At 51.7% G+C, this 57,270-nt stretch carries 55 protein-coding genes, 1 tRNA gene and 1 other RNA gene (1 of these 57 only partly in view); 21 read left to right on the top strand and 36 right to left on the bottom strand.

Translation table 11 applies throughout. From position 1 onward, the window contains the following. The 9 genes from VB712_RS08705 to VB712_RS08665 all read right to left on the bottom strand — a co-directional run. Positions 1–1,402, bottom strand: the 5' portion of a protein-coding gene (locus VB712_RS08705; protein WP_323254168.1) for a TIGR00300 family protein. It extends 710 nt beyond the left edge of the window; the window shows 1,402 of its 2,112 coding nt (coding positions 1–1,402); the start codon lies at positions 1,400–1,402; its stop codon lies beyond the left edge, outside the window. 372 nt (positions 1,403–1,774) lie between these two features. Continuing rightward, entirely contained in the window at positions 1,775–2,086 is a 312-nt protein-coding gene (locus VB712_RS08700; protein ID WP_323254167.1) for a DUF433 domain-containing protein, read from the bottom strand. A gap of 99 nt (positions 2,087–2,185) precedes the next feature. Next, complete coding sequence (rpe, locus tag VB712_RS08695) at positions 2,186–2,887, bottom strand: ribulose-phosphate 3-epimerase (protein WP_323254166.1); 702 nt, start codon at positions 2,885–2,887, stop codon at positions 2,186–2,188. 293 nt (positions 2,888–3,180) lie between these two features. After that, a complete protein-coding gene (gene coaBC / locus VB712_RS08690; RefSeq protein ID WP_323254165.1) occupies positions 3,181–4,416 on the bottom strand; it encodes a bifunctional phosphopantothenoylcysteine decarboxylase/phosphopantothenate--cysteine ligase CoaBC in 1,236 nt (411 codons plus the stop codon). Positions 4,417–4,422: 6 nt separating this feature from the next. Further along, positions 4,423–4,638 carry a DUF2555 domain-containing protein gene (locus VB712_RS08685; RefSeq protein WP_323254164.1) on the bottom strand — a complete coding sequence of 72 codons (216 nt, stop codon included), beginning with the start codon at positions 4,636–4,638 and terminating at the stop codon, positions 4,423–4,425. Between the two features lie 92 nt (positions 4,639–4,730). Beyond that, on the bottom strand, positions 4,731–5,030 hold the full coding sequence (gene gatC, locus VB712_RS08680) for an Asp-tRNA(Asn)/Glu-tRNA(Gln) amidotransferase subunit GatC (RefSeq protein WP_323254163.1): 300 nt from the start codon (positions 5,028–5,030) through the stop codon (positions 4,731–4,733). Between the two features lie 165 nt (positions 5,031–5,195). Next, the gene (locus tag VB712_RS08675; protein WP_323254162.1) at positions 5,196–5,717 is read right to left on the bottom strand and encodes a photosystem I assembly protein Ycf3; all 522 of its coding nucleotides are present in this window, start codon (positions 5,715–5,717) and stop codon (positions 5,196–5,198) included. Between the two features lie 216 nt (positions 5,718–5,933). After that, complete coding sequence (locus VB712_RS08670; protein ID WP_323254161.1) at positions 5,934–7,463, bottom strand: YifB family Mg chelatase-like AAA ATPase; 1,530 nt, start codon at positions 7,461–7,463, stop codon at positions 5,934–5,936. Between the two features lie 142 nt (positions 7,464–7,605). Then, positions 7,606–7,690, bottom strand: a tRNA-Leu gene (locus VB712_RS08665). A gap of 121 nt (positions 7,691–7,811) precedes the next feature. Here VB712_RS08665 and ssrS point away from each other — a divergent pair. Both ssrS and VB712_RS08655 read left to right on the top strand, forming a co-directional pair. Then, positions 7,812–7,998, top strand: a non-coding RNA gene (gene ssrS, locus VB712_RS08660) — 6S RNA. Between the two features lie 123 nt (positions 7,999–8,121). Next, positions 8,122–8,367, top strand: a complete 246-nt coding sequence (locus tag VB712_RS08655) for a hypothetical protein (protein ID WP_323254160.1) — start codon at positions 8,122–8,124, stop codon at positions 8,365–8,367. A 12-nt stretch (positions 8,368–8,379) separates the two neighbouring features. Here the strand turns inward: VB712_RS08655 and VB712_RS08650 are convergent, their stop codons facing one another. Then, positions 8,380–10,758: an iron uptake porin gene (locus VB712_RS08650; RefSeq protein WP_323254158.1), complete on the bottom strand. Its 2,379-nt coding sequence runs from the start codon at positions 10,756–10,758 to the stop codon at positions 8,380–8,382. A 162-nt stretch (positions 10,759–10,920) separates the two neighbouring features. Here VB712_RS08650 and VB712_RS08645 point away from each other — a divergent pair, with 162 nt between their 5' ends. Continuing rightward, the gene (locus tag VB712_RS08645) at positions 10,921–11,085 is read left to right on the top strand and encodes a hypothetical protein (protein ID WP_323254156.1); all 165 of its coding nucleotides are present in this window, start codon (positions 10,921–10,923) and stop codon (positions 11,083–11,085) included. Here the strand turns inward: VB712_RS08645 and psb35 are convergent. From psb35 to VB712_RS08595, 10 genes are all read right to left on the bottom strand, one after another. Then, positions 11,082–11,282 (bottom strand): photosystem II assembly protein Psb35, encoded by a 201-nt coding sequence (gene psb35 / locus VB712_RS08640; RefSeq protein WP_323254154.1) that lies wholly within the window; start codon positions 11,280–11,282, stop codon positions 11,082–11,084. The genes VB712_RS08645 and psb35 overlap by 4 nt on opposite strands. 54 nt (positions 11,283–11,336) lie before the next feature. Continuing rightward, the gene (locus tag VB712_RS08635; protein ID WP_323254152.1) at positions 11,337–11,783 is read right to left on the bottom strand and encodes a DUF4079 domain-containing protein; all 447 of its coding nucleotides are present in this window, start codon (positions 11,781–11,783) and stop codon (positions 11,337–11,339) included. Between the two features lie 121 nt (positions 11,784–11,904). Continuing rightward, the gene (locus VB712_RS08630; RefSeq protein WP_323254150.1) at positions 11,905–12,261 is read right to left on the bottom strand and encodes a DUF1830 domain-containing protein; all 357 of its coding nucleotides are present in this window, start codon (positions 12,259–12,261) and stop codon (positions 11,905–11,907) included. 182 nt (positions 12,262–12,443) lie between these two features. Then, positions 12,444–12,866 (bottom strand): EVE domain-containing protein, encoded by a 423-nt coding sequence (locus tag VB712_RS08625; protein WP_323254182.1) that lies wholly within the window; start codon positions 12,864–12,866, stop codon positions 12,444–12,446. Between the two features lie 88 nt (positions 12,867–12,954). Next, a complete protein-coding gene (locus tag VB712_RS08620; protein ID WP_323254148.1) occupies positions 12,955–13,083 on the bottom strand; it encodes a hypothetical protein in 129 nt (42 codons plus the stop codon). Beyond that, positions 13,080–16,304: a DEAD/DEAH box helicase family protein gene (locus VB712_RS08615; protein WP_323254146.1), complete on the bottom strand. Its 3,225-nt coding sequence runs from the start codon at positions 16,302–16,304 to the stop codon at positions 13,080–13,082. Before VB712_RS08615 ends, VB712_RS08620 begins: the two co-directional genes overlap by 4 nt. 3 nt (positions 16,305–16,307) lie before the next feature. After that, positions 16,308–17,588, bottom strand: coding sequence for a restriction endonuclease subunit S (locus VB712_RS08610; RefSeq protein WP_323254144.1), 1,281 nt, complete (start codon positions 17,586–17,588; stop codon positions 16,308–16,310). Further along, complete coding sequence (locus VB712_RS08605) at positions 17,585–19,669, bottom strand: HsdM family class I SAM-dependent methyltransferase (RefSeq protein WP_323254142.1); 2,085 nt, start codon at positions 19,667–19,669, stop codon at positions 17,585–17,587. Before VB712_RS08605 ends, VB712_RS08610 begins: the two co-directional genes overlap by 4 nt. A 180-nt stretch (positions 19,670–19,849) precedes the next feature. Continuing rightward, on the bottom strand, positions 19,850–20,455 hold the full coding sequence (locus VB712_RS08600; protein WP_323254140.1) for a Uma2 family endonuclease: 606 nt from the start codon (positions 20,453–20,455) through the stop codon (positions 19,850–19,852). A gap of 77 nt (positions 20,456–20,532) precedes the next feature. After that, positions 20,533–20,772 (bottom strand): type II toxin-antitoxin system MqsA family antitoxin, encoded by a 240-nt coding sequence (locus VB712_RS08595; protein ID WP_323254138.1) that lies wholly within the window; start codon positions 20,770–20,772, stop codon positions 20,533–20,535. A gap of 285 nt (positions 20,773–21,057) precedes the next feature. Here VB712_RS08595 and VB712_RS08590 point away from each other — a divergent pair, with 285 nt between their 5' ends. After that, positions 21,058–22,650, top strand: a complete 1,593-nt coding sequence (locus VB712_RS08590; RefSeq protein WP_323254136.1) for a photosystem II high light acclimation radical SAM protein — start codon at positions 21,058–21,060, stop codon at positions 22,648–22,650. A 43-nt stretch (positions 22,651–22,693) separates the two neighbouring features. Here the strand turns inward: VB712_RS08590 and VB712_RS08585 are convergent, their stop codons facing one another. The 4 genes from VB712_RS08585 to VB712_RS08570 all read right to left on the bottom strand — a co-directional run bounded on the left by VB712_RS08585 (position 22,694) and on the right by VB712_RS08570 (position 27,596). Next, the gene (locus tag VB712_RS08585) at positions 22,694–24,700 is read right to left on the bottom strand and encodes an adenylate/guanylate cyclase domain-containing protein (RefSeq protein WP_323254134.1); all 2,007 of its coding nucleotides are present in this window, start codon (positions 24,698–24,700) and stop codon (positions 22,694–22,696) included. A gap of 144 nt (positions 24,701–24,844) precedes the next feature. After that, positions 24,845–26,218 carry a DUF2330 domain-containing protein gene (locus VB712_RS08580; protein ID WP_323254132.1) on the bottom strand — a complete coding sequence of 458 codons (1,374 nt, stop codon included), beginning with the start codon at positions 26,216–26,218 and terminating at the stop codon, positions 24,845–24,847. 28 nt (positions 26,219–26,246) lie between these two features. After that, positions 26,247–27,113 carry an RnfABCDGE type electron transport complex subunit D gene (locus VB712_RS08575; protein WP_323254130.1) on the bottom strand — a complete coding sequence of 289 codons (867 nt, stop codon included), beginning with the start codon at positions 27,111–27,113 and terminating at the stop codon, positions 26,247–26,249. A 111-nt stretch (positions 27,114–27,224) separates the two neighbouring features. Next, entirely contained in the window at positions 27,225–27,596 is a 372-nt protein-coding gene (locus VB712_RS08570; protein WP_323254128.1) for a DUF2237 domain-containing protein, read from the bottom strand. 193 nt (positions 27,597–27,789) lie between these two features. On the opposite strand from VB712_RS08570, the gene VB712_RS08565 reads away from it, so the two are divergent. Continuing rightward, positions 27,790–29,541 carry a SulP family inorganic anion transporter gene (locus VB712_RS08565; RefSeq protein WP_323254126.1) on the top strand — a complete coding sequence of 584 codons (1,752 nt, stop codon included), beginning with the start codon at positions 27,790–27,792 and terminating at the stop codon, positions 29,539–29,541. A 24-nt stretch (positions 29,542–29,565) separates the two neighbouring features. Here the strand turns inward: VB712_RS08565 and VB712_RS08560 are convergent, their stop codons facing one another. Genes VB712_RS08560 through VB712_RS08550 form a run of 3 tightly spaced genes read right to left on the bottom strand, consistent with a single transcriptional unit; the run spans position 29,566 to position 34,183 of the window. Beyond that, on the bottom strand, positions 29,566–30,693 hold the full coding sequence (locus tag VB712_RS08560) for a CO2 hydration protein (protein WP_323254124.1): 1,128 nt from the start codon (positions 30,691–30,693) through the stop codon (positions 29,566–29,568). A 2-nt stretch (positions 30,694–30,695) separates the two neighbouring features. Beyond that, the gene (locus VB712_RS08555) at positions 30,696–32,228 is read right to left on the bottom strand and encodes an NADH-quinone oxidoreductase subunit M (RefSeq protein ID WP_323254122.1); all 1,533 of its coding nucleotides are present in this window, start codon (positions 32,226–32,228) and stop codon (positions 30,696–30,698) included. Between the two features lie 35 nt (positions 32,229–32,263). Continuing rightward, the gene (locus tag VB712_RS08550) at positions 32,264–34,183 is read right to left on the bottom strand and encodes an NAD(P)H-quinone oxidoreductase subunit F (RefSeq protein ID WP_323254121.1); all 1,920 of its coding nucleotides are present in this window, start codon (positions 34,181–34,183) and stop codon (positions 32,264–32,266) included. 847 nt (positions 34,184–35,030) lie between these two features. Here VB712_RS08550 and VB712_RS08545 point away from each other — a divergent pair. From VB712_RS08545 to VB712_RS08510, 8 genes are all read left to right on the top strand, one after another. Next, positions 35,031–35,342, top strand: a complete 312-nt coding sequence (locus VB712_RS08545) for a BMC domain-containing protein (protein ID WP_323254119.1) — start codon at positions 35,031–35,033, stop codon at positions 35,340–35,342. A 60-nt stretch (positions 35,343–35,402) separates the two neighbouring features. After that, positions 35,403–35,735 (top strand): carbon dioxide-concentrating mechanism protein CcmK, encoded by a 333-nt coding sequence (locus VB712_RS08540; protein ID WP_323254117.1) that lies wholly within the window; start codon positions 35,403–35,405, stop codon positions 35,733–35,735. A gap of 4 nt (positions 35,736–35,739) precedes the next feature. After that, positions 35,740–36,030, top strand: a complete 291-nt coding sequence (locus VB712_RS08535) for a EutN/CcmL family microcompartment protein (RefSeq protein WP_323254115.1) — start codon at positions 35,740–35,742, stop codon at positions 36,028–36,030. A gap of 72 nt (positions 36,031–36,102) precedes the next feature. Then, positions 36,103–38,088 (top strand): ribulose bisphosphate carboxylase small subunit, encoded by a 1,986-nt coding sequence (locus VB712_RS08530; protein WP_323254113.1) that lies wholly within the window; start codon positions 36,103–36,105, stop codon positions 38,086–38,088. Positions 38,089–38,241: 153 nt separating this feature from the next. Then, positions 38,242–38,910: a hypothetical protein gene (locus tag VB712_RS08525; protein ID WP_323254111.1), complete on the top strand. Its 669-nt coding sequence runs from the start codon at positions 38,242–38,244 to the stop codon at positions 38,908–38,910. Between the two features lie 565 nt (positions 38,911–39,475). Further along, positions 39,476–40,888 (top strand): form I ribulose bisphosphate carboxylase large subunit, encoded by a 1,413-nt coding sequence (locus VB712_RS08520; protein WP_323254109.1) that lies wholly within the window; start codon positions 39,476–39,478, stop codon positions 40,886–40,888. 90 nt (positions 40,889–40,978) lie between these two features. Continuing rightward, complete coding sequence (locus VB712_RS08515; protein WP_323254107.1) at positions 40,979–41,332, top strand: chaperonin family protein RbcX; 354 nt, start codon at positions 40,979–40,981, stop codon at positions 41,330–41,332. Between the two features lie 64 nt (positions 41,333–41,396). After that, positions 41,397–41,732: a ribulose bisphosphate carboxylase small subunit gene (locus VB712_RS08510; protein WP_416236296.1), complete on the top strand. Its 336-nt coding sequence runs from the start codon at positions 41,397–41,399 to the stop codon at positions 41,730–41,732. A gap of 159 nt (positions 41,733–41,891) precedes the next feature. Here VB712_RS08510 and cysK read toward each other — a convergent pair whose 3' ends face one another. Beyond that, complete coding sequence (gene cysK, locus VB712_RS08505) at positions 41,892–42,854, bottom strand: cysteine synthase A (RefSeq protein WP_323254103.1); 963 nt, start codon at positions 42,852–42,854, stop codon at positions 41,892–41,894. A gap of 32 nt (positions 42,855–42,886) precedes the next feature. Continuing rightward, positions 42,887–45,523, bottom strand: a complete 2,637-nt coding sequence (locus VB712_RS08500) for a cyclic nucleotide-binding domain-containing protein (protein ID WP_323254101.1) — start codon at positions 45,521–45,523, stop codon at positions 42,887–42,889. Positions 45,524–45,909: 386 nt separating this feature from the next. Here VB712_RS08500 and VB712_RS08495 point away from each other — a divergent pair, with 386 nt between their 5' ends. From VB712_RS08495 to VB712_RS08485, 3 genes are all read left to right on the top strand, one after another. Beyond that, positions 45,910–46,455 carry a J domain-containing protein gene (locus VB712_RS08495; protein WP_323254100.1) on the top strand — a complete coding sequence of 182 codons (546 nt, stop codon included), beginning with the start codon at positions 45,910–45,912 and terminating at the stop codon, positions 46,453–46,455. Positions 46,456–46,466: 11 nt separating this feature from the next. Then, positions 46,467–47,117, top strand: coding sequence for a DUF2301 domain-containing membrane protein (locus tag VB712_RS08490; RefSeq protein WP_323254098.1), 651 nt, complete (start codon positions 46,467–46,469; stop codon positions 47,115–47,117). 158 nt (positions 47,118–47,275) lie between these two features. Then, complete coding sequence (locus VB712_RS08485) at positions 47,276–48,334, top strand: diguanylate cyclase domain-containing protein (RefSeq protein ID WP_323254096.1); 1,059 nt, start codon at positions 47,276–47,278, stop codon at positions 48,332–48,334. Here VB712_RS08485 and VB712_RS08480 read toward each other — a convergent pair. The 4 genes from VB712_RS08480 to VB712_RS08465 all read right to left on the bottom strand — a co-directional run bounded on the left by VB712_RS08480 (position 48,331) and on the right by VB712_RS08465 (position 52,165). Continuing rightward, positions 48,331–50,067 (bottom strand): ABC transporter ATP-binding protein, encoded by a 1,737-nt coding sequence (locus VB712_RS08480; protein WP_323254094.1) that lies wholly within the window; start codon positions 50,065–50,067, stop codon positions 48,331–48,333. The genes VB712_RS08485 and VB712_RS08480 overlap by 4 nt on opposite strands. A gap of 9 nt (positions 50,068–50,076) precedes the next feature. Then, entirely contained in the window at positions 50,077–51,018 is a 942-nt protein-coding gene (accD, locus tag VB712_RS08475; protein ID WP_323254092.1) for an acetyl-CoA carboxylase, carboxyltransferase subunit beta, read from the bottom strand. Between the two features lie 65 nt (positions 51,019–51,083). After that, positions 51,084–51,317, bottom strand: coding sequence for a hypothetical protein (locus tag VB712_RS08470; protein ID WP_323254090.1), 234 nt, complete (start codon positions 51,315–51,317; stop codon positions 51,084–51,086). Between the two features lie 26 nt (positions 51,318–51,343). Next, positions 51,344–52,165, bottom strand: a complete 822-nt coding sequence (locus VB712_RS08465) for a prepilin peptidase (protein WP_323254088.1) — start codon at positions 52,163–52,165, stop codon at positions 51,344–51,346. A gap of 129 nt (positions 52,166–52,294) precedes the next feature. Here VB712_RS08465 and VB712_RS08460 point away from each other — a divergent pair, with 129 nt between their 5' ends. Beyond that, positions 52,295–52,534 carry a photosystem II protein, Psb35-related gene (locus VB712_RS08460; protein ID WP_323254086.1) on the top strand — a complete coding sequence of 80 codons (240 nt, stop codon included), beginning with the start codon at positions 52,295–52,297 and terminating at the stop codon, positions 52,532–52,534. Between the two features lie 236 nt (positions 52,535–52,770). On the opposite strand, the gene cobA is transcribed toward VB712_RS08460, so the two are convergent. From cobA to VB712_RS08445, 3 genes are all read right to left on the bottom strand, one after another. Then, positions 52,771–53,544, bottom strand: coding sequence for a uroporphyrinogen-III C-methyltransferase (cobA, locus tag VB712_RS08455; RefSeq protein ID WP_323254084.1), 774 nt, complete (start codon positions 53,542–53,544; stop codon positions 52,771–52,773). 5 nt (positions 53,545–53,549) lie between these two features. After that, complete coding sequence (locus VB712_RS08450; protein WP_323254082.1) at positions 53,550–54,275, bottom strand: sirohydrochlorin chelatase; 726 nt, start codon at positions 54,273–54,275, stop codon at positions 53,550–53,552. A 129-nt stretch (positions 54,276–54,404) separates the two neighbouring features. Then, positions 54,405–54,629: a hypothetical protein gene (locus VB712_RS08445; protein ID WP_323254069.1), complete on the bottom strand. Its 225-nt coding sequence runs from the start codon at positions 54,627–54,629 to the stop codon at positions 54,405–54,407. 180 nt (positions 54,630–54,809) lie between these two features. Here VB712_RS08445 and VB712_RS08440 point away from each other — a divergent pair, with 180 nt between their 5' ends. The 4 genes from VB712_RS08440 to VB712_RS08425 form a co-directional block, all read left to right on the top strand. After that, the gene (locus VB712_RS08440) at positions 54,810–56,069 is read left to right on the top strand and encodes an MFS transporter (RefSeq protein ID WP_323254067.1); all 1,260 of its coding nucleotides are present in this window, start codon (positions 54,810–54,812) and stop codon (positions 56,067–56,069) included. Positions 56,070–56,150: 81 nt separating this feature from the next. Further along, entirely contained in the window at positions 56,151–56,456 is a 306-nt protein-coding gene (locus VB712_RS08435; RefSeq protein ID WP_323254065.1) for a hypothetical protein, read from the top strand. Beyond that, positions 56,456–57,022 carry a phage tail protein gene (locus VB712_RS08430; RefSeq protein WP_323254064.1) on the top strand — a complete coding sequence of 189 codons (567 nt, stop codon included), beginning with the start codon at positions 56,456–56,458 and terminating at the stop codon, positions 57,020–57,022. The genes VB712_RS08435 and VB712_RS08430 overlap by 1 nt, the downstream gene beginning before the upstream one ends. 8 nt (positions 57,023–57,030) lie before the next feature. After that, on the top strand, positions 57,031–57,270 hold a 240-nt coding region (locus VB712_RS08425; RefSeq protein WP_323254061.1), incomplete at its 3' end, for a hypothetical protein.

Here is a 57,270-nt window from a genome sequence, read left to right as displayed (position 1 = left end):
CACTGGAGACCCCAGACCCCATAAAGCTGAACTCTTCGGCCCGGGTTTGTTTCGTCCGTTCATCCACCTTGCGCACCGTGCGCAGCCCTTGGGCCCCAACGACCACCTTTTCCTCGGTGGTTAAATCCCGCAACAATTTGCAGCGAGCCACCGGCCCATCAGGGGTATTGAGGACGGCGATCGCCCCATCCATGCGTTGATCCTGCACCCGCACCCATTGACCCTGAATCCGGACTTCCGTGGGGTAAATCGTCGTGACATAGAAATCATCGGGGCCGACACCAGCTAATAATACCGGCTCTAACACCGCATCTCGCTCTTCCGTCGGGCGATCCACCGCCCCCAGTTCGATCAAGTCGGTCATGATGTCTTCCATGACCTGATGATCGGGAGCGGATACCCGCACATCTGCCATGGAGGTACTTTGCCGCTCTACGCCGAGGTTAAAGTTGAGGACTTTGAAGCTGCCCCCCCGCTCAACAACGAGATCTAAGGCACGGTTCAAAATCCCCGCATCGAGTAAATGCCCCTGCATTTGGATCGTGCGGGTTTGCACCGTGACCCGGGCGTGAACATCCGCTAACACCGGCTCGGTGGTGCGGAGGGTGAGGCATTTAGCCGCCCCCCCCGCTTTGAGGAATTCCGTTAAGGGGGTTTCAATGACGGTAAAGCCCACATCTGCCAAGCGCTGTTTTAGCCCTGCGCTGGCATTATTCATGATCACAATTTCGTTAATGTTGACCGCATTACAGGCGAAATTCACCGCATCGGCTTCGGCGATCGCAATCCGTTTTTCCGCCGGAACCCGCCGCTCAATCAAATGATTGGAATAGGCATCAAAGGCGGGGGGATAGTAGAGAAGATAGCCGCCTTTGAGAGGACAGAAGCAGGTATCGAGGTGATAGAAGCGGTTATCAACTAAGCGCAGGGAGAGCACTTCCGTATCTAACCACTTGGCAATCATCGGGTGGGAATCCAATTCAGTGCGGAACCCATAGCCCGCCCAGAGCCAACGGCCTTCGCGGTCAAAGAGGGCATCCCCGGCCCCCTCAAAGGGCAAATCCGAAGGCAATTCGTAAACCGTATAGCCATTGGCTTCAAACCAGGCTTTGAAATAGGGTTCTTCCCCTTGGCGTTCGGGGTGGAGGAAGCGGCTGAGAACGACATTTTGCCCCAAAACGAGGCCCGCATTGGCGGTAAACACCATATCCGGCCAACCTTTTTCCGGAGCAACGAGATCCACAATGGCATGATCTTTAATCACATGGTGGAGTTTATGCCATTGTTCAGCGGCGCGATCGCGGGAGGATTTATGAATATTCCCCTCCATCCAGGGGTTAATCACATAGTCCACATCGTAGTGGTCAGGGGCGCACATCAAAAAGCGGATTGCATCAGTCATAATAGTTCAGAACAAAGGGGTGGGTACACCCAGCAGTCACGGTAAAAGTTAAAATTTACAGTCCCACGGGCAAGCCTGTTGTAAGTTTCTTTACACAGAAATAACTCCAGCAAACCCAAAACCGGGATGCTGACGTTGAGCCTGCTGTCCAAAGAACAAGATCGTAGCAACAGGGCAACTTTCAATTATAGGTTTTTTTGGCCCTTCGTAGGGGTGCGATCGTTACGCCCCCACATTCCCACAGGAGATAGATAGAGATCAACCCTGTTGTAGAGTGCTGTGAGGTGAAACCGTAACGCCCCGTTCCCTAAACTGATCAGTATCAGTAATGGCTTGAGGAATGTGAACATCCATATACAAAGCGATCGCCACTTACAGCAGCCCTCTCGCTTTCATTCTGGTGTAAAAAGGTGATCTAGTGCCTGGGGTGATGCTAGCTTGCACCTGCTCCCATTCTTGGGTGATTTCCTGATCGATTTCTTCCTGATGATCAAAATAGTAGCCCATTGCTGCATGAGCTTCGGCTGGTTTTAAATAAAGGTGCTGTCGGCATATTTCCTCCACAGACCAACCATAGGCGAGATAATCCATCACAATTTGCGCGACCCGAACACGGGGGAATCGCTGTAATCGTGCCGGTTGATCGTCTTGCTTCTCAATATGTGGGTAACTTAGGGCTAACATATTGCTTCATTGTTATGGGGGAGCGGACTGAAGTCCGCACTACAAACTTATCCTGATGATTCTGCAAGGGGCGGATGCGATCCGCCCCTACATGATCGCTTAAGCCGTCACCAATTCCGGTGCATTGGCGGGACGCTTGCTGTTGCGTACCCCTTCGATGGCCGTGGCATAGTCAGGAGCCTTAAACACCGCAGAACCAGCCACGATCGCATTGGCCCCCGCTTCCAACACCTGCCAAGTATTATTGGGCTTCAAACCGCCATCCACTTCAATCCAAGGATCTAAACCCCGCTCATCACACATTTGGCGCAGTTGGCGAATTTTGGGCAACACGCCGGGGATAAAGCTTTGGCCGCCAAAACCGGGGTTAACACTCATGATCAACACCAAATCACACAACTCTAAAACGTATTCAATCAACGCCAAGGGTGTAGAGGGGTTCAGCACCACGCCGGCCTGTTTGCCCAGTTCGCGGATTTGGCCGAGGGTACGGTGGAGGTGGGGGGAAGCATTGTGTTCGGCATGGACGGAGATAATATCAGCCCCGGCTTTGGCGAAATCGGCCACATATTTTTCCGGTTCGACAATCATCAAATGGACATCTAAGGGTTTTTGAGTGTGGGGGCGCACCGCTTCCACAATCAGGGGGCCAATGGTGATGTTCGGCACAAAGCGGCCATCCATCACATCCACATGAATCCAATCCGCGCCCGCCGCATCAACGGCACGAATTTCTTCCCCCAGCCGGCCAAAGTCCGCAGAAAGGATTGAGGGGGCGACGACGGTGTGCTTTTGGGTCATGGTGTGGCTCTCCGGAAATTATGGAATTCTTTGGTATCTAGATTAACAAAATTTAACGATTTTTCATAATTAATTCTGATTTCGCCCTCACCCTAAATCCCGCTCCCAGGGTGAGTCATTGTGTAAAAATAAGTCCTAAAACCCTTGCCTAGTCTCTATTTCAGCAATTAGCAAAATCATCAATAAATCTAGCTTCTTGAACCCCCCCTTTTTAAGGGGGGGCAGGGGGGGATCACGCTCCGCCGCAGTCTGCATGATCCCCCCGGCTGCGCCGACCCCCTTAATAAGGGGGTTTAAATGCTCACCCCAGCAGCGCACCCATGGCCTAAATCTAAAATGCGATGGGCCATGGCTAATTTACTTCCGGCTGGGAGGGGAATTTGTTGCGTTGCGGTTAACCAGATCCCCCGATTGGTATCACTACCAAATCCCGCACCGGGTTGATCAATGGGATTGGCAACGATCGCCCCCAATCCCTTTCGCTCCAACTTCCCCAAGGCCGGCGGGATAATCTCCCCGGTTTGGGCCGCAAACCCGATCAGTTTTTGGTGGGGTTGTTTCCGTTGGCTAAGGGTGGCGATTAAATCCGGTACTGGCTCCAGGGGGAGAGCTTGGGGCAATTCTGCCTTAGCTAACTTGTGGGGGGCTGTTGTGGTGGGGCGCACATCGGCAACGGCGGCGGCCATGAGCAGCCAATCAGCATCGGGAAAGTGGCGATCGAGTTCTGTTGCTAATTCCCTGGCGGTGGTGATGGGGATCAGGGTTAGTTTTTCGGTTTGGGGGAAAGCAGGGGTAAAACTTAAAGGGCCATGGATCAGCGTCACCGTTGCACCTCTGGCCAAAGCAGCTTGGGCCAAAGCAATACCCATTTTTCCCGTCGAGGGATTGCCAATGAATCGCACCGGATCGAGAAATTCCCGCGTACTCCCGGCGGTAATTAATAAATGTTTCCCCACCAGATCCCGCTTGCCTCCCGTAATGGCGAGGGATTCGATCGCAATTTCTAGGGCCTCCGGTTCCGCCATCCGTCCGGGGCCAAGGCGATCGCAAGCTAACAACCCCACCCCCGTAGCTAACCCGTGGTAACGGGGATCGGCTTGCACCTGTTGCCAATTCCGTTGCACACTCACCTGTTCCCACATCTCCGTATTCATGGCGGGAGCCAGCAGGACGGGGCAACGGGAGGCGAGGATCGTATTCGTGAGTAAATTATCCGCTAATCCATGGGCCAACTTCGCCAACGTATGGGCCGTTAACGGCGCAATCAAAATCAGATCCGCCCATTCCCCCAATTCAATATGCAAGGGCCGTCCCTGATCCCCCTGCCAAAAATCCCCATCGGTATAGGCGCGGTGGCGGCTGAGGGTGGCGACAGTGAGGGGGGTGATGAATGCTTGAGCCGCGTCGGTGAGGAGGACGCGCACGGCAATCCCTGCCTTACCCAAACTGGAAATGAGGCTACAAACTTTATAGGCGGCGATACCGCCGCCTACTGCAATGAGGATGTGGCTATCCGCCAATGCCGTCATGGTTGGTTAACCTTCGTCGAACGCTTCAATATCCAGGAGATAGAGATAGGGTTCCACGAGATCGGCATTGTGGAAGGCGATCGCCCGCAAAAAATGCCAGTCCTTCAAAGCCGCGAAGGGAGTCGGATAATCATCCTGCTCCAAACGCAAGGCCAAGGCGGCCACATCTTCCGCTGTCACTTCGGACAGATCATCGGTCATCGAGACAGTTGCAGTCGTCATAACGAACCTCCCTAGAGGGGACTCCTCTAGCTAACCCCATCCCCATCTTAGGCAGGGTCAATCAGAAAAGTCAAAGCGACTGTTAAGCTGGCTTAATCTTCTCCCCCTAGAATTTGCGGCACTCGGAAGAAATCCCCCTCTGGAGCGGGGGCTTCTTGGAGCATGGCCTCACGATCTACGGTGGGTTGCAATTCATCGGCCCGTAGGACGTTGCTCAGTTCAATGGCGCGGGTGGTGGGGGCTACGCCTTCGGTATCGAGGCCGCTGAGTTGCTCGAAGTAGTCGAGGATGCTGCCCAGTTGGGTGGTGAAGGCAATTTCTTCCTCTGGGGTGAGGTTGAGGCGGGCGAGGTGGGCGACTTTTTGAACTTCGGCGCGATCGAGGTGGGACATAGTTGGGTTAGGAATGGGTGGAATGTTGGGAGGATCCCCCTCAGTCCCCCTTAACAAGGGGGAAGTAGAATGTTGGGAGGATCCCCCTCAGTCCCCCTTAACAAGGGGGAAGTAGATTGTTGGGAGGATCCCCCTCAGTCCCCCTTTAAAAGGGGGAAGTTGAGATTAGAAAAAGACATCCATTTCGGAGCGGCCGGTGGTTTTCAGCCAGTTTTGGGCTTCGATGTAGTTGTTGGGGGCGATGCGGATCGCTTGTTTCCAATATTCAGCGGCGCGATCGTAAAGAGCTTCTGCTTCGTCACCATTGCCCGCTTCCCGGGCCTGCTCCCCTTGGTAGTGGTAGATCACCGCGACGTTATTCAACGCTTGGGGCATTTGGGCGTTAAGGGCGATCGCCTCGTGGTAATACTTTAAAGCCTCTTCGTGTTCGCCGTTACTGGTGTGGATCAGGGCAATGTTGTAGAGGATATAGCTGCGATCGCCCGCTTCATCCTCCAAGCTCAGGGCCTCATGGTAGTTCTCCAGGGCTTCGGCATATTCCCCATCGGCTTGGGCGGACATCCCATCGCGGTAATAGGCAAAGGCTTCTTTGGATTTCTGATTCGTGGGCAGGATCTTGAGGATCAGATCTGCCATGACGGTAAAGCTTTTATCAATAAAATTATCGTTGCGTTGGGTGCGTGGCATAGGATTGGTTTAATTATCAGCGAATGAGAATTTGCTTTTTTCGTCTCCCCATTGTACCGATCCCCCGGTCGCTCTGGCCAAGAGGGGAAATTTTCGATGGGTAGATGGGGAAATTTCTGATGGGTGGTTGGGGAAATTTTCGATGGGTAGATGAGGAAATTTTCGATGGGCGTGGGGCGAAAAATAATGGGTGTGGGGGCGAAAAATTTTTCGCCCCTACTGCATTCGGTCAATGGTTCGATATTGAATCGCCTCTGCTAAATGCTGGCCTTGAATCCGAGCCGCTCCCGCCAGATCAGCGATGGTGCGCGAAACCTTGAGGATGCGATCCATGGCCCGGGCCGATAACCCTAACTTGCGGATCGCCCCTTCTAATAAATTGCGGCTGGCATCATCGAGGGCGCAATGCTCCCGGAGATGGCGGCTTTGCATTTCGGCGTTGCCTTGAATTTGTGGCTCATGACGAAAGCGATCGCCCGCTATTTGTCGCGCCCGAAAGACGCGATCGCGAATGGCCGCCGAAGGCTCCCCTTGGCTTTGGGCGATCATTTCCTCCGGTTTGAGGCGATTCACTGCCACCTGTAGATCAATGCGATCCATTAACGGGCCGGATAATTTCGCCCAATAGCGTTCCCGCTGTACGGGGGAACAGGTACAGGCTTGGAGGCGATCGCCATAATACCCGCAGGGGCAAGGGTTCGTACTGGCAATGAGGGTGAATTGTGCGGGGAATTCCACTGATTGCCGGGTGCGGGAAATTGTCACCTGGCCATCTTCGAGGGGTTGGCGTAAAAATTCTAAAACATTGCGCTTGAACTCGGTTAACTCGTCGAGAAAGAGGATCCCCCGATGGGCGAGGGAAATCTCCCCCGGTCGGGGAATACTGCCGCCCCCCACTAAAGAAGGCCCTGAGGCGGAATGGTGGGGACTGCGAAAGGGGCGATCGCGGATCAGCGTTCCCCTTTCTTTGAGTAATCCCGCCACGGAATGAATCCGAGACACTTCTAGGGCCTCCGGGAAACTCAAGGGGGGCAAAATCCCCGGCAACCGTCGCGCCAGCATCGTTTTGCCACTGCCCGGCGGCCCGACAAAAATCAAGTTATGGCCCCCAGCAGCGGCAATTTCCAAAGCTCGGCGGGCATGGTTTTGGCCCTTCACTTCCTTTAAGTCAGGAACCCCGATCCAGGGTTCCCCTTCGAGAATGTCGCGGTTAAAGGCGATGGGTTGATGGGTTTGGGGGCGATCGAGGAAATCGGCAATTTCTCGCAAATGGGTGAAGCCATAGACCTCAATGCCCTCCACCACCGCAGCCTCCTGGGCATTATCCAGGGGCAACACCAACCCCCGCATTCCCAATTCCTTGGCCGCCGCCGCAATGGGCAACACCCCCGCCACCGGCCGCAGGCTGCCATCCAGGGATAATTCACCAATAAAAATAAAGTCCCCCAAAAGTTGGGGGTTGGCCTGTTCTGAGGCGGCGAGGATGCCAATACTAATGGGCAGATCAAAACTGGGGCCTTCTTTGCGTAGATCCGCCGGAGTGAGGTTGATCAAAATCTTGCGCATCGGGAAGGCAAAGCCGGAGTTTTTCAAGGCGGCATTGACCCGTTCGCGGGATTCCTGCACGGCGGTATCGGGCAACCCCACCAAAACGGTTTTGGGCAGCCCCCCAGAAACATCAACTTCAACCCCCACCTGCACTGCATCAATGCCGACAACGGTTGCGCTCCAAACTCTGGCTAGCATGGTTTTCTTGTGCGCGTCGCTACGAGAGCAATTCTAGTCGATTTGTCCGGGCCGATGGGTGAGGGCAAAAGATTTTTTGCCCCTACGCAAAAATGAGGTGAAAGATTTTTTGCGCCTCGCCTACAAACGGGATGGTTAGGGATGGGGGCGGTGGGACTTGAACCCACACGAGGGATTAATCTCAACGGATTTTAAGTCCGCAGCGTCTACCATTCCGCCACGCCCCCCTGATTCACAGATTTTTAGTGTAGCAGTAAAAGGCAGAGAAGAGATGATTTTGGGGGCCAAGAAAATTTTATCAGCGGTCGTTTGGCCAGAATTGCAGGGGATTGTTTATGATGGGTTTAGAATTCACTGCGGCGTTGGTGACTGCCAATATAGTTTTTTTGATCTATGCTTGAGTTACGTGGGAGTTATAATCGCTGGCGTGGCAGTAGACCGAGCATTGCACTCGGAAACTTAAAACGCGAAGCCCCAATTCCCCCCTGGGTTTCCCAGGTCAAAAGCTGAGGTAAGACGGCGCAGCGGTGAATCTTTGAAAAAGTCCTCCCATGGGGGACTTTTTCCCATGGCATTAAAAGGGCAGAAGGGCGAAAAATTTTTCGCCCCTACTTCCCAGGGCGAAAGATTTTTCGCCCCTACTCCCTACTTCCTACCCATGACTCCCGAAACCCACTTCCTCACTCCTGAAGAATCTGCCCAAGTCGATGCCGCGCTCCTTTCCAGCCCGGAAAAATTTCTCACCCGTTTAACCATTTCCTCCCTACGCCTACTCACAAAAATTGCGGCTGATGAAGGGGTTGCCATTGCTGACCTCACCCCCGAACAGATCATCGCTTGGTTTGAACGGGATAGTAAAAACCGCCGCGAGCAAGGGATTGACGCGGCGGTATTGAAATGGTGATTTTGCCTTGAGTTAGAACCGGAAACGAGTCCGGATCGTTGCGGCAAAAATATCCTTGTTGGTTTTGGTGTGGCCAGGGTCAGGGAGCCAAATCACCCCAGGGGTGATCTCAATGCGATCGCTCACCGCAAAGCGATAGAAGCCCTCAATGTGGTAGCCCACATTGGGATCAACCGTTGCTAGGGGGGAACTGGTGAGGCGGGGCTGTTGCCCCACGACGAACCCTAAGAGGTTTCCTTCCCCGCCGATATCCTCTACTCCTAAAACCAGGGCATAGTTCCAAATATCGGTGCGGCCTAAATTGGCAACCTTGCCATCGGTCAAACCGCCCCAACCCCCGACAAACAGGTTCTCACGGGGGCGGAACAGGACTTCTGCACCGAAGTTATTTGCCGTCACCGAAGCGCCACTGATCATCAGGTTGCTGGCAATGCTGCCGGTGTTGTGGTTTAAGCCACCCCTGGGGTTGTAGCTGTTGATGTATTGGATGGCCACCCCGAGATTATCGGTGGTGTATTTCACCTGACCCCCCAAAGCATAGGAGCCATTGAATAGACCCCCTAGTGAGGGATTTTGACCTTCTCCGGCGGTATAACCCACAGCTAGCTCTAGCTCATCGGTGACTTTGTAGCTTGCGCCAAAACCTTGGCGTTGGCCGCCCACCCGCAGAATCGGGTTGTATTGACCAAACCGGGAGATTGAACCGCCCCCGCTGGAGTTTAAGGGGTTGAGGGGCATTAATAACTCATCCATCCCCGCACCATGGGCGAAGATTTGAGCCATGCCCTTATCCTCGTCTCCAAAGGGAAAGCGATAGGCCAGGTCATCAATTTGAATGTCGTTGTTATTGTCCGTCGCGAAACCGTAGCGGGCTTCATTGGTGATGCTATTAATGCCGGGCCAAGAGGTGACATTGCCCGCTTGGAGACGAGTGCGGAGGCGATCGCGCCCCGTAAACGAAGTATCTAAATTCAACCGCACCCGGTCTTGAAACACCACATCATTTTCAATGGTGGGCGCTCCCGTGGTGCGGGTGTAGGATTGCGGGAGCAGCGCATTAATGGCAAAGATCGCTTCCCCATCCAGTTTGGTGGTGGTGGAAAATTGCTGATCTTCAAGGATCGCAACCCGACCATCCAGGGCATCCACACGGGTGCTGATCGTTGCTAATTCCCCTTCAAATTCTTGAACGAGCCGTTGGAGAATTTCCAAGTCTGCCCGACTGGCGAGGGTAGCGGTGGTTTCAGCAATGATCCGCTCGATCTGTTGGACACAGGCATTTAAGCCAGCGGCAAATTCATAACGGGTCAAATCCCGATTGCCTCGGAATGTGCCGTCGGGATAGCCTCGGATACAGTCATAGCGACGGACTAAATCATCCAGGGCGGTATAGGCCCAATCCGTGGGGATAACATCCCGAAATTGGGAGGCACTGCTCACCCCTTGGCCTAAGTTGGGGTTACTCTCGTTGGTGTATTGGTTAATTTGATCTAAGAGTTCATGAACGTTGGTCTGGGCGATCGCCTCAGACCCCGTTTCTAACTCCTCTAAATCACGGCTGAAGGTTTGAGCCATCGGGATCGCCCCTCTGGGCCCTTCAACTTCAGCGGCAAACTGATCAAGGGCCATGGGGTTAACCATCAATTGCGGCGTTGATGTTGCGGCTACTGGCTCTAGGGGGATGGGCTGCGCTTCCGGTTCTGGGGAAGGGAGGGGATCGCCCGCAATTTCAGGGGTGAGATCGGCGGCGGTGGGCGATCGCCCCTCACTGCTTTCTGCCAAGGGAATCAGCACCGATTCCGTCAAAGAATCGCCATCGATCTCAGCCGGTGCAACCTCTTGAGCCGGTGCGAGGATGGGGCTTGCCCCTGCGGTGGTGGTGGTAATCTCCAAAGGTGCAGCCGCTTCGGGTAAAACGACTGGCTCCGTCACCGTCAAAGGATCACCGGCTACGGTGGGTAGGGCCATCGGCTCCAATGCTGCCGGAGTTGCGGTGATCATCTCCGGTTCTGCCGTGGCGATTTCCTCTAGCTCTGGGAGCGCAGCCGGTTCTGGTGCAACTTCAGGAATAGCAACGGGTTCCGGTGCAGTAACGGGTTCTGCAATGGCCACCGGCTCCGGAATCACCACGGGTTCCGGTGCGAGTACCGGCTCGAAGGCGACGGGTTCCGGGACGGCAACGGGAACCGGCGGCTCCCGCAGATCTAATTCTGGGTTAGGTTCCGGAGGAGCGGGGGCCTGCCAGTTTGTGGTTTCAATCGTTGCGGTCTCGGTGGTTTCCAACGGATCCACCGCAGCAGGCGGGGCAGCCGATGCCCCTTGAGGGGTCATTAATGAGGCCGCTAGCACAAACGGAGCCGTTTGGAGAAGATGACCTGCTAATTTTGACATGTGCTCACACCAATTTGAGGACGGAAGATTTGAAGCAAAATCCCTTGCTCGGTTCACGATCGCGCCGTTTTACCGGAGGCAAGACTGAAGTTAGGTTAACATAACCCTAAAGTTTGATCGCTGAAGATTTTCCAACCGTTCTGTCGCTGCTTGAGGACTACCATGGGACGCAAAGCCAAACGCAAAAAACAACGCCACGAGATCCCTGAGCCTGCCGCTGACAATCCTGCCCAATTTGTGCGGCAATTTGAACATCGGGGCTATCGGTTCGAGGAGATTGAGCGATCGCCCTCTCTCCCCAGCCGAGAACGCCCCCCAGATGTTTAATCTTCTGACTCGCCATCCCCCACCTTGGGGACAATATCGGGCCGCTCCCGCCCTTCCCAACCGGCGGGCCGCTTGGAGTTGTACCAAGCGATCGAACCGATGCTCACAGCGGCGATGAAACCCACCACATAAACGGCGGTGAAGGCCATGGGCAACGCCCCTAACACCGCTGTCATCCCGAAACTAGAGTGAATCATGTGCATTTGCGAAAAAACTTAGAGCCATCTTAACAAAACGTGATGGATTCGGGTTTAAGGGCTGGCCCCCGGTAGATATTTCTGCACCACTGCCCAACCGCTTAGGGAGACGGCGATGAAGCCCACCAGGAGGAGGCTATTGATCGTGATGTGGAGCGATCGCCCCTGGGGTAAGCGATAGAGATTTAACCCCGTTGCCGCCGAAGCCAGCACCAAGAGAACCACGCCAGCGCCGGCCCCCAAATGCCAGGAATGGCCCAATGTGCCGTAATAGCCCAGGGTTCCCACGATCCCCACCGTGAGCAGGAGTAGCACTAAAGCGACCAAGGTAAACCCCAGGGTTAGATGTAGGGGCCGTAACCAGGGGGGGCGCGATCGCCCCTCACCTCGCCCTCGCCACATTCCCCAGCCGGTCAACCCCAAAACCCCGTAGGCCGTTAGCGATAGCCCCATCGACCAAGCCGCAATCCGCCACAACCACAAAAACGAGGGTAGATCCATCTGCTGCTCCGATTGATGCTGTTGTCCTTAAGCTTAAGGGATGGATGCCCCCAAACAGAAGACTGACCCCCATGGGGGATCAGTCCGTAGAAAAAATTGATATTATGGCCATCTTTAAGCACTAAACCGCAATGGGTTCACCGTTATTCTGGCTGATTTTATGAGGAATTGTTGCCGTTGCCTCTACCTTGGGGGATAGGGTTGATTCGGGTTCCGGTTCTTGTTCTTCCACCTGCAATTTCTGGCAAGAAATGGTATCGGAAAGAATTGCACTGGCCATCATTCCGGTATGGATTTCTAGCAAGGCATTGGGAACGGCTTCAAACACAAGCCGCTGGCCGGGAAAGACAACCCGTTCAAAATACCAGTTGGCAATGTTGGTAATGCGAGCGATTTGAATTTGGCTAGTGGCATTGACATAGCAACACAGCATAGGGGTGTCTGCGTTACCGGGAATAGGATCAAACACTTGAGCCATAAGATTAAGGCCCTCTACTATAGAGATTTACTATGGATTACACAACAAACTTAACACTCTCGCGGGTCAAGTTGTTGTAAAGGGGACTACCAATGTTCAAATTGGCAGGGGGCTGGGGATGGGGCGATCGCCTTCTGGGTAGGGGCGGAGTTGGGACATGGGTCTTGGGGATGGTGATCTCGCTAAATCAATGCTTGGACGCGCTGCCACTCATCTGTTGCGACGGGGAAGTTTGTGCCGATGGGGGGTTTGCAGATGATCGAGAGTTTGCGCAGTACGGGGTCATCCTTTAGTTTTGGATAGAGGAGGGGCTGGTCAATGAGTCGATGGGTGAGTTTGACGATGGCCTGAGGTTTAGAACTCATTTGGCTCGGCTCAATAAAATAGTCCAGATCGGGAATGGTTTTGAGAACTTGCGGTGCTTGGCTGATTTCCCCTAGGGCATAGATGCCGCGATCGCGCCCTGCCAGCCAAATCAAAACGCCGTCCCCGACGCTGATCTGTTTGTTGTAGCGGTTGACCCGCCAGGGGATTTCCTCTAGTTCACGAATTGCGTCGATGAGTCGGTAGTATTTGGGGTTGCCTTGGAAGAGCCAGTAAGCAATCGGTTATCTAATCCAACAAAACTTGAGGACTGGGGTTTTGAGCATCCTGCTCTTGAATCCACAATTGTTTAATGAACCCATTATAGGATTAGGGGGCGATCGCTCCTTGATGATCTTGTGGGGCGATCGCGCTAGGGGGGGGAGGGGGGCGATCGCTGTTGTCTGTCCAGTGGATGCCTCCCAATTCCGGCGGCGTTGGGTATTGTGTTTCAATCATTCCCTATTGTGACGAACTGTATGTTCAAAATCATCACAGAGTTTATTCACTAAATCCTCCATTTCTTTGAAAAAATAATCTCCCACTATTTTCCGCTGCATGACCTTATATTTACGGTAGATTTTGCCAAAGTCTTCGTAAATCTCATCTTCGGGTACATCAGAGTTGATTTTGATGATCAAGCGCTTACCTTCATCGGAGTTTCTAATGTACTGGAATAAGTCTTGAATTTTTGCCTCAAATTCTTGAATACGCTCTGCTTTGAGGTCTTCCTGCTCGTTACGGGCATCAATAATTGATAGGATATCAAACTGATGGGCTGTTTCACTGGGTTCTTTCCCTTTGGCAATTTTAGTTTCTTGCCTTTTTTGCTGTTCTGTGGGTTGGATTTCAACTTCAATAATGCCAATTTGGTTATCAAAGTAGACTTCAATGGGGTCTTTCGGATCATGGGTGCGGTGTAACTGATTATAGAGCCGATTAATGAGACGCAGAAAGGCAAGGAAGCTTGTTTCTTTATATTTATCGTCGATGGTAATCACATACTCGATGCGGTTGAGGATGGTGAAATATTGAGCGGCTTTTGCTTTGACATCAGCAGTTTCTTGAGGATAAGCGGCAATATATTCTTCGATGTTACTTTCTAGATCAAGATAAGTTTCTGGATTATCACATTTAGCATTATTCCTGAAGATTTTCAGGAAAGAATCAAAGAATTGCTGATACAGGCCGGACTTTTTTAGGTCTGCAAAAAGGATCTCTAAAATGCGTCGATCACTGAAGGGGTCAAAGTCACTGACCACAACATCGGAGAAATGCTCGAAGGCATCTTTAATATTTTGAACATTGACGTTGTTATAGGAAAAGTCAACAATCTTACAGTCGTTTTTGTGTTTGGTTGTGCGGTTGACCCGTGAAATGGCTTGAATGGCGGCTATCCCTTTGATTTCTTTATCGAGGAAGAGGGTATGGAGCCGTCTTTCGTCAAAGCCGGTTTGTAGTTTGGCAACGACGATAATTAAGCCGTTTTTGCGCAGGGAAAAATTTTCTAAGACTTTTTCTTCGCTGATTCCATCGTTTAAGCCGGTTGCGCTTTGTTGGTCTTGGTTGCTGGAGTAAACGATATAGATGGGAGCGTCAGCATATTTGGTATATTTAGGATGTTGGGTAATTTCCCGAAAGTGGCGTTTAATGGCTTCTGCGTAGGCGATCGCTGCTTTGATGGAGTACACGGCTAGCATGGCTTTGCCTGTGCCTCTGATTTGCCGATAGACATCTTTGACGAGTAAATCAGCAATATATCTGGAGATCGCGTTTATTCGTCCGGCTTCTTCATAGATTTGTTTTTTGTCAATATCTTTGTAGTTGGGTTCCTCGAAGCCTTCTAAGTTATTACTGGGGATATCGAACAGCATTTTTGAGGCAACGGGAACAATATTTTTGAGGGGGTTAAGGATGAAGCCGTCTTTGATGGCTTCGTTCATGGTGTAGGAGTCGAAGGGAACCCACAGTTTTTCGCTTTCGGCATAGCCACTGAATTCACCAAATCGGGCGAGGGTGTTATCATCGGGGGTGGCGGTGAAGCCGATAATGAGATTTTTTTTGGTGCGAATCAGGTTGTATTGGCGGTTTGCGTCGAAGGGGGTTTGTAGTTCGTCAAAGATATTGACCATTTCTTCGTGTTGTTTACCGCTGTTGGAGCGGTGAATTTCGTCAATGAGGAAGACAATACGGAGATCAGCTAACTGTTGCAGGGTATCGGCATCGAGGATTTTGCGCACGTCTTGGAATTTTTGCAGGTTGATAATTACGAGACGTTGATCGGCGGTGAGGGCTTGCTGAAATGTTTTTTTGTCATGGGCTTCGAGAAACATGGAGTTTTCAATGTTCATGTTTCGCATTTTGGCATCAATCTGGCTGCGGAGTTGGAGGCGATCGACGATAATCATGACTTTATCGTAGATGTATTCACCATTGCGGCGGAGGTCTTTGAGTTGGAGGGCTGTCCAGCCGATGATGTTGGATTTACCAAACCCGGCGGCATATTGGAGCAGGAGGGAATAGACGTTTTTGTTGTTGGCGTAGGCTTTGCGCTTTTCGATCAGTTCGTCGCGTTTGGTGGGGGCGACGTGGGCAAGTTGTTGTTCTAGCTGTTTGATGTAGTAGTCGTCTTCGGTTTCGTGTTTTAGGAATTCATCGATTTGGGTCAGGATTTTATCTGTACCAAATTTTTGTTTGGGGCGGGGGCAAATGAGTTGTCCTTTTTCGTCTTTGAGTTCTTTGCGGCCGTTGAGGGTGTAAACTTCTCGTTCGATGAAGTTGTAGTAGAGGATTTCTTTTTCAATGAAGCTTTTGCCGTAATGGAAGGTGAAGAGTTCTTTGAGTTTGTTTTTTTTGTCTGCGTTGGGGTTAAGGAGGGGATAGGGTTTGAAGGCTTGAAAGAGTTTTTTATCATATTCATCGCGGTTGAATTTTCCGGCTCGACAGGTGGTTAAGGCTTCGTCGAAGAATTGATCAATGGTGCGGATAATGTAGGTTTCGGCGATATCGGTGGTGGTGATGTGGATGGCTTTTTCAAAGATTTTGAGGAAATCGCGGCGGTGGCGTTCTTTTTCGGAGTCGCTGAGGTGGTCATTTTGATCAAAGATTTCGTAATATTTGCGAACGGCTTCAAAGTAGTCTTTGGCGACTTTGCCGCGTCCATTTTTTTTGGCGGTTTGGTTGCTGAAGTTGGCTTTGAGTTCGCTGTAGCCGAGATAGAGGCCGTTGACGAAAAAGCAAAGGTCGGGGCGGAAGGAAAAGATTTTTTGGTTTTGATATTTGTATTGGTAGGGGAGTTCTTGGATAACGGAGAAGATATTTTCTTCAAATAGTTTGCTGTTGTGAATTACGCTGTCGTCGGTATAGAAGAGGTGGAGTTTTATGCCTTGGAGGGTGATGGATTTGTTGGCATTGATGAAGAGTGCCATATTGCGACTGCTGGCGATCCGTTCTTGGAGCAGGTCGATGAGGTCGGCTAGTAGGGTTTGAGGGTTGCCGTTATATTTCCTGAGCAGGGTTTCGTAGTTTTTGGCGTTGAGGGTGGTACTAGAGATAAATTCTTGCAGGTCTTCTTCAATGATCAGGGAGTTGGTAACGGTGTTGGGCTTAACTTCTCGATAGTCTAACTCTTTTTTAATAAATGGGACGAGGAATTTATCTTGTAAGTTTAGTTCACTCATGATTTAGGCCACCTTTATTTTTCCAGTTACAATGTCGTTGATCAGGGTTTTGCGGAGTTCTTTGAGTTTTTCGATTTGGGTGTTGATGGTTTGGATAATTTGGTCAATTTGGGCGGTTTTGGTGTCGAGGTAGTGGGCGATCGCTTTTTGTTCAGGGAGTGGAGGGACAAGCATAGGAAGGCACTCAAAATCAATTGTTTTCATTTGAAGAGAATTAGGGCGTATTCCTTGCAAATATTTAGAGTAACCAAAAACATAAAGATCAGATCGCATCAAATAATGAATAAAATTACCATAAGTAGTTTTATTTAAAAAATAGGCTCTGTAAGCTGGACTCACATAGCCCCTAAGTTTAGATACTCCAATACCTCTATAATTTAACCACATAGTATTTACAACTAATTGACCAGGGCGAACAACTCTATAATCTGACAACTCATCATTAGTTCTTTTTTTAAGCTCATCATCATATTTTTTGAATTCGATACCTCGATACCCGGAGACTGAAAGCATTTCACCAATAGGGTTATTTCCATTTTTTTCTTTACTTTGACAAGCTATGTCTTTTAAGCGTTTGACTTCCCAATGTTCAGAAACTTCGCCTATCCAATCGATGCCACTATCTTTCATCGGTACGGATTTATCAAGACCGCGTGTAACGGTTTCGTTGACGATCGCCCTTTTCAATTCCTCATAGCGTTGCGCTTTTTGGGTGAGCAGGTCAATTTTGCGATCAATCTGGGCGGTTTTGGTGTCGAGGTAGTGGGCGATCTCTTTTTGTTCTTCTACAGGGGGGATAGGGACATCCAAAGTCATGAATTTTGTATGTTTGAATCTAGGGGAACGCTCTCTAACACTTTTCCCTAGAGCTAACACAAATCCTGATAATGCCATTTGACGGAAAAGGAGACCATAGAATGGAATATAAATTTTACTTTTATCTATAGGCGTATAAACTAGGTATTCAGGAGTTGCCTTGCCATCAGAGTCAGACACTCCAATAGCTCCGGCGAAAGCATCCATAGCATGAAAAACCAAATCGCCTTTTTTTAAGCCTTGATACCCCATTTCTTCAAATGCGTTTGTAAATCCAGTTTCACGTCGATTTTCTCGTAATGTCACTTCTCCATCTCGAAAAACGGTAATTATCTTGTCCTGATCTGATACAGAGCGAGACATTTTCTTGAAAATCGATTTAGCTCGTTTAACTTGCCAGTGTTCGGGAATTTTATACAGCCACGGAATACCACTTTGTTTATAAGTTTGATACCTGTAAAATTTCATAGTTCAAACTCCTTTTCAAGCCTTTTAAGGTTTTGGTCTAACTCTAAAATTTCGCTATATATTTTTTCCACACTCCGCAACTGTTCCGGCTTATAAAACACCTTATTAAAATTAACCTCTACCCCCACCACATTTTCCAAATACTCAAACGGCTTTGTAATATACTTCGCCATAAACGCCTCAATTGCCGCCCGATTCTCATCCCCATCCCGATGATAAGGAATAATCTCATAATCCTTCTGATAATCCGGCGTTAACTCCACCGTGATCACAATACATTCCGGCTTACTTTTCGTCCCCTTCTTAAACACAGACTTCACCACAATCTTCCCACAGCCCAACGCCTCCCGCTTACCCAACGCCTCCTTAATCAGCGTTTCCTGATCCGCATCAAAGTAATATAAAGCCTTTTCCGTTGTAATGACTAACGGCTGCTCCTTGTAATCCAACGAACTAATAAACGGCTTAATCTCCTCCAAAAAATATTGCTCCAACCCCCTCCAGTTATCCACATCCTCCGCCGTCTTAGGCTCCGGCGGATCAAATATCGTAAACTCCCTTAACACCCGTTCCCCATTCTCCAACTGAATCGGCTTAAGCTTCAGACCCTTTTTGCCATCCTTCAGCCGATCCGCAAACGTTCTACCCTGCTCATCCACATTCGTGAGCATAATCCCCTGCTTATTAAAATAGAAAAACTCCTTATCAAACACCCTGGCATAATCATGATCAGCCCACTGCTCCAACGTCTCCACAATCTCCAACCGGCTCACCTCATCAATTGCCTTTCTCTTCTTGCCTTTATTTTTCTTCAAAGGCTTAAACTTTTCACTCGCATTAATCAACATCACTCGATCCTTCCGCTCATCAGGTTTGCGCTGATTCAACACCCACAAATAAGTATAAATGCCCGTGTTAAAAAACTCATCCGTCGGCAACTGAATTATCGCTTCCACCAAATCCTGATCTAACATCCACTTACGGATATTACTTTCCGCCGATCCCGCATCCCCACTAAACAACGTCGAACCATTGTGAACCACCACCCCCATACCCGTAACACTCATCTTTGAGATCAAGTGTTGCATAAACAACAACTGTCCATCTTCCGTTGAGGGTAAATGGTGAAAACGCTGCGTCTTATCATTGCGGATATCCTTCTGAAAACCCTTCCAGTCCACCCCATAGGGCGGATTTGCAATCACCACATCAAACGCATCATCAAAAAACTTATCATCCGTCAACGTATTGCCATGCTCAATCTTAGAATCCACCCGAAACCGACTTTCAATCTTGGCTAAAGCGTATAACGCATCATTCCAGTCCTGCCCAAACGTCTGAGTTAAGCGACTCACCTTCTCCTTAATGCGATCTTCCACCCCAAACAACAGGTTTCCACCCCCACAGGTACAGTCATAAATCTTCAACAGCCGATCCGAATCCTCAATCTTAGCCGCGATAATCTCCGCAATCAGCGCGATCACATCATCCGGCGTGTACTGTTCCCCCGCCGTTTCCGCCGAAATATCCGCCCAACGGCGTTTGATATGTTCCTCAAGCGTCGTGATGTCAGAGTTATTAAACGGCTTCAGATCAATGCCGCTCCACGCCTTCACATAGCTAAACAGCACCTTCTTCGCCTTCAACTTAGCGATCACCCCTTTAATATCGAGAAACTTCTCCCCCTCAGAGACATCCACCCCCAACAAATCCTTCGTTTCCCCATCAAACCCCTTCAGATAACCATCAAAATCTATATCAAAAGCCTTATCATTCTGGCAAATGTCTTTTAAGGTCTGGTGCTTCTCAAAAATACAAGCGTTGTACCCTTGCCCCCTATCCTGAATCAAACTGATTAGTTCATCTGCATCAATCTCATTGAGCATCACTTGCCCCAATTCCGCCTTAAGCTCATCAAACATCCTCAGCAGACGGCTCTCAATCATCACCAAAGCAAAAAACGGCATCATATAGGACGGCCATTCCGATTCCTTAATGCCACAGCCCCGCAATAGATCAGCCGTTGACCAAATAGTTGATTCGTACTGTAGAATGTTTTGGCCAGTATTAGATACAGTCATCTCAGGAAGGGTACGTTCCATTTCAGGGCATCATCAACTATACCCAGTATGACTGTAGAATGCAAAACTTGTTGAAATACACCGATCAATCTGCCATAAATCGTTAAGATTTGTAAAATATTCTCAGCGATCGCCCCCCTAACCGGCTCCACCTAGAACCCAAGCCCTATGAACAGCACCTCAGCCAAAATCCTCTGTAACTCCGGGGGATATTGGTAGATTGAATAAAACATCATCATAAACCTCTTCAATCCGACAAGAAAAACCAACACTCCTTAGCTCAACCACATCCCCCTCTTGATAATTAATAATCCGCCAATCACCCCCTTCAGTCCTACGGAATAACTCGATCTCCATCACATCCACACTAACCAAAACATACTCTTGCAAACAAGGATTACGGCGATACATTTTGAACTTTTGCCCCCGGTCATAAGCCTCCGTACCAGGCGACAACACCTCAACAACCAAACAAGGATAAGTAATATATTGACTTGTCACCCGATCCCGCTCATCACAAGTCACACTCAGATCCGGATAAACATACTTAGCCGCCTCCACAATAGCCACCCGACAATCAGAATTGAGCGTCCTACAACCACTCCCCCGCAAATGCACCTTCAGCAAAGCCAGAAAATTTCCAGCAATATTCCCATGATCAACCGTGCCGCCACTCATCCCATAAACCTTGCCATCAATATACTCATGACGTTCTAACTGTAATTCCTCCCATGCAAAATACTCTTCAGGCGTGAAATTCGGTAAACATTCCTTAAGAGCAATCATCTCAACCTCCAAATATTCAAAAAAACCTTTTCATAGTAACCTCTGCTCCAACCGCCCCCACCACATTTTCCAAAGACCTAAAGAACATCATCATAGGAAAATACCTCCAAAGGAATAGAACGAACATGCGCAGTTTCTTGATTTAACATCACGCGAACCCGCTCAGTGGTTTCTCGACTGAACACCTCCTCACCACAACGAGAACAAACCATAGCCGGAATATTTTCCACTAAATAAAACTTTCCCTGAATATTAAGAACTTCGCTGATAGACTCTGAATGAGCCTCTTCTGAACCGCAAACGTGGCATTTAAACATTAAATTTTCCCCCTTCGAGCATCGATCCACCCCCACAACATTCTCCAAATACTTAAACGGCTTCGTAATGTACTTCGCAACAGATTATCTGTCGATAAAATAGTTTATTTGTACTGAAAAATGTTTTAGCCAGTACCTAGATACAGTCATCTCAGGAAGGGTACGTTCTATTTTAGGGCATTATTACTATACCCAATATGACCGTAGAAGGCAAAACTCGTTAAGATATGTAAAATATTCTCAGCAAACGTGCCGCTAACCGGCTCCAGCCAGAACCCAAGCCCTATGAACAGCACCTCAGCCAAAATCCTCTACGTCCGCCTCCCCTGTAACCCCATCTTCCCCATTGGCGCAGTGTACCTCGCCGACCATATCCATAAATGCTTCCCCCACATCCAGCAGCGCATCTTTGACCTCGGAACTGTCCCCCCCCTGGAATTCGATCAGGCCCTCGATACCGTCATAGACCAGTTTCAGCCCACCCTCCTCGTCTTTTCCTGGCGGGATATTCAGATCTATGCCCCCGTGGGCGGCCGGGGCGGCAACCCTCTGCAAAACGCCTTTGAGTTTTACTACGCCAAAAATCCCCTCGTCCGCCTCCGGGGTGCATTGGGGGGGCTGAAAGTCACATCCGCCTACTATGGGGAACTGTGGCGCAATCAGCGATTGATCCGCCGAGGATTGGCGCGATCGCAACGCTACAACCCCGAAGCCTACGCCGTCGTCGGGGGCGGCGCGGTGAGTGTGTTCTATGAACAGATGCAACACCGCTTCCCCAAAGGCACAATTATTTCCGTGGGCGAAGGAGAAACCCTCCTCGAAAAACTGATCCGGGGGCAATCCATTGCCGACGAACGCTGCTACCGCATTGGCGAAACCACACCGCGCGATCGCCTCATCCACGAAGCCCCCACCCCCCTCGAAAAAACCGCCTGCAACTACGACTACATCGCCCAAATTTGGCCCGAATTTGACTACTATTTGCAAACCGATGACTTCTATATCGGCGTGCAAACCAAGCGCGGCTGTCCCCACAACTGCTGTTATTGCGTCTATACCGTCGTCGAAGGCAAACAGGTGCGCATTAACCCCGCCGATGAAGTGGTGAAAGAAATGCAGCAGCTTTACAATCGCGGCATTCGTAACTTCTGGTTTACCGATGCCCAATTTATCCCCGCCCGCCGCTACATTGATGATGCCGTAGAATTATTAGAAAAAATTGTCGCCTCTGGCATGACCGATATCCATTGGGCCGCCTATATTCGTGCCGATAACCTCACGCCCCAACTCTGCGATCTGATGGTGCAAACGGGGATGAACTATTTTGAAATTGGCATCACCAGCGGCTCCCAAGAATTAGTGCGCAAAATGCGCATGGGCTATAACCTGCGCACCGTCTTACAAAATTGTCGCGATCTGCGGGCAGCGGGATTTGATGCCCTCGTTTCCGTGAATTACTCCTTTAATGTCATCGACGAAACCCACGAAACGATCCGCCAAACCATTGCCTACCATCGGGAATTAGAAGCCATTTTTGGCGCAGATAAAGTAGAGCCAGCGATCTTCTTTATCGGGCTACAACCCCACACCCATTTAGAAGGTTACGCCCTCAATCAAGGGATTTTAAAACCCGATTATGATCCCATGAGTGTGATGCCCTGGACAGCGCGAAAATTGCTCTGGAATCCAGAACCCTTAGGATCGTTTTTTGGGGAAGTCTGCCTTCAGGCTTGGCAACGCAACCCTCATGATTTTGGCCGGGAGGTGATGGCTATTCTCGAAGAGCGGCTCGGCAAAGCCCCCCTAGAAGCAGCTTTGAGCGCCCCCATTGATGGGACAGGGGAGAGCATCCGTAAGGAGTTGGTGGCATTGCGTTAAAGGGCGATCGCCCCGTTCATCGTGTGGCCGCCCCTCCCCTGGGTTAGAGATGCTTACACCGTAATAAACAAAGGTGCGTTACCGTGTCTTCAGGATTTCTTTCCCAAAGGGTTTTAAAAATATGCGCGGCCGCCTCAATGTCCCCTTGATCATACAGGTGAATGCCCTGCTCAAATTGCGATCGCGTTTCCGTTTTAAACGCCTTTAACGCTGGGGGATCAGATTCATAAATTTCGCAAATTTCCACCGATTCTTTTTTCCCTTTAACAAAGATTTTTCCCAAATAGCGCCAAGCCACTTGTTCAGGGTCGGCCATGGCATTGAGGGTTTTTTGGGTAATGATCAAATTGGCCCCGTAGCGTTTTGTGGATTCTTCCAAACGAGACGCTAAATTTACCGCATCAGCAATTACCGTTGTCTCCATCCGCTCTTCTTCGCCAATGGTTCCCAGCATCAGCTTGCCTCGATGGAGACCAATGCCAATATTGATGGCGGGGTAGCCTTCGGCGCGGATTTCTTGATTGAAGGTATAGAGGGCAGTTTGCATGGCGATCGCCGCCCCCACCGCATCTTCTACCCGCTGGGGAAACAGCGCCATCACCGCATCACCAATATATTTATCAATAAAGCCGCCATGCTCCCGAATCGCCGGACTCACTTTTTTTAAATAGGCATTGAGGAAATTAAAATTCCGCTCCGGAGGCATACTTTCGGAAATACTCGTAAAGGAACGAATATCAGAGAACAGTACCGTCATTTCCTGCTCCACCTGATCCCCCAACTGCACATCAATAATGCTCGTTTTGCCGAGGAATTGCAGAAATTCATGGGGAACAAAGCGATCCGACGCATGGGCATAAGCCTTCAGATGGTTTTGGGCTTCGATAAAGCGCCGCTCCAAAATAAATGCTAAACAGATTAAAAAGAATAACATTCCCCAGGGATAGAGTTGAAAGGGCCAGGGAAAAAGATGATAGAGATGGTTGAGAATGTCGTACATCGTACAGGATAAAAATAAAGCCAACCCCAAACACAATGCCTTGGCTTCTCGGTTGCCTTTGCTAGCCTTCCAAATCGCGGCAAAAATAATCACCGATGCTGTGAACAACGCACCCATTTGCGTGGGAAATGCAGCGGTTTGCCAAGTGATGATTTCAGTACCGGCGAGGAGCAAGGCTAGGGGGGCATAAAATAAATGAATTTGCCACAACCGCCGAATTAACTTTTTCGGCCCCATGCCAAAAACGTGCTCAAAGAAGAACCCAAGGCTGACGGGTAAGAGGTGAAATACGCCGTGATGAATAAATGTCCAGAGGATGCTGTAGTCAAAGAGGAGGCGAATAATTTGGGTTGTGCTAATGGTATAAATGCCAATTAGGTAGGCGACGAAACTAAAGGAGCCATAGATCGAATCTGTTTGGCGAAATAAACTGATCACCAAAGGAAAAAAACCGCAGGTAATAAAGAAGAATCCGAGGCTCAACCGAATGCTATCTTGCCGGATTAATTTGCGAAAAAGGTGAGGGTTTTCGCCGTAGAGTAATTGCCCATCGTATCCCAAGCTGATTAGGGATTGATCAGCGACATAACTACGAATCAATAGGGTTTGGCCATGGTGTTCTGGCTGAAGGGCAATAATCGGAAATTCCCCTTCTTTGTGTTTGAGTGTCTTTTCGGGGGTGAGTTCATCGAAAAGATAGACGACTTCCCCGTTGATGTAGGCTTCGAGGATGTGGGGAATGCCTTGGAAATAGAGGGCAGGGAAGGGCGATCGCTCCTCTGGTAATGGAATCGATAACCACAAAATTTCCGCTCCACGGGGGACAGTGAGCCGTTGGGGAGGGGCGATCGCCTGCCAAACTTGCGGATCCGTTGAGGGTTGCGGCGTGGGTTCGATGGTATCCCAGTGGTATTGCCAGTTTTGGGTGAGGGGGACGAAAGTGATCTGTGGTTGCCCTTGAAGTTGAGCCTGGACAGGGATCAGACAACTAATTATTAATACGCCTAACCAGAGAATCAGGCGGGCATGGGGAAACCTGCCGAGCCGCATTGGGGTTATTCCTCGCAAAGGTGGGGAAATCCCTAGATTTCATTGTGGGGTGATGGCCCCACCCCTGAAATCTGGGATTATCCCGTACTATAACTTTTACGGCAGAAAAATAGACGCTCTCCCCTTGGCTCTCCGATGGGAGGGTTAGCGCCGCCAAAGATTTCGCCACCAGGGCTGGCGCTCTGTGGGTTCGGTGAACCAGTCAATTTTGCCGAATACGTCGGTTTTGCGCCAGCCGGTGACGGTGGCTAATTGGTGGGCTTCCTGTTCTTGGCGATCGCGCACCTGGGCCCGATAATCCGCCGCTGCGGCACAGTTCATTTCCCCCCGATAGGGACGGCGGATAATATAGCGGCCTTGGAAGTTTTGGCGGTTGCCGGTGGCTTGGAAGGCGAGATCCTCAGGGAAGCGATCGCGGCTATAGCGAACGTGTAAACGGGTGATAAAGGCATCCACTGCCCCCCCATTAAAGGGATCAATCCGCCTTGGATCGGCGCTACTTTCCCCAAGCCAAAACACCCCCGCTTTGCGCAACTCCTCCGGCGTGAGGGGATTGGCGGCACAGGGGTCACACCAGGACATATCCCAGGCATATTCTAAAAAGCCCACTTCCTTCCGCTCCTGCTCATAGGCTTTTTGGAATGCCGCTTTGTAAAAATCAGAAAATTCATCCTCAACAAATTCCGGCACATCAAATTCTGAGGGAATTTTAACGGTGCGATAGTTGGTTAATTCCACTTGACCGCTCCGGGTGAGGAGATAAACAATTAAATCCTGATCTCCTTGGGCGTTGAGCATTCCTAACCGGATGGGCAACATGAACCGGGGCGATTCATAGGCCATCATCAGGGGGCGTAATTTTTGGGATTCTCCGGCTTTAAATTCCTCTAGGTTAACTTTGGCTACAAAGAATTTAAAGTTTTGGCGAATATAGGGCTGTAAAACGGCACTGGCCCCCGTGGGAATTTGGTAGTTATTTTGTCGCAACCAGGTTTCTAAACCGCTGGATTCTTGAGCGCTGAGGATCAAAATATCGTATTCGCCAACGCTAAATTCCGCCTCAATGGTGACACCGAGGGAGCGATCGCTTTGCGTCCGGCCCACACTGTCCGCTTCCATGGCAGCGGGGGCGGGCATCGGGGCGGAGCGGGGCATGGGAATATCGCAGGGGTTACTGTCGAAATATTCCACCAACCGGGGCGCACTGTATTCATCCAAGCGTTTTAAAATTTCCGGATCCCCCACATTCACCTGATCCTCTTGTAATAACACCGGGACAGGGACAACCAGGGCAAAATCCTCCACTTCCCCCTGATAATCATTGGCCATGGTGAGGACGGTGCGATCGCCATCCCGGACAATAATCACCTGGGAGGCTTCGTTAAATAAATCACTATCGGCTTGGGCAACGAAGAAGCCGCAAAAGGCGAGGGCCGAAGGGGTGATGCCTAAAAATAGGCAGCAGGTGAGGAGGAGGGCGATCGCCTTTTTCCCCAAAGCATTGAGTTTGATGTTCATAATCCAATTGGGTGAGGAATTAACACGGTTAAAGGGATTGTTTGAGGGAGAAGCCCCGGCCCAAGCGATCCCAGGTAAACCGGGGGGCAGACCAGAGGAAATCCAACAAGGGGGTGAGGGGAGCGAGCAAAAATAAGGCCCAAAACATCCCCGTGGAGATAAATAACTGTTCTTGAAACAGGAACGTCAGCCAGGCGATCGCCCCCGCCCAAATCCAGCGGGCCTGTTTCGCGTTGGGAATGGAGCGGGGATCTGTGACCATAAACAGCGCAAACAGCAGCAGGCTGCCGCTCATTAACTTATGAGTGTAAACATCCAGCGTCCAACCCAACACCAAAGTCCGCACCGCCTCCAAAGCCGCATAGGTTCCCAAAAACACCATCGAGGTATCCCAACGCCCCACCCAGCGCAGCACAATCCCCCCCGCCGCAATAAACACAAGGAAATACCAAGCCTGGGTTCCCCATTGTCCTGGGGATACCCAAGCATCAGGGGTTAACAGCAAAGCGAGGATAATGCCAAAGTTAGCGGGGTTAAAGAAATGTTTATCGTGAATGCGAAAGAGGGATTTACTGGCGATCGCCCCACAACCGGCCAGGGCCATCGTTGTATAGTCATTACCCCGCAACAGCAAACACAGCCCCAACGCCGTAATCACCGCACTTTGCCAGCCGGGAATCTGCCACCAGCGTAAAAGTTCCGGTGGGTTTTCCGTCAGCCCAGGGTAACGCCGCCAGCGGGGGATCAGATTACGGGTGAGCCATTGGGTTCCTAAACAACTAATCCCCACCGTGGCCAACAGTTCGGGCCGCAGCGTCCAATCACGGGTCATCAATCCTAAAAGTAAAAACAGGGCTAAAAAGCCCATCTGTGCAATTCGCGCATCCTTAACCATCTTCACCTCTACAGCAATTGGCTCCTAGTATGGCTTTGGATGGCGGGAAATGCAGGGCTTGTTACAGTTTATGTAACAGGACGTAGGGGCGAAACATTTTTCGCCCTGACCCTAACCCACCGGCAGCGCGTAGCGGGTGAGGTCATCCAAAGAAATTAAATCGAGGGCATTCTCATGGGTAGCGGCTAAAATCACCGGCGGAGCCATCCCCGCATCGAGGGCTTCCTGCCACCGCGCCGCACACAAACACCAGCGATCGCCCGGCTTCAACCCCGGAAAATTAAACTCCGGCCGGGGCGTACTCAAATCATTCCCCACCCGTTGGGTAAACTCTAAAAACTCCTCCGTCATCTCTGCACAAACCAAATGGCGGCCCCGATCCTCCGGCCCCGTGTGACAAAATCCATCCCGATAAAACCCCGTCCGTGGCGCACCACAGCACAATTCCAAGGGGCGACCTAAAACGTTTGTTGCGTCTGTCATTGCTGATCAATTGCTCAATACCGTAGTTTATTGTAGGGGTTGGGGGGAATGGGGAACAGGGAATGGGGAATGGGTTTTGTTGATAGTGCGGACTTCAGTCTGCCCCCTAACCCATGGGCAGCAGGTGATTAATCGCTCTAGCTGACAATCATATTACTGTATAGTGAGAGAGTAGAATTATTGATCCTTTTCGATGCGCGATCGCCTCTCCCGTTGGTTGCCCATTTTAGATTGGGGCCGCCATTACCATCCTCCGGACTTGGTAGCCGACCTCACCGCAGGCCTGATTGTTGCGGGCCTGCTCATTCCCCAAGCTATGGCCTACGCCCTCCTTGCTGGCCTCCCGCCTAAAATTGGCCTTTATAGTGCCATTGCTGCCCCCTTGATCTATGCCCTATTTGGCACGAGCCGCGCCCTCTCCGTGGGCCCCGTTGCCCTCGATTCCATCCTCCTCGCCGCCGGTTTAAGCGTCATCGTTGCCCCCGATAGTGCCGACTACATCAGCCTGGCCATCACCGCAGCCCTCTTGGTGGGGGCAATTCAGATCCTCATGGGGGTGTTGCGGTTGGGACTGTTGGTGAATTTTGTCAGTAGTAGCGTTATGGCCGGCTTTACCAGTGCCGCATCTGTAACCATTGCCCTCAGTCAAGTGCGGCATTTATTGGGGATTAAATTCGGCTCCACCGATGGCTTTTTCTCCCTCTTGGTGGCAACCCTGGGCCATGTGGGGCAAACCCAAGGGGTGACGCTGGCCATGAGCCTGGGGGCGATCGCCCTCCTTTGGGCCGGGAATCAACCCTTTGCCCGCTGGCTTCAAAAACGCGGGGTCAGCGAGATCGCCGCCCTGCCCCTGACCAAGGGAGTCCCCCTAGGGGTGATGGTGGTGGGGACGGTATTGGTGGCGGCGTTGCGCTTAGATCAACAGGGGGTGGCCGTTGTGGGCAGCATTCCCGCCGGGCCGCCCCATTGGACAATGCCGTTAATCACGGGCGATCGCCTCCTCACCCTCCTCCCCCTAGCCCTCACCCTCGCCTTCATCAGCTTCATTGAAAGCTTTTCCACCGGCCAAGTCCTCGCCCGTCAACGGCAACAAACCATCGAAGCCGATCAGGAATTAATTGCCGTGGGGTTAGCCAATGTAGGGACAGCCTTTGCGGGGGGGTATTGTGTGGCCGGGGGGTTGAGTCGGTCAGTGGTGAATTTTGCGGCGGGAGCGCGGACAGGGTTAGCCTCTATCATTACCGCTGGCGTGATTCTGCTCACGGCATTATTCCTCACGCCGCTGTTTTTTTATGTCCCCCAAGCCTGTTTAGCTGCCATGATTTGCATGGCAGTTATTAAGCTCATTGATCTTAAAACCTTGCTGAAATTGTGGCGGTATAACCCTAGAGATGCCTGGGCGTTTATCGTGACATTTGCGGGGGTGTTATTTGTGGGCATTGAGTCGGGGATTTTAGTGGGGATCGGGTTCGCCATCATCCTCTACCTTTGGCGCACCAGCCATCCTCACATTGCCATTGTGGGCCGTTTAGGAGAAACGGAGCAATTCCGCAATATTAAACGCCATGCCGTCTTAACCTGTGCCGAGGTCTTGGCGATTCGCATTGATGAAAGTTTGTATTTTGCCAATACAAAAGTATTGGAGACAAGCTTATTAAATGCGATCGCCACTTCCCCCAAGATCGAAAAACTCCTCTTAGTTTGTAGTGGGATCAATTTCATTGATGGCAGTGCCTTAGATACCCTAGAGCGATTGATCCAAACCTTAGAAAATTTAGGAGTCACCTTATATTTATCCGATGTTAAAGGGCCAGTGATGGATGGGTTAGAGCGCATTGGGTTTATTGATCGCTTAGGGCGCGATCGCCTTTTCCTCTCCGCCGCCGCTGCCATGGCCAGCTTTGACTGCCAACTCAGTGCTAATTCAGGGGAGGAGAGAGGATAGAGAAGCTTTTGCGCTCATTCCTCCTCAAGCCATCCGCACCAAACGCGATTCCCGTAACCGCCGCAGCCAACCCTTGAGATAGAGGCGATTGGCGGCCCGCTCTGTGGGGTCGGTGGTGTTGAGGGGATGGGGCGCGAGGCCCTGGATCGCAGCCGTGGTGACGCAAAACATCGATTTTTGGAAACTTTCGCAGATTTGCACCCGGAGATCATCCTCCTGTCGTAGCCGTTGCCGGTAGATGGCATGGAGATATTCCGGCAAAAAATGGCGCATATCCTGCATCAGTAGCGTGGGGGGAATGCCGGAGCCACCGATGGGGAGGGGGTCGGCGTAGAGTGCGCCATAGGCAAATTGGTCTTGCCCTTGGGGGATTTGATAGGCTTGGGCATTGTAGGAAACGGTGCCGGGGAAGGGGGTTCCTCGGAAAAAGACCGCCTCTACATAGGGAACTGCCACATCCATCAGGAATGTTAAACCTTGGGAGGGGGGCAGAAGATCATAGGGTTGCCCCTTGATGGCAACGGTGTAATGGATGGGCCGCCCCGCATCGGCAACTAAGCCCGCCAAAATAAAGGCAACCACGGCGGGAATATTGGCAATTTCGCCGCGATCATAGGCATCGGAAAGGTTGATAAAAATATCACTCATCACCCGCCAAAACTGCCCCAAGGCGCTGTAATAACACAATTGCCGCACCTGTTCCGGGAGGTAGTTGGGGAAAATGCGATGGAGCGTGAGAAGGGCAGGGTTGCCTTGCCAGCGGGCGCGGATAGCTTGTTCCGCTAATTGGCTAAATTCTGGACTATCTAAAAATTGATCCAACTTGCCCCCCCCATGCCAAAACATCGCTTTCATGCAATATTCGGCATATTCATAGTTAATGCGATCGTGCCACCAATGTTTTTTTAATCGGGCTAGGGAGCGATCGCCATTGCAATATTTAAAAAAGGGAAACAGTCGCAAAAACTGATGGTCAGCAATATAAATCAAATTATTGGAATAGGCATCTAAAACCACACCGTAGCTTTTGAGAATCCCCACCACTTCCACCAAGTTTTGCGGCGTATCCCGCAGCAGGGCCTCACCCGATTCCAGGCGGGTGATCAGGTTTTCGATGTTGAGTTGAATGGGGGGTTGGAGGGTGGTAAGCATAGTTAGAGGGGAGGGGGGAAGTAGGGCGTGGGAAGTGGGGAGTGGGAAGTAGAAAGTAGGGAGGGGGAAGGGGGGCGTAAGGCGGGGCTAAGGATAAAGTTCGTGGCTTGGGTTTCGCTCCACCGCACGACCCAACTGGGTTGTAAGCCAAAGAGGATCAGCAGCAGGGTTAACACAAAGGAGGGTAGGTGATCCCGAAAGGCCACTTTCGGGATGGTGGCGAGGGTATCGGGGAGACGACCGAAGAAGACGCGGTTAATCATTAACAGGAAATAGACGGCGGTTAGGCCTGTGCCAACTAAACAGAGCAATGTGGCGATGGTAAAGATGGGGAATGTGCTACGAAAGACCATAAATTCGGCAATGAATCCCACCATCCCTGGCAGGCCCGCGCTGGCCATCACGCCGACGATCATTAAACTGCCGGTAATTGGTAGCCCCCGCTCGGGGTTGAGTAGTCCTTGTAAGAGGTGAACATCCCGCGTCCCGGTTTTTTTATACACTACCCCGACGAGCAGGAAGAGGAGGGCGGAAATTAAGCCGTGGCTGACCATTTGAAAAATGGCGGCGGTCATGCTCAGGGGAGTGCTGGCGGCGGCGGCGAGGAGGATATAGGCCATGTGGGCGATGGAGGAGTAGGCGACGACTTTTTTCATGTCCTGTTGGGCGATCGCACTAAAGGCCCCATACAACGCGCTGATCGTCGCCAAAATCGCCAAACTGGGGGCCAACACTACCCAAGCGTCGAAAAATAACCCCACGCCAAACTTGATCAAGGCATAGGTTCCCAACTTGAGCAACACCCCCGCCAGGAGTACAGAAACCGGCGTGGAGGCCTCCACATGGGCATCAGGGAGCCAGGTGTGGAAGGGGAAGATGGGAATTTTAATAAATACCCCCACTAAGAGGGCAATTAATAACAGGGATTGCAGTTCAAGGGGTAGGTTGTGATCAAGCAGGGGTTGATAATCAAAGGTTTTTGCACCACTGGCCCAGACTAAACCGAGGAATGCAGCCAGCACCAAAATGCCGGAAACGATCGTGTAGATCAGAAACTTCATCGCTGCATAGCCCCGCCGACTCCCGCCCCAAATGGCGATTAGGAGGTAGAGGGGGACAATTTCAATTTCGTAAAAGAGGAAGAAGAGGAGGAGATTTTGGGCAAGGAAGGCTCCGGCGGCCCCGGTACTGAGGAGCAGGATCAAGGGGTAATAGAGCCGAGGGCGTTGAATATCCCCACGGGTGGCAAAGATGGCGACTAAGGTGAGGAAACTATTGAGCCAAATTAAGGGAAATGAAAGGCCGTCCATCCCTAGGCTGTAATTCAACCCCAAGGGCGCAATCCAGGGGAGTCGTTCAGCAAATTGGGGGGCGACTGCGGCGGGATCGAACTCAAAACTGAGGAGGAGGGTGAGGAGTAGGACAGAACCCGCTACCCCTAAGGCCAGAGGGCGGGCCCATTCCCCCCTGGTGGGGGGCAAGAGGAGGATGGCGATCGCCCCCACCACAGGAATCCAAACTAAAGCACTGAGCATCACAGCATCTTCTCCATCAAATTAAGCTTAAGCCGCTAAACACCGTTGAACGCCGTTGACCAAAACTCGGTGACAAGCGTCCATTGGCCCGTGAAAATCAACCACAACAATGCCCCCACCCCCAGTAAAATCGTCAGGATGTAGAACTGGGATTGACCGGAAGCATTGTATTTGAGCGTGCTGCCCCCAAAGATCGTCGCTAACCCAACGAGATTCACCAGCCCATCAACAATGTAGCGATCGCACCAAACCGCAATTTGGGAGAGGGCCGCCACCCCATTGACCACAGTAATTTTATAGAGCCGCTCCACATAAAAATCGTAGGCAAAGAGGTCTTGGAAGAAGCGACGATAAACCTGAGTGGGGCGGGCGGTGGTGCGCTGGAGTTTGAGGTTGAGGCCGATCAAGATGCCGATGCCCCCCGAGGCCATCAGGATTGGCAAGGCCCAAAGGGCGATTGGTGCGCTAGCGCGGATCGCATTACTGGCCACATCCAAGGGGGGGTAAGGACTGAGCCAGAAGGGCCATTGAATCGGCACAATGCTAGCAATGATCGTGATCACCGTCATCATCACCAAGGGCAGAGCCATGGGCCATTGCACTTCCGGAGCGCGGCGGGTTTTGGCCTGGGGTTCCCCTAGAAAGACGAGGCGAAAAACGCGGGTGAGGTTGATGGCGTTGAGGATGTTAACAATCACAATCACCCCTAATAGCCAGGGGGGAACGGCCCAAGTGCCATCTAACCAGCGGCGCATTGTCCAAAATTCCCCTAGGGGGAAGAGGGTGATTAATCCCGCTGCCCCGACTAAGTAGCCGGTGGTGGTGGCGGGCATCCGTGACCAAAGGCCGCCCATTTCCGTAATATTTTGATTGCTAGTGGTGAGGATGATACTGCCTACGGTCATGAACAGCAGGGCTTTGGCGACGGCATGGGTGAAGAGTAAGAGAAAGGCAATATCGACCTGGCCCAATCCCACCGCGACGAAGACTAAACCCAGATAGGCACTGGTGGAATGGGACATGGTGCGCTTGATGTCGATTTGGGCGATCGCCATCAGCGAAGCCCCGATGGCGGTCATCGTTCCCAACAAAATCAGCACATTTCCTGAAATGGGGGAAAGGGTAAACACCGGCTGAAGTTTAATTAATACATAGGCCCCAGCACTGACCACGACGGAATTACGCATAATCCCCGCCGGGTTGGGCCCCTCCATCGCTTCATCCAACCAAAGGTTTAAGGGGAATTGAGCACATTTCCCCGTTGGCCCGGCAATGAGGGAGAGGCCCAACAAGGCGGCGGCCAAGGGGGGCAGCGTCGAGCTTTCCGCCCAAATCTCCAACTGACTAAAATCCAACCCTTCCCCATAACTCGATAGGGCCACAATCCCCATCAGCAGGATAATATCCCCCACCCGCTTCGTTAAGAAGGCATCCCGCGCCGCCGTCACCACCAAGGGCTGGGCATACCAGAAGCCAACCAGGAGATAGGTGGAGAGGGTGAGGATTTCCAGGAGCATATAGCTCAACAGCAGGGAGTCACTAATGGCAATGCCCCCTAGAGCCGCCTCAAAAAGGCCCATCAGCCCGTAAAACCGAGCTAGGGAGGCATCTTTTTCCATATAGCCCAAGGCATAAATCTGTACCAAGAGGCTAATCCCTGTCACCATCTCTAAGGCTCCCAAGCTGACGGGGGAGAGATCAATGGTGAGGGTGAGGTTGAGGTCTGCCACTTGGAGCCAGGGCCACACCAGATGGACGTTGCCCTGATGCCACACCGCTGCAAAGGCGATGGAGCCGTGGATGAAGGACAACAGCGTCATCAAGATGTTGAGGTAGGCCGCAGGCCGGGGGCCGGTGCGCCGGATAATCCCTAAGGACCAAGGCAACGTGAGGATTGCCCCCATCAGTCCGTAGATGGGGATTAACCAGGTTGTGGCAAATAAAAAATCAACCATGGAGGGCAATGGGGAGGAAGGGCAAGGGGGGGACAGGCAGCGAGGGGTGAGCGGTACGCCAAGGCGGATCGCCCCTATTGACCCGGAATTTGGTGAGATGTTTAAGTTTTTTTAACATTAATTAACAGTATTGGCGGTAAATACTCAAAAATGGGCGCGATGGCGGGGGGGATTGAGGGCGATCGCCGCCATCGCCTCAAGGGGAAAAATCCCTAGCAAACCTTGCCGGGATCTTCCGTAAAAAAAGCCTAAAAGTTTTTGGCGTTTTTTGTTGAGTTTAAAGTCAACAAAATAGGTAATAATGACTAAAAAATTACCGTTGATTGAACTAACGCTACGGTAAATTAATTATAGGGCAAGCTGTACCCGCCACAGAATGGGAGTTAGGCGATTGCCATTTCCAGACCATGACCCCGAGAGACTCATTAATTTTTATTAACTATAGGATTTAAAAAAATCATAAAGATTTATATTGTCAAAGGTGCAAAGGTTGCCTATGCTTTTGAGTGGGTCAAGAATTGAACATATTCAAAACCGTTCTAAAATGGGTTTGAGGCTCCCCGTCTCGACTTGTTTTGGTACTTTTGATCTGAGTATTCTCGATTCCTAGCCACAACCTCAAGAATTTAGCCTCAAGGATTGGATGAGTCTGGGAGGGCTTTGGGTTCTTTCACCGAACTATGGCTCTCATTTACCTCGCTCATCTCGCTCAGGAGTATCAGCTTCCACGGACGCACCGCCCTTTGATCGCCAAGAGAGTTTTCGAGCCGGCCTCGCAATTCTTCGGGAGTTGTGGGAAGTTTGACCATTTGCAATGCCATTATTCTTTAACTAAGGAGCTTGAACAATGCCAATTGCGGTAGGAATGATTGAAACCCTCGGGTTTCCCGCTGTCGTTGAGGCAGCAGATGCCATGGTGAAGGCTGCTCGCGTCACCCTCGTTGGCTATGAAAAAATTGGCTCTGGGCGTGTCACCGTGATCGTGCGGGGGGATGTCTCGGAAGTCCAAGCCTCCATTGCCGCTGGCATTGAAAACGTCAAGCGGGTCAATGGGGGTGAGGTGCTCTCGACGCACATCATTGCGCGTCCCCACGAAAACCTAGAGTATGTGTTACCGATTCGCTATACCGAAGAAGTGGAACAGTTCCGGACTTACTAGCCGTAGTTGTTCACCCCTTGGGCTGTGAATTTTAAAAACCTTTAGATTTGGAGTTACATTATGTCGATTGCTGTTGGAATGATTGAAACCTTAGGGTTTCCCGCTGTGGTTGAAGCGGCGGATGCGATGGTGAAAGCCGCTCGCGTCACCCTGGTGGGTTATGAAAAAATTGGCACAGGTCGGGTGACGGTGATTGTGCGCGGCGATGTCTCTGAAGTGCAAGCTTCTGTTTCTGCTGGGATTGAGAACGTCAAACGGGTGAACGGGGGTCAAGTGCTTTCCACCCACATCATTGCCCGTCCCCATGAAAACCTAGAGTATGTGTTGCCCATCCGCTACACCGAAGCGGTGGAGCAGTTCCGTGAAAGCGTGAACCCCACGCTGCGCCGCTAGACTGATGCAGATTGCCCAGGTGAGAGGCACGGTGGTCAGTACCCAGAAATTGCCCGCAATGACCGGCGTTAAGCTGCTGTTATTGCAGATGATTGACCAGGATGGCAACTTACTCCCGCGCTATGAGGTGGCCGCTGATCAAGTGGGAGCCGGCATGGGGGAATGGGTTTTAGTCAGTCGTCGGGCGATCGCCCCTCAACCCATGGGGGCAACGGAACAACGGCCCGTAGATGCCATAGTGGTGGGCATTATTGATACCGTCTCTGTCGATAAGGGCCTGCTTTACCGCAAATAGGCGATCGCAGCCCCAAGGCCTTTCCCCCATCCATACTATTTTTTATTGAATTGAAACGCGAGGCAAAACAGCATGGTCGTTCGTCGGCGGGCGGCTCCCCCCACTCCTTGGTCTAGAGATTTAGCCGAACCCAACATTGATCAATCTTCCTATATTCACGACTCTTCCCGCGTCATCGGCGATGTGCGCGTTGGTGCTAATGTATTAGTAGCTCCGGGAACTTCGATCCGAGCCGATGAAGGGTTTCCCTTCTATATTGGCTCCGGCACCAATATTCAAGATGGGGTCGTGGTGCATGGTTTAGAAAAGGGCCGGGTGATCGGTGACGATGGCGAGAGCTATTCCGCTTGGATTGGCTCCGATACTTGCATTACCCACATGGCCCTCATTCATGGCCCGGTGTATATCGGGGATAACTGCTTTATTGGGTTTCGCTCAACGGTGTTCAACGCCCGGGTCGGTCATGGCTGCATTGTGATGATGCACGCCCTGATTCAGGATGTTGAAATTCCCGCTGGTAAATACATCCCCTCCGGGGCGATTATTACCAACCAACAGCAGGCCGATCGCCTGCCCAATGTGCAACCGGAGGATCAAGCCTTTGCCCGTCATGTGGTGGAGGTGAATGAGGCCCTGTTAACGGGGTATCAATGTGCGGAAAACCCCGATTGCCTCCTCTCGATCCGCAACAAAACCACGCCCCGGGCCAGGGCTAATGGCCCAATCTCCCATGCTGACGATCACGATTTGGTAGGAGCTATGAGTTTGAGTCCCGAAACAGTAGAGCAGGTGCGATCGCTCCTGCGCCAAGGCTACAGCATTGGCTTAGAGCACGCCGACCAACGGCGCTACCGCTCTAAATCTTGGCTGACGGCCGAATCCATCCAAGGCAGCCGCGAAGATCAAGTCCTGGCCGCCCTCGAATCCCGCTTAGGGGAATTCTCCGGGGAATATGTCCGACTGATCGGCATTGATGCCAACGCCAAACGCCGGGTTTTAGAAGAAATTATCCAACGTCCCGACGGAACCGCCCCCACCCGCACCCGTAATAATAAAGTGGTGCGAGCCAAAACCGCCAGCCGTAGCGTTCCCAAGGCGAACGGCAGCGGCAGCGGCAGCGGCAGCGTCAATGGCGAGGTAGTGGATCAAGTCCGCAACCTGTTGCGCCAAGGCTATCGCATCGGCACAGAACACGCCGATCAACGACGCTACCGCTCCAAATCCTGGCAAACCTGTCCCCAGATCCAAGCCACCCGTGAAGCGGATGTGCTGGCGGAGTTGAACCGCTGTCTGGCGGATCATGCGGGGGAATACGTCCGCTTAATTGGGATTGATGCCAATGCCAAGCGACGGGTGACGGAAGTGATTATTCAACGCCCAGGGGATAACGGCTCCATTTCCACGGCTAGCCGGAGCAGCGGTGCGGTGGGCAATGGCTCCGTTGGAACCGTAGCCGGGGATACGGTGCAACAGGTGCGGGATTGGCTCCGTCAAGGTTTGGCGATCCGCGCTGAACACGCCGATGCTCGCCGCTACCGCTCTAAATCCTGGCTCACCTGCGAGGGCTTCTCCGCCACCACTGAAAGCCAAATCATGGCCCAAGTGGCGCAAGTGCTTGCGGATTGTCCGGGGGAATATGTGCGACTGATCGGGGTGGATCTCAATGCCAAGCGTCGGGTTGGGGATGTGATTATCCAACGGCCCGGTAATGGATCTACTGCCAGTCCTGCCACCAATGGCCGGGCGGCGACTCCTACCCCTAGCAGCAATGGCTACAGTAATGGCGCAGTGCGCAGCGGTTTAGCACCGGAGGTGCAAGACCAAGTGCGGAACTTGCTGCGTCAGGGTTACACCATTGGCACCGAACACGCTGATCAACGCCATTTTCGGGCCAAGTCTTGGCAGCCTTGCTCTCCCATCCAGGCCACCCGTGAAGCGGATGTCTTCAGCCATTTAGAGGGCTGTTTGGCGGAACACGCTGGGGAATATGTGCGGTTGCTGGGGATTGATGCCCAAGCGAAGCGCCGGGTGTTGGAGCAAATTATCCAACGGCCCTAGGCAATCCTAAGGGTTCAAATGCCCTGAACTCTTGCTGAGAACGCCGCCCCCTGCTCACGCTGGGGTGATCCTGGAGTTTTCCCACCGTGAACCCCGGTTAAAGCCAGTCCGAGGGGCTGGCTTTGACGTAGTGCCATCCTTTTGACTCGGCTTATGCCATTGCAACCTTTGCAGCTTTGTTCCCTCCCTGATGTTCGGGTGGTGGGAAATGTTGAGATTCACCCCAGTGCGGCGATCGCCTCCGGTGCTGTTTTATTAACGGGTTCCCAGGGCCGGGTGGTCATTGGGCCGGGGGTCTGTATTGGTATGGGGGTGATTCTCAATGCGATCGCCGGGACAATCTGCATTGAAGAAGGAGCCAGTTTGGGGCCGGGGGTTTTGGTGGTGGGCAGTTGTGCGATCGGGGCCAATAGTTGTATCGGTGGCTTAACGACCATTTACGAGCGCAATATTCCTGCCATGGCCGTCATTCCCGCCGGGACAGTGTTGGGGGATTGTGGCCGTCCTGTGGATTTAGCCGCCCCAGACCCCATGCCCTTAGCCGCTGATCTCCTCAATGGTGAATCGGAAGCGGATTTTTGGGAAGACGAACCCACACCAGAACTCCAAACCCCGGAGCCTTCAGCCCCTGAACCGGCAGTAGTTGCTCTGAACCTCCCTGATGACCCCCCTAGTCCTCCCCCTTCTGAGCGTTTAACCGCCAGCAAAATGCGGATTAATCAATTATTGGTCACGCTTTTTCCCTATGATCAACGCTTTCAGGAACGGATTCAGGAAAATGGGCATCAGAACGAGCCTAAACCCGAAGATTCTTCCCCCTAAAATAGGAGTTAATGCTATCGGTTTTGTAAATATTTATTAATAAAACAAGTTTCCCATTCTCCCGCTACCAAACCCCCCTTTCATCCTTAAGACTGAGAACTTCGAGATCCTGCCCTTAAGGGTGTTTTTGGCCGTTGAGATCATGCAATGGGGAGAGATTTTTCCCAGGAGGAATCGCGCAATGCCTTGTGTTGTCAAGCATTGGGCGTTTTTGCATTCAGGGCGATCGGGGAATATTACCACTGTTAATATAATGATTAATTTTATTAATCGGTCTCAGAAGCAATCGCAATTGCCAAAGCTCCAAAATTGTCTTGCATTTTCAAAGAAAAGGAGAACCTTCGTGATAAGCTAAAGCGTGGCATCAAAAACTTGTCACATTAAACAGAATTCTTTGAACGCCAACTTGGGCTGAGTTGTCACTGTCTCCTGAAGAAATGCGCGGCTATCTATAGAATGCCAACCTCCCTTCTGCCGTTACAGTTCCACCAACCAGTCCCTCGTTTTGAGTAGAAATTACTGTTAACGTAAGCCTCACCACGACTTTAAGGAGGAATTTGAGGATATGGTACAAACCAAACAGGGGTTTGAGGCGGGTGTAAAAGACTATCGCTTGACCTACTACACCCCCGACTACACCCCGAAAGATACCGACTTACTTGCTTGTTTCCGGATGACCCCCCAACCGGGTGTGCCTCCTGAAGAAGCTGGGGCAGCGGTAGCCGCAGAATCGTCCACCGGAACCTGGACGACCGTTTGGACTGATGGTCTGACGGATTTGGATCGGTATAAAGGCCGTTGCTATGATCTCGAAGCCGTTCCCGGTGAAGACAACCAATACTTCTGCTTTGTTGCCTATCCCCTTGACCTCTTTGAAGAAGGCTCCGTTACCAACGTCCTGACCTCCATTGTGGGTAACGTGTTCGGGTTTAAAGCGCTGCGGGCGCTGCGTTTGGAAGATATCCGCTTCCCCGTTGCTTTGATCAAAACCTTTGAAGGCCCGCCGCACGGGATCACCGTTGAGCGGGACAAACTCAACAAATACGGTCGTCCTCTCTTGGGTTGTACGATTAAACCCAAACTGGGTCTGTCCGCGAAAAACTACGGTCGCGCCGTTTATGAATGTCTGCGCGGCGGTTTGGACTTCACCAAAGACGACGAAAACATCAACTCTCAACCCTTCATGCGCTGGCGCGATCGCTTCCTCTTTGTGCAAGAGGCGATCGAAAAATCCCAAGCGGAAACCAACGAAATCAAAGGGCATTACCTCAACGTCACCGCTCCCACCTGTGAGCAAATGATGGAGCGGGCCGAATTCGCCAAAGAAATCGGCACGCCGATCATCATGCACGACTTCCTCACCGGCGGTTTCACCGCCAACACCACCCTGTCTAAATGGTGTCGTCGTAACGGCGTGTTGCTGCACATCCACCGTGCTATGCACGCGGTTATCGACCGTCAGCGCAACCACGGGATTCACTTCCGCGTCCTCGCCAAGTGCCTCCGCCTCTCCGGTGGGGATCACCTCCACTCCGGTACCGTTGTGGGTAAACTCGAAGGGGAACGGGGCATCACCATGGGCTTCGTTGACCTGATGCGCGAAGACTATGTAGAAGAAGATCGCTCACGGGGTATTTTCTTCACCCAAGACTACGCCTCCCTCCCCGGCACGATGCCCGTAGCCTCCGGTGGGATTCACGTATGGCATATGCCCGCGTTGGTGGAAATCTTTGGTGATGATTCCTGCTTACAGTTCGGTGGTGGTACGCTGGGCCACCCCTGGGGTAATGCTCCTGGTGCAACCGCGAACCGCGTCGCCCTCGAAGCTTGTATCCAAGCTCGGAACGAAGGCCGCAACCTGGCTCGCGAAGGCAACGACGTGATCCGCGAAGCCTGCCGCTGGAGTCCTGAACTGGCTGCGGCTTGCGAACTCTGGAAAGAAATCAAGTTCGAGTTTGAGGCCATGGATACCATCTAGGTTGGCAAAATTAAGGGAAACGGTAGCGTCGTTACGGTTTCCCTTGAAGACTTCCACCTAAAATCGGTCGGGTTGGAACCAGTTTTGCCCATGAATCCTAAACACGTTGCCGAAAATACGGTAAGGGTGCTGCAAAGTTACCTCACCTACCAGGCGGTGCGCGAGATTATCCATCAACTCACGGAAACGAATCCTCCCCAAGCCATTTGGCTGACGCAATATTCAGCGGGCAAACTCCAAGATGGCGAAGCCTATCTCGATGGGCTGATGCTGGAACATAAAGAGTTAGTGTTGCGAATTTTGACGGTACGGGCAGAGATTGCCGATCAGGTTGTGGATTTTCTACCGGAGATGACCCGTGTAGCGATTCAAACCTCGAACACGGAACATCGCCGCCAAGTTCTGGAACGCTTAACGCGGTCTGAACCCGACCCCTCAACCTAAATGCTGACTGGAGTATTTTTTGCTCCTTAAACCCCTAATTATTTGAGGTATTTTGACGATGGCAATGAAGACGTTACCCAAAGAGAAGCGTTACGAAACTCTCTCCTACCTGCCCCCCCTGACGGATCAGCAAATTGCCTTGCAGATTCAATATATGTTGGATCAAGGCTATATTCCCGCTGTTGAATTTGAAAAAGATCCCAAACCCACGGATCACCATTGGACGATGTGGAAACTGCCCCTGTTCAGCGCCAATAGCCCCCAGGATGTGCTGAATGAAGTGCGGGAATGCCGTCAAGAATATTCTGATTCCTACATCCGTGTTGTGGGTTTCGACAATATCAAACAGTGCCAAACGGTGAGCTTCATCGTTTACAAACCCGGTGTGAGCCGCTTCTAGGCCTTTAACTATCATTTTTATCTGTTCTGGAACTGGGTTTTCTCAGTTCCTTTTTTTGTCTTTTGGGGGGAGAATCTACAGAAAATCCCTTACCCTAAGTCCGACATTCCGCAGTCTGAAATCCTCTCCTGGTGAGCATTGCCCACCCTACGCGATGTCCTAACTCAGTTCCTTTTTTTGGGGTTCGGGTTGATCCTGAAACATGGCGGTGCTTAAATAGCGCTCTCCGCCACTGGCTTGAATGGCGACAATGGTGCGATCGCCATATTCTGGACGCGCCCCAATCCTCAACGCTGCTTCAACAACAGCCCCCGTCGATATCCCACTGATAATCCCTTCTTGACTGGCCAAAAGTCGCCCAATATGGTAGGATTCCGCTTCAGTCACCTTGAAAATTTCATCAATTAAATCAACCCGCAAAATATCAGGAATAAACCCTGCGCCAATGCCTTGGATATCGTGAACATGGCGACCATGGCCACTTAAAACGGCACTGGCGGCCGGCTCAACGGCAACGATTTTTAAATCGGGGTTTTGCTGTTTCAAATAGAAACCGGCTCCGGTCAAGGTTCCACCCGTACCCACTCCCACCACGAAAACATCAATATTTCCGGCGGTATCCTGCCAAATTTCTGGCCCGGTGGTTTGATAGTGAATTTTCGGGTTAGCGGGGTTGCTAAATTGTTGGGGAGAAAAAGAGTCAGGAATACTGGCTAACAGTTCATTAGCCCGTTCAATCGCACCGGACATATCCCCTTCGGCGGGTGTTTTGACCACTTCTGCACCATAGGCTTTCACCAGTTTTTGCCGTTCTAAACTCATGTTTTCTGGCATCGTTAAAATTAAGCGATAGCCCTTAGCCGCGCAAACCATCGCTAAACCAATCCCTGTATTCCCGGATGTTGCTTCAATCACCGTTGAAACTCCCGGTTGAATTAAACCGGCTTTTTCGGCTTCTTCAATCATACTCACCGCAATTCTATCTTTAACAGAATGGGCTGGATTCAAGCTTTCCAGTTTGAGGAGAATTTTAGCGGAACAATCATAAAGCTGGGGAAGATGGCGCAATTTGACTAAGGGAGTATTGCCGATAATTTGGGTAATATTTTGGTAAATTTTCATGGGTTTAAGGGCAGTTTAAAAGGATGGGCGGGTTAAATAACCATAAGCTGAAACCAGACGGCGACGAAAGCCCCCATGAGGAGCAGATGGGGGAGATTTTTCGTCAAGGGACGGCGGCTAATTTTTAGGAGTGGAAAGACAGTAAAGCCCAAAGCTAATAGTAAGGTAAACCCTTGAATAAACTGGGCCACATCTAAACTCCAAGTTAGGGTCATTAAACCCGCTCCCGTGAAACCAAAAGTGCGGGCGATCACGGGTAAAATTTGCCCGGCTTCGGTCATGGCTGCGGGTACATAGTAGGCTAGATTTCCTGCTAAAACAAGGGGCAAATAGGCATAGATAACCGTTTGATAATCGGGCATTGCTGGATCGAAAAGTCGAGCAATTTGATGGGTAATGTAGGTGAGCATGAAGGGGATTGAGAGTAAGAAGAGGACGATGGGAAGGGCCGTCACCAGATGGCCAGAATCAATCGCCACCTCTCCCCAACCGAACCCGGCTAAAATCCGCTGAGAGTAATGCATAAATATGCCGCCAAACAGTAACAGCAGCAGGGCAATTTCACCGGGGAAACCCTTGTGAGTTTCCAAGAGATCCGCTGCCGGAACCCGAAGATTTAACTGCACCGAACGGTTGGGACAGGCTTTGAGACAGGTCATGCACAGCACACAATCTCGGTTATCGAGCAATTGGGCGGGGTGGGAATATAAAGGGCATCCCCCCGTCGCTTGGCCCTCCGTTGGCAGGGCATCGGCAAAATTAACCGGCGTGGCATCACTGCCTTGATAGCATCCGAAGGTACTGCATTGTGTGCCACAAACCTGCTGAGTCGATCGCAACTCCACAACCGCCAACTTAGCAAACATCCCATTCATGCCTCCAATGGGGCATAAATAACGACACCAAAGGCGGCGTTCATAGATGATGCTGCACATCACTGCCCCTCCGGTAATGATGATTAGGAGGGCAGCGGAAAGATTGGCATGATGGGGCAAATCCCAAAGTTTTTCCCATAAATAAATGGCGACAAATCCGGCCCACAAGGCCCAAGCCCCCCATTGATTCAGCCATTTTGTCGGCCAGGGCAAAAGCTGACGGGGCCAAATCCAGAGAGACAGTTTTCTGAGCCATTCCGCAGTAATCATAAATGGACAAACCGCACACCAGAGGCGACCGATGAAGACAAAGAGCAATAAATAAAATGGCCACCACCAAGCCCAAAAGAAGTTAAGGATCATGTTCGTTTCTCGGGTTTGGGGGCCAATCAATCCCATGATCGTGACGGGGACAAAAATCGCCATCATGGGCCACCAAAACCGTTCTGGCCACCAATGGCTTAGGAGGAATGGGCGCAACCCTGGAATTTGATTGAGGAGATCAACCCGAAAGGCATTTTTTTTAGATTCAACAGACCACAAGACCTGTTCAGGAATGATAGATTGTTCGGCGGGGGTCATGAGCACTGCCCGCTTGAGAATATTTTCTAATTCGGCAACATTGCCGGGATAGTCGTAACTGAGGAGCCGCCGGAGATCCGCTTGATCCAGTTGTAAGGTCGATCGCCCCTTTTCGCGAGAAAATTTTTCCAGAAAATACTGAGCAAAAGCGGGAATATCTGATTTGCGCTGGGCAAAGCTAAAGAGTTTAAAATGATGGGCATCTACCCCTGAAATGGGGAGTTTAGTGGGGCTGATCAAAATCAAGCGCACCCAAAGATGTTGAGGGGGTTGCTGGGGAATTTGGGGCTGGGCGGTAATGGGGGCGTTGGGGAGCAGGTTGCCGGTTTTGAGATAGTGAATCAGTCGATTGCGATCGCTTTGACTGAGAATTTGCCAGTTATCAATGGCTAAAGTTCCCCGTTCTAATAAGGCGATCGCCCCTGTTAACCCGTCGATGCGTCCGAAAAGAATATCAGTATTGATATCCCCCTCTGGAGTTTTGGGCAGTTGCCCACAATCAATTTCCGCAAAGGGGCGATTTTTGAGGCCAGATTGAGCGTGAATCATCCCCGCAATAAAGGTTTTGCCGCTACCGGGTAAGGCTTGGAGCAAAATGGGTTTTAAATCCTGGGCGGCTTGGGCAACTTGTTGGGCGAGTTTTTGACTCGATTTGCTCTGACTAATCAGGGTTGCATCGGTGGGAACGGGGCGGATGTAGGGTTGTAATCCTTGAATGCGCGTTTGTTCTTTGGCAATGCGGTCTTGAAATTTGGCTAAATCCTGAACTAAGAGGGTATTGATGGCGTTGTTAATTTCAGGATATGCAGTTTTAAGTTGTTCAAACCGCTCTCTTGATAAAAACCAAATTTCACTTTTGGCGATCGCCATCGCCCCGGTTCGGTAGGTGGGGTTTTCTTCCACCATGCCGAGGGAAATATGACCGAAAAGTTCCCCGGCATTGCGGTAGGCAATATGGGTTTTACCCACTGGGGAATTGCGATAGATTTCGACGCTGCCCCATTTGAGGAGATATAAGCCTTGAGGCGTAGCATTTTGGGTGAAAATATCCCTGTTGGCTTCAACCGGCAATAAGGAGAGAGATGCGGCAATTTGGGCGATGGGTTTTGCCCCTAACTTTCCCCAGATACGATGAAAACTCAACCAATTGATCCAGTCTTGAATCTCTTCAGGGGTTGGTTCTGGCAGTTCTGAAGCATTGTTTAAAATCATAAAGAAGACAGAGGAAGAAATTTGAGGAGTGAGAAACCTCAAAAATTAAGCTGGTAATTTTTAAGATCTTAGTTATGCAAATTGACCAAATACCAGAGTCATCAATTTTGACCCATACTCCCCTGTTTTTGATCTTGCTTTTTGAGTTTCCATCAAAACTTGATGTCCTCCTTTCAAAAGGGGACTGAGCGGTATTAAATGCCATCGCTCAAGAAACGACTATGGTTCATTTTGACACAGTTTTCACTTTTACACTCCGTCGATTTTCCCGAACAAGGGGGAACTTGAGTCAACCTATCGCGCCACTCACTCCCCTTCAATCTGCCGCGATCGCCCTCAATCCCATTAAGATAGGGGGATGATTACCATCATCTTGAGCAAACGCGGTGGATCTTGCAACTTGCTATCAGACCCTCGGCCTCCAGTGGGGCGCATCTGTCCCGGAGATTAAAGCGGCCTATCGTCGCTTGGCCCGGTGTTATCACCCCGATTTACACCCCCAAAACGTCAAGGCAGCGGAAGCCAAGTTTATTGAGCTAACCCAAGCCTATGAGCATCTGCTCCAAGCCCCCCAGGGCCAGAGTTCCCCCGACTATCCCCAAAATACTGCCGTTGCCTCGCCCTCCCATGGCAGCACACCCCATCCCCTCAAGGCGCAAACCTATGAAAATTTACAAACCCTGCTGCGGCGACGGCGGTTTGCCCGGGCCGTTGCGTTGGTGGAGGGGTTGGTGATTCGCCTACCGGCGGATCCAGAGGTGCGACAATGGCAGGCGATCGCCTACTATCAATGGGGGAAAGCCCTGATTGATCAAGGCCATGGGGAAAAAGCGAAAGTTTATCTGCGCAAAGCGCTGCGCAGTGACCCCCATAACCGCGAACTCTGGGCCGAAGTGGAATCCCAAGTCCATCGTTTGGCGAAAATTAGTTAACGGAGTTGCCCATGAATGATGCCATTAGCCCCCGTTATCAAGGGCAGTTTGGGGAATTTACGATTACCGAGGGCGATCGCCGTGAGGTAATTTTTTATCGCGCTGGCCTCGTGGTTGCGGGCCTGAGCTTTGCGATCGGGACAATTTTGGCCCTCACCCAAACCCCCAGCCCCCTCCTGTGGCAGGGTTTAACCCTCCTGTTTGCCCTCTTTTCCCTCGGTTTAGGGGTAAGCCTATGGTACATTCATATCTATGTAAAACTACTGCACCGAGTTTTACAACTGTTTTGGGCGGTGGGTTCTCTGGCGGCGGTGGTGGTTGTAGTGCGGGGGAGTGAACCCTTGCCGGTGGCGATCGCCCACCATCCCCCCCTCCTCATCGGCCTAGGCTTCAGTTTCGCCGCCTTAACGGGGATTTTCTTCAAAGAAGCCTTTTGTTTTAATCGCCCGGAAACCAAACTGCTCACCCCCCTCGTCCCCATCCTCCTCCTCGGTCATCTCCTCACGCTCCTCACCCCCACCCTTGAGCAAGTCCTGCTGGGAATCTGGGCGGCGCTGTTCTTAATCTTTATCGGGCGAAAAATGATCCAACCGATCCCTCCGGATATTGGCGATAAATCAGTGTTTGCTGAACTACATCGCCAAGCCCAACAGGCCCGTTAGAATGGCATGGAACCCTCTTAAATGATCAGGGATCTCGATCATGGACGCTGAACTAAATTCAGGGACAATTGATAGTCTGGCTTTCATGGAGGGCAATCACGGCTCTGCTCTCGGATCAAGACATCACCCAACCCCTGGCGAGGGAAGCGATTAACATTGTGTCTCTTGTCTTTTCTGATCAATCCGGCAGCTTGGTTCCCCCCCACTGCCATCTCAAATCCCTCACCCTAGAGGCGACAATCGAACAGTTGCCTCTCGATAACTTCTGTGTTCCGACGACCGCCTTAAGCCAAGATGTGGCGGAGGAATTAAAGCAGAACCCGGCCCGGGCCGGTGTGATCCTCACAGACCATGGGGAATTTTTTGGCATGATTTCCCGTCGCCGGTTTTGGGAGCAGATGGGCCGCCCCTACAGCTTGGAATTATTTTCTAAACGGTCGATCCTACACCTCTATGGATTTATTCAACAGGATGGCCTACGGTTGCCTGGCTCTAGCCCCATTGTGCGGGCGGCTTGGTTGGCACTACAACGGCGGCCGGAATTGCTCTATGAGCCGATTATTGTCGATCTCGCCTCCAATCACTATGGCCTCCTCGATAGCCATTATCTGTTGATGGCGGATTCCCAAATTCACCAGTTAACGATTCAACTGCTGCGGGAATCCTCCCAACAGTTGGCCACCGCCAATCAACAACTGCAACGCTTGGCCACATTAGACGGCTTAACGGGGATTAGTAACCGCCGCCAATTTGATGAATCCCTACTCTCCCTTTGGTTTCAGGGGTCGCAAACGGGCAAACCAATGACGCTGTTGATGCTCGATGTGGATTTTTTCAAACGGTATAACGACCATTACGGCCATTTAGCGGGGGATGATGCCCTGCGGAAGGTGGCCCAGGGGTTGGAGATGGCGATGGCGATGAATCTGCCCTTGGGGGTGGTGGCCCGCTATGGTGGCGAGGAGTTTGCGATCTTGTTGCCGGGGTGCGATCGCCCCCAAGGGGAAGGCTTTGCCCAAAAGGTTCAAGACCAGATCCACAGTTTAAAGCTTAGTTTTCCTGATTCTCCTGTGGGGGATGGCATTACCTTAAGCATCGGGGGGGCGACGTTGATTCCCAATGCCCATCGCGCTCCCCAGGATTTAATTGCAGCAGCAGATCGGGCTTTGTATGGGGCCAAGGAAGCGGGGCGCGATCGCTGGCTGTTTGCCGATTAAGCCTGTTGGGGGGCAAATTGTTGGGCGTAGAATTGGGCATAACGACCATTGCGGGCCAACAGTTCAGCGTGGGTTCCTGCTTCAATCAGTTCCCCCTGTTCGAGGACGAAGAGGCGATCGGCACGGCGGACGGTGGCGAGACGGTGGGCAATGACAAAGACGGTGCGATCGCGCATAATCCGCTCCAAAGCCTCCTGTACCAAGGCCTCTGATTCCGAATCGAGGGCCGAGGTGGCTTCATCAAGGATCAGGATTTGGGGATTGAGGTACATGGCACGGGCGATCGCAATCCGTTGCCGTTGCCCCCCGGACAAATTCACACCCCGCTCCCCCACATAGGTAAAGTACCCCTGGCTCAATTCGGTGATGAAATCATGGGCATTGGCAATTTTCGCCGCTGCTTCGACCTGGGCTAGATCATAATCTCCCTGGCCAAAGGCAATGTTAGCGGCAATGGTTCCCGAAAACAGCACCGTTTCCTGGGGAACAATACCAATCTGTTGCCGCAAACTTTTCAGCGTCACCGTGGCCACATCCACGCCATCGATGAAAATTTGCCCCGCTTGGGGTTGATAAAATCGCGGTAATAGGTTGACCAATGTGGTTTTTCCCGCTCCAGAATGGCCCACCAAGGCGATCATTTCCCCCGGTTGTACCAAAAAATTAAGGTTTTTTAACACCGGCTCACCGGGAACATATTCAAAACAAATCCGTTGATATTCAACTTTCCCCGAAACCGGCGGCAGGTCTACAGCCGTTGCTTTTTCCACCACCGTCGGCTCTAAATCTAACAACTCAAAAACCCGGTCTACAGAAGCTTGGGCTTGCTTAAATTCGTTGTAATTAGAAGTGGTAATACTAATCGGATCAATGAGCATCCCCACCGCTGCTAAATAGCCCACAAAGGAGCTACCTGTTAAATTGCCTTGGGAAATTTGCCAAGTTCCCAAACAGAAAATCAAAACAACGCTCATCGCATAAAGAAAGCCCACAAAAACAATTTGAAAGGCTTTAATCCGCTCTGTCATATAGCGAGCGCGGCGGTTATCTTCGGCAAATTGCGTAAATTGCTGGAGCGTGTAGTCTTCAGCGGCAAAGGCTTTCACCAAACGAATACCGCTGAGATATTCAATCAATAAAGAAGAAAGATCGGCGATCCGGTTCTGACTGCGGCGGGAATATTGCAATAATTGTTCCCCGAAAAATCCCACTAAAATTGCCATCAGGGGGCCAAGAATGACGGCGCTGGCGGTGAGTTGCCAGTTAAGATAAATCATCATCCCCAAGACGACAATTAATTGTAAGACGCAGGGAATAAATTGCTGAAATAATTTATTCACCAATTCCCCCACCCGGTCTACATCTTCGGTGAGGCGATAGGATAAGTCTCCGGTTTTGGTGGTTTCAAAATAGCTGAGGCTTAATTGTTGGAGGTGGCGGTAGACGGCGGTGCGGAGTTTGAGCGTGATTTGCAGGGCCGCCTTGGCCATGAACGTATCTTGATTGTATTGGGCGATCGCCCGCACAAAAAAGATCGCCGCCGCAATCCCCGCCGCCCGCGTACTCCCCGCCACATTCCCCGTTCCGACGGATTGCGCCATCGCTTCCGCCAGCTTAATCAAGGCGGGCCAACAGGCGGTAAACACGACCGTGGAAATCAGGGCGATGGCGATCGTTCCACCTTGGGCGCGGATGTAGGGGAGTAATTGGGAATAGTGAGAGGGCTGCTTCAAGATGCGTCCTTAGGCGGGGGTGTGGGGATGGAGGGCATGGTTTAGAACAGCATGGTGTTCTGGGGTTGGCGTGGGGGTTTTGACGGGGAAAAAGGGCTGATGGAGGCTGATCAGTTGGGCCAATGTCCGTTTCAGTTGGGTGCGGGGGATGATCGCATCCACAAACCCACAGTTAAGCAAATATTCCGCCGTTTGGAAATCATCGGGGAGTTTTTCCCGGATTGTCTGCTCAATCACCCGCCGACCCGCAAAGCCAATGGCGGCCTTGGGTTCCGAAATAATCACATCCCCCAACATCGCAAAACTAGCAGTTACGCCCCCCATCGTCGGGTTGGTGAGGACGGGAATATAAAGGAGTTTGGCCTGACGGTGACGTTCTAAGGCTCCGGAGATTTTCGCCATCTGCATTAAACTCAGCATTCCCTCTTGCATCCGCGCTCCCCCCGATGCACAGATGATCAGGACTGTTAAACCTTCCTCTGTGCCGTATTCGATCAAGCGGGTGAGTTTTTCCCCCACCACTGACCCCATACTCCCCCCCATAAAGGCAAAATCCATCACCCCAAGGGCAACGGGGAGGCCATCTAAAAGGCCCATGCCGGTTTGGACGGCATCGGTGAGGCCGGTTTTGGTTTGGTAATCCCGGAGGCGGTCTTTGTAGGGTTTGCGATCGCGGAATCCCAAGGGGTCAACGGGGCGAACTTCCGTATTGAGGGGTTTCCAAGTTTGGGGATCAATCAATTGGTTGATGCGCTCCTGACTGCCGACGCGGAAATGGTGGTGGCATTCATGGCAGACCATGGCGTTAGCCTGGAGGTCTTTGGTATAGGCCAGTACGCCGCAGTTGGGGCATTTTGTCCAGAGACCATCGGCAATTTCTCGCTCTTGGTTCGCTGGCGGAACGGCAGGTTGATCTTTTTCGCGATTGGCAAACCAGTCAAATAAAGACATTGTGGGATTTTAAGCACTCCGTGGACTAAAAAAAGCGGATTTTATCAGGAGGGACGAAACCGGCCCTAAGGTTCATCATCTGGTTCTAGCTCTTCTTCTTTGGGACTGAGCAGGAGCAAGGCCGTCCAGCGGTCGGGGGAAAGCACTTGTAAAGCGGTTTCTCCGGCTAAAAAACAACCACTGGCCCCAACTTGAATAATGCGGCTGGGAATTTCATGGCCGGCGAGGATTTGCTCCATGAGTTCTGCTTCCCACCGTGAGCTAACAACTTTAATCGTGATCCAGGACACAGGGTTCATTGTATCAATGGGGGGTTAATCTCGTTTCATCCTGCCCCGAAAATGAGGCGTTGGTAGCTGCTGATCATGATCTCACCCCAAAAAATGGTGATGAGGGCCCCTAGGGCGAGAAAGGGGCCAAAGGGGATGGGTTGCTTGCGGTTGAGGAGGCCGAGGGCGATCGCCCCTCCCCCTAAAAACGCCCCTCCCACACAACCCAAAAAGGCCGCCAAGGCCGCCCCCGGCCAACCGAGCCAAGCCCCAATCATCGCTAAAAGTTTGGCATCACCGGCTCCCATGGCGGTGCGGCCATAGGTGATCGAACCGATCAAGGCGATTAATTCTAACCCCCACAGGGCCAGGACAGCCCCGAAAATCCCGGTAACAACGCGGCTGACGCTGGCTTCGATGGCAGTGGTTTCAACCCAACCCTGCACTGCGAGAAATACTAAGCCCACCACCAAACCGGATTGGGTGAGGGGGTTGGGGAGGGTGAGGGTATCGCAGTCGATGAGGGCGAGGGCCAAGAGCCAACTGAGGAGCAGCCAGTAGCCGACGGTGGTGAGGGTGGGGCCGAATTGCCAGAAGGTGGCAAGGAAGAGGAGGGCGGCGATCGCCTCAATTAAGGGATACCGCCAGGAAATCCCCTCCCCACAATGGCGACATTTCCCCCGCAGGAGAAACCAAGCCAGCACGGGGATGTTGTCGTACCAATGGATGCGGGTTTGGCAGTGGGGGCAGTGGGAAGGGGGAAAAAGGATCGATTTGCCAGCGGGGATGCGGTAGATGATCACGTTGAGGAAGCTGCCGATGGCGGAGCCGAAGAGGAGGATCAGGAGGTGGGTGGTGAGGGTGAGGAGGTGATCCATTGGGGAGTAGGGAGTGGGAAGTTAGGGTAAATTTGTGATTTTTACCATTGCCTTGACAATCTCGCAAATTATCGTTACATTAGTTTACATAAGGTTACAAACCCGCAACAAACACATCGGAGGCTTCCTATGAGCTACCTCGCTATTCTCTTTGCACTCATCATCGCTGGTTGGGCCGCTGCTGCCCTGATTGGGTCGCAAGCCTATTTCCGGGGGGAACAGTCGAAGCCGATCCATGAACGTAACTGGAACTCTGCAAAATTCGACCAATTGGCCACCTCGGTGACGGGTCAAACCACGGATTACGGCGATCGCCGTCCCGCCTATGAAATGGATGCCTACGCCACGCAGGCCTTCACCAACGTCTAACAAGTTTCCATCGGTTCTCCTAAATCTGGATCAGGGAGGGGCATTTGCCCCTCCTTTTTTTTTTGATGGGAAGGATCCCCCCTGCCCCCCTTAACAAGGGGGGTTTTTATGTACTCTGTACTCGTGCCATGGCTCTGCCATGGCATGGGCTTTCGGCGGCTCTGCCGCCTGTAGAGGAGGGGAGGCAGAGCCTCCGGGAGGGCGTTACTTGGCAGAGCCAAGTAACGAGAGAAATCCTACTTCCTACTTCCTACTCCCAAAACCCCCTGCAACTCCACCACCCGACCCACCACCGCCACCGCTGGCGCTTCAAATTGCGCTGCTTCCACTTGGGCGACGATGGTGGCCAATGTGCCGATTAGTTCTGCTTGTTCGGGGCGGGTTCCCCAACGGATCAGGGCGATGGGGGTATCAGGGCTGAGTCCCCCCGCTTGGAGGGCGGTGGTGATGTGGGGGAGGTTGTGGAGGCCCATGTAAATAACGATGGTTTCGGAGCCTTGGGCGATCGCCCCCCAATCCACCTGAGGGCAGTATTTCCCCGCCGCCTCATGGCCCGTGACGAAGGTGACGGAGCAGCTATAACCGCGATGGGTGACGGGGATGCCTGCATAGGCAGGGGCAGCAATCCCGGCGGTAATGCCGGGGATCACTTCCACCGGCACACCGGCCCGGCGTAAATCGGCCATTTCTTCCCCGCCCCGACCAAACACAAAGGGATCGCCCCCTTTTAAGCGGACAATAATCGCGTGATCCTGGGCTTTCTCAATCAGCAAGGCCGTCGTTTCGTCCTGGGCTTTGGAATGTCGCCCCCGCCTTTTCCCGGCGTTGATCTGCTCCGCTTCGGGGTTGATCATCGCCAAAATGGCCGGGCTAACCAGGGCATCATAAATCACCACATCGGCAGATTCTAAAAGGGCTTTGCCCTTGAGCGTCATTAATCCGGGATCACCGGGGCCGGCCCCCAATAGATAAACTTTCCCCAACATCGTGGTTTTAACCGTTTTAACCATAGAAATTATTGATGCAGAATCCAATCCAGGAGTAAGGGCATAAATTCTGGGATGTCGCTGAGGGGCTTGCCCAGATGGAACTGAACGGGGCTAAATTCGGGCTGAAGGGTTTGCAGTTGTTGGGCGATCGCCTCGGTAATCCCGCCGGTAAATAAAAAATAGGGCTGAATTAACCAATGGGTCTGTTCATGGTTAACGAATCGCCGCAATTGCTGGGCTAAATCCGGTGTAACAGACCAATAGGCGGCGATCGCATCTAAGCGATGGGCCATTGCCTCCACCGGCTGATTGCCCCCCAAGCGACGACTCCCATGGGCCAGCAACATCCGCCCCGCCCCCGGATAGATGGCAAATTGTCGCCGTAGCAACGCCGTCATCCCCAAATGGCTCCCTAAGTAAGGGGCGATCGTCAAGGGTAGGGATTTATCCTCCATCACCTGCGCTAATTCCACCTCATGGGGAATATCCTCCCGCACATGGACACCGGGCAGTAAAAACAGCGGCAGGAGTTTCAGTTGTGCAAAACCCCGTTCTCGCCCCTGGGCCATCACCGCCATAATCTGTTGATGGAGGGGTTCCGGTTCCGTCTCTAAACAGGCCGTAGCCACCCATACCGGAGCCTGACACTGTTGGGCTAAGGCCGCCGTCACCCGTTGAGCCAAACCCGCGAATGCCCTTTGGGAACGGGCATCCCGGCTACCATGTGCAATTAGTAAATAGGCCGTAGACAAGAGCGTTGGGGAAGAAATTGTGGATAGCAAACCAAAGTTGCGACTACCTGGGTTAATACCTGGGTTAAATTTTGCCACGAAAAACCCCTCAAGGGCTGAGGGGTAAAAGCTCAAACCGCACCGGATTTTTTAAAAGCCAGCACCTTGATGGTGCATGGGAATCCCCGCAGGGCGGGAAATGGCAGAAGTCATTAAGGCCGTGAAGCCTCCCACAATCAAAACACCGATAATTGCGGCGGTGCTGGAAACCCGTTTTAGATTGAATTGCCATTGCCAGGAGACTGGCTGCAAGTTCAGGGGACTAACGGTTTCCTCATACACCATCGCCATGTGACTATAGCCAAGCATTTCCATGGGCGATCGCTCCAATTACAATTTCTGACTTGAGATGCACACCATTGAGAACGGCCCCAAGAGGCCACGAATGGACTCCAATCTAGCATCTTTAGCGGCAGATGGCTTGAGGGAAGAGCCTTCAAATTAAGAAGTGTTAACTTAAAAAGAGCCTGCCATGCCTTACTTGCCCCGCCCGTGATGATCCTATTTCGCCTTGAGCCTGCCATTCGCCGCAACTTATTGTTTCTCTTTTGCACAGCCCTCTGCTTTTGGTTAAGCCTAACGTCGCTCTTGCCAGTGTTACCCCTCTACATCGAAGCCACCGGAGCCACATCGGGACAAGTGGGTTTAGTGATGGGCAGCTTTGCCATTGGCCTGTTACTGACGCGGGGCGTGTTAGGGCGATGGTCTGATGAACGGAGTCGCAAGCTCGTCGTCCAGATCGGCACAGTCGTTGCGGGATTAGCCCCCTTTGGTTATTTATTCCTAACTGCCTTGCCAATGCTCGTGGCGATCCGGGCGATCCATGGTTTAAGTATTGCCGGCCTAACAACGGGTTACAGCACATTGGTCATTGACCTCGCCCCCCCAGATAAACGGGGGGAAATTCTTGGTTATATGACGTTGGCGGTTCCCATGGGCATGGCGATGGGGCCAGCGTTGGGGGGATTTTTGGGAGCAGAATATGGCTTTGGTGTGGTGTTTATCCTCTCCGGCATTTTAGGCTTCTTGGCATTTCTCTTTGCCAGCCAAGTGGAGGATGGGACGACACAACTCCAAGGCTTACCCGCAGCGTCTCCACCGCTTTCCCTCTGGGATTGGCTGGGCTTAGACCGCCTTTGGACCTTAGCCCAAGGGCCTCGATTACGGATTCCGGCTTTGGTGTTGCTGTTGGTGGGCATGGTGTTTGGGGCGTTAACGACATTTATCCCGGCCTATATTCGCGATAGTGAAGCGGGGTTGAATGTGGGACTGTTTTATACGGCGATCGCCCTCTCCAGTTTTTCCGTCCGCATCTTCACCGGCCGAGCCTCTGACCGTTTGGGCCGAGGGTTATTCATTACCGGCAGCCTCCTCGCCTATCTCCTTTCGATGATCCTCCTGGCCAAAGCCACCAGTAGCGTGATTTTTCTCCTCGCCGGCCTCGCCGAAGGGGCCGGCGCTGGCACATTAATCCCAATGATGACCGCCTTGGTGGCAGATCGTTCGCTTCCCAATGAACGCGGACAGGTTTACTCGGTCTGTTTGGGAGGCTTTGACCTCGGCATTGCCCTGGGGGGGCCCGTTGCCGGGAGTTTATTACCACAACTGAGCTATGGCGGCGTTTTTGCCGGAGCAGCAGGTTTAGTCCTATTGGCATTATTGATTTTCATGACCCTTTCCAGCCAAGATATGGGCCATTCATTCCGGTTTGCCACCGGCCGGGGCCGGGATGTGTATGCCCAAGATGGGGCCTAAGGTTCGACCTTTGGCTACTGACGGCGGCGCTGATTTTTCCCTAAGATAAGGACAATTTTGTACCTTTGGGGAAGATCGCCCGTGGCTTCAATACGCCCTTTACCCCTAGATAGCTCGGTAGCGGGGTTTGCCGCCGCCACCTTTGCCGCTCGCACCACCCTAGAGCGGCAATTGGAGGGTCAATGTGTTTGTGAGGAAGAAGAAGGAGAGGGAGAGATGAGGAGTACATCAGCTCAATCCCCCCAAGTTGCCTCCCTCAACCGCTTTGCCGCCAAAGTCATCGATCATCCCCTCCTCATGGACAAACTCGGACGGCGGGTTTACGAACTCCTGCAAGCGGATTTACAACAACAACGGGAACGCAATGGATATTATGGGAGACGGTAATGGCGGATAAATATGATGATTATGAACTCAATTATGTAACCGAAAATCGCTTTTATGTAGAAATGCAAGAAAAAAACTACATTAGTGCGAGTTTTCAAGAATGCTCCGGTTTGGGGTTTGATATTGAGTATGATTCCTTCTATGAAGGGGGGGTGAATAATCAACAGCGTATTTCCCTCGGCAATACCAAATTTACTGATGTCACGCTCAAACGGGGCATGACCAATGATATGGCCTTCCTGGGTTGGGCTTGTCGGATGCTGACAGAATTAGAGCCAATGAGCGATAAAAATATCAGTACCCACCGCCGCAATGTCAATATTTTACTCTTCAACCAAGCCGGGGAAACTGTCCAAACCTGGACATTAATTGGGGCTGTACCTGTGGGTTGGAAAGCACCCACTCTTAATGCAGATTCGAGTAGTGTAGGCATTGAAGAATTAACCCTCGCCTATGAAGGGGTCAAAATTACCGTTAAGAAAAAACCGGCAGGTGGGACGAGTGCGGGGGCGACAGTCCATAGCAATGGCCGTGATGCTGAATCTGGATTCTTTACAAGTAGTTAGCAAATTTTATGACCTTTCCCCTCGGACAACACCGCTTTTTAGGGCAGCATTTTTTGCAGCCTAAATTTCTCAATCCCCTAGGTCATCAATCCTTGGGGGTGTTGTCTGCGTTGCCTCGTTTACAGGGGTTTGGAGCCTTGCAGACCAGTATGTTGGAGCCATCAAAGGATTTAGAGGATATGGAGGGGGGGCGATCGCCCCTCAAACCCACCCCCCTCCGTTCTATCAATCCCCCCCTAGCACAACCC

It is taken from the genome of Spirulina sp. CCNP1310 (genome assembly GCF_034932185.1).
Classification (GTDB): domain Bacteria; phylum Cyanobacteriota; class Cyanobacteriia; order Cyanobacteriales; family Spirulinaceae; genus Spirulina.
Note: the sequence above shows the minus strand (reverse complement) of the source record. Positions and strands in the feature narration are given on the sequence as shown.

Bases quoted from the DNA above. Each gene is read 5' to 3' on its own strand.
- VB712_RS08620 (WP_323254148.1), bottom strand. From the start codon at position 13,083: ATGATTGAAACACAATACCCAACGCCGCCGGAATTGGGAGGCATCCAC.
- psb35 (WP_323254154.1), bottom strand. From the start codon at position 11,282: ATGATTCACTCTAGTTTCGGGATGACAGCGGTGTTAGGGGCGTTGCCC.
- VB712_RS08675 (WP_323254162.1), bottom strand. From the start codon at position 5,717: ATGCCACGCACCCAACGCAACGATAATTTTATTGATAAAAGCTTTACC.
- VB712_RS08650 (WP_323254158.1), bottom strand. From the start codon at position 10,758: ATGTCAAAATTAGCAGGTCATCTTCTCCAAACGGCTCCGTTTGTGCTA.
- VB712_RS08570 (WP_323254128.1), bottom strand. From the start codon at position 27,596: ATGACAGACGCAACAAACGTTTTAGGTCGCCCCTTGGAATTGTGCTGT.
- VB712_RS08515 (WP_323254107.1), top strand. From the start codon at position 40,979: ATGAATCCTAAACACGTTGCCGAAAATACGGTAAGGGTGCTGCAAAGT.
- VB712_RS08550 (WP_323254121.1), bottom strand. From the start codon at position 34,183: ATGGTTGATTTTTTATTTGCCACAACCTGGTTAATCCCCATCTACGGA.
- VB712_RS08445 (WP_323254069.1), bottom strand. From the start codon at position 54,629: ATGGAAATGCTTGGCTATAGTCACATGGCGATGGTGTATGAGGAAACC.
- VB712_RS08670 (WP_323254161.1), bottom strand. From the start codon at position 7,463: ATGCTAGCCAGAGTTTGGAGCGCAACCGTTGTCGGCATTGATGCAGTG.
- VB712_RS08440 (WP_323254067.1), top strand. From the start codon at position 54,810: ATGATCCTATTTCGCCTTGAGCCTGCCATTCGCCGCAACTTATTGTTT.
- VB712_RS08615 (WP_323254146.1), bottom strand. From the start codon at position 16,304: ATGAGTGAACTAAACTTACAAGATAAATTCCTCGTCCCATTTATTAAA.
- VB712_RS08565 (WP_323254126.1), top strand. From the start codon at position 27,790: ATGCGCGATCGCCTCTCCCGTTGGTTGCCCATTTTAGATTGGGGCCGC.
- VB712_RS08520 (WP_323254109.1), top strand. From the start codon at position 39,476: ATGGTACAAACCAAACAGGGGTTTGAGGCGGGTGTAAAAGACTATCGC.
- VB712_RS08555 (WP_323254122.1), bottom strand. From the start codon at position 32,228: ATGCTCAGTGCTTTAGTTTGGATTCCTGTGGTGGGGGCGATCGCCATC.
- VB712_RS08685 (WP_323254164.1), bottom strand. From the start codon at position 4,638: ATGACGACTGCAACTGTCTCGATGACCGATGATCTGTCCGAAGTGACA.
- VB712_RS08525 (WP_323254111.1), top strand. From the start codon at position 38,242: ATGCCATTGCAACCTTTGCAGCTTTGTTCCCTCCCTGATGTTCGGGTG.
- VB712_RS08510 (WP_416236296.1), top strand. From the start codon at position 41,397: ATGAAGACGTTACCCAAAGAGAAGCGTTACGAAACTCTCTCCTACCTG.
- VB712_RS08540 (WP_323254117.1), top strand. From the start codon at position 35,403: ATGTCGATTGCTGTTGGAATGATTGAAACCTTAGGGTTTCCCGCTGTG.
- VB712_RS08605 (WP_323254142.1), bottom strand. From the start codon at position 19,669: ATGACTGTATCTAATACTGGCCAAAACATTCTACAGTACGAATCAACT.
- VB712_RS08545 (WP_323254119.1), top strand. From the start codon at position 35,031: ATGCCAATTGCGGTAGGAATGATTGAAACCCTCGGGTTTCCCGCTGTC.
- VB712_RS08590 (WP_323254136.1), top strand. From the start codon at position 21,058: ATGAACAGCACCTCAGCCAAAATCCTCTACGTCCGCCTCCCCTGTAAC.
- VB712_RS08635 (WP_323254152.1), bottom strand. From the start codon at position 11,783: ATGGATCTACCCTCGTTTTTGTGGTTGTGGCGGATTGCGGCTTGGTCG.
- cobA (WP_323254084.1), bottom strand. From the start codon at position 53,544: ATGGTTAAAACGGTTAAAACCACGATGTTGGGGAAAGTTTATCTATTG.
- VB712_RS08595 (WP_323254138.1), bottom strand. From the start codon at position 20,772: ATGTTTAAATGCCACGTTTGCGGTTCAGAAGAGGCTCATTCAGAGTCT.
- VB712_RS08530 (WP_323254113.1), top strand. From the start codon at position 36,103: ATGGTCGTTCGTCGGCGGGCGGCTCCCCCCACTCCTTGGTCTAGAGAT.
- VB712_RS08500 (WP_323254101.1), bottom strand. From the start codon at position 45,523: ATGATTTTAAACAATGCTTCAGAACTGCCAGAACCAACCCCTGAAGAG.
- VB712_RS08580 (WP_323254132.1), bottom strand. From the start codon at position 26,218: ATGAACATCAAACTCAATGCTTTGGGGAAAAAGGCGATCGCCCTCCTC.
- VB712_RS08630 (WP_323254150.1), bottom strand. From the start codon at position 12,261: ATGGCTCAAGTGTTTGATCCTATTCCCGGTAACGCAGACACCCCTATG.
- VB712_RS08585 (WP_323254134.1), bottom strand. From the start codon at position 24,700: ATGCGGCTCGGCAGGTTTCCCCATGCCCGCCTGATTCTCTGGTTAGGC.
- VB712_RS08700 (WP_323254167.1), bottom strand. From the start codon at position 2,086: ATGTTAGCCCTAAGTTACCCACATATTGAGAAGCAAGACGATCAACCG.
- VB712_RS08610 (WP_323254144.1), bottom strand. From the start codon at position 17,588: ATGAAATTTTACAGGTATCAAACTTATAAACAAAGTGGTATTCCGTGG.
- accD (WP_323254092.1), bottom strand. From the start codon at position 51,018: ATGTCTTTATTTGACTGGTTTGCCAATCGCGAAAAAGATCAACCTGCC.
- VB712_RS08490 (WP_323254098.1), top strand. From the start codon at position 46,467: ATGAATGATGCCATTAGCCCCCGTTATCAAGGGCAGTTTGGGGAATTT.
- VB712_RS08655 (WP_323254160.1), top strand. From the start codon at position 8,122: ATGACTCCCGAAACCCACTTCCTCACTCCTGAAGAATCTGCCCAAGTC.
- VB712_RS08560 (WP_323254124.1), bottom strand. From the start codon at position 30,693: ATGCTTACCACCCTCCAACCCCCCATTCAACTCAACATCGAAAACCTG.
- VB712_RS08535 (WP_323254115.1), top strand. From the start codon at position 35,740: ATGCAGATTGCCCAGGTGAGAGGCACGGTGGTCAGTACCCAGAAATTG.
- VB712_RS08600 (WP_323254140.1), bottom strand. From the start codon at position 20,455: ATGATTGCTCTTAAGGAATGTTTACCGAATTTCACGCCTGAAGAGTAT.
- rpe (WP_323254166.1), bottom strand. From the start codon at position 2,887: ATGACCCAAAAGCACACCGTCGTCGCCCCCTCAATCCTTTCTGCGGAC.
- VB712_RS08470 (WP_323254090.1), bottom strand. From the start codon at position 51,317: ATGAACCCTGTGTCCTGGATCACGATTAAAGTTGTTAGCTCACGGTGG.
- VB712_RS08575 (WP_323254130.1), bottom strand. From the start codon at position 27,113: ATGGTTAAGGATGCGCGAATTGCACAGATGGGCTTTTTAGCCCTGTTT.
- VB712_RS08465 (WP_323254088.1), bottom strand. From the start codon at position 52,165: ATGGATCACCTCCTCACCCTCACCACCCACCTCCTGATCCTCCTCTTC.
- VB712_RS08430 (WP_323254064.1), top strand. From the start codon at position 56,456: ATGGCGGATAAATATGATGATTATGAACTCAATTATGTAACCGAAAAT.
- coaBC (WP_323254165.1), bottom strand. From the start codon at position 4,416: ATGACGGCATTGGCGGATAGCCACATCCTCATTGCAGTAGGCGGCGGT.
- VB712_RS08645 (WP_323254156.1), top strand. From the start codon at position 10,921: ATGGGACGCAAAGCCAAACGCAAAAAACAACGCCACGAGATCCCTGAG.
- VB712_RS08460 (WP_323254086.1), top strand. From the start codon at position 52,295: ATGAGCTACCTCGCTATTCTCTTTGCACTCATCATCGCTGGTTGGGCC.
- cysK (WP_323254103.1), bottom strand. From the start codon at position 42,854: ATGAAAATTTACCAAAATATTACCCAAATTATCGGCAATACTCCCTTA.
- gatC (WP_323254163.1), bottom strand. From the start codon at position 5,030: ATGTCCCACCTCGATCGCGCCGAAGTTCAAAAAGTCGCCCACCTCGCC.